This window comes from Vulcaniibacterium tengchongense (assembly GCF_003814555.1).
GTDB lineage: Bacteria > Pseudomonadota > Gammaproteobacteria > Xanthomonadales > Xanthomonadaceae > Vulcaniibacterium > Vulcaniibacterium tengchongense.
The window spans coordinates 1-57,671 of the sequence record NZ_RKQN01000006.1; the positions used below are offsets into that span (position 1 = coordinate 1).

Below are 57,671 nucleotides of genomic sequence, written 5' to 3' on the forward strand. Positions count from 1 at the left end.
CTGGCCAACGCGGTGGAAGCCAAGTCCGCCGCCGCGGCGGATCGGAGCGAGGCGGCGAGCGCCGGCGAGGCGGCCGCGCTGAGCCTGGTGGCGGCGCAGGGGGCGCTGGAGTTCGAGGCGCAGCACGACGAGGCCAGGCTGCAGTCGCGCGAGGGGCTGACGCTGGTGAGCGCCAACGCCGAAGTCGAACTGGCGGCCGGCCAGGCGGTGCGCCTGGCCACCGCCGGCGGCGCGAGCATCACGATCGAAGGCGGCCACCTCGTCGTCAGCTGCCCGGGCCGGATCACGGTGCACGCGGGCAGGAAGTCGTTCGTCGGGCCGACGCAGCTGTCGCGGGAGATGAACGCGTGGCCGGAGACCAGGTTCGACGATCCGTACATCCTGCGCCATCGCGCCACCAACGAGCCGTTACGCAACATGCGCGTCGAAGTCAGGCGGGCCGACGGCGCCATCATCAAGATGACGACGGATGGCGAGGGGCGCTTGCCCGTGCAGAAAGGCCTCGGGCCGGAGCAAATCGCCATCAAGATCCTCGGCAAGGCTTAAACGGACATTCCATGCCGCAGAACAACAATGAAGTCATCATCGACGCGCTGGATCGGGACGAGAGCGGCAGGCCAGTCGCCAGGCCGCGCCTGACGCCGAATCAGGACCAGCGCGACAAGGTGTGCCTGATGCCGCCGGAAGCCGTGATCCCGGTGGTGTTCCTGCCCGGCATCATGGGCAGCAATCTCAAAGCGAAAGACGGTGGCCGGGCCGTATGGCGCCCGCCGAACATGGATGGCGTCGGCGCCATCCTCAGTGCGTTGGGGCAATTGTTCTCCTATTGGTTCAAGGGGCCAGCCACCAGGCAGCGCGAGTTGAACCCGCCAGGCGTCGAGGTGGATCCCCGCGGTTCGATCGAAACCGAGGGCACGCTCGAAAGGGAAGTGGCACGCGATCGCGGTTGGGGCACCGTCATGCGGTCTGCCTACAATCCGGTCATGTCGGTGATGGAAGAGCGCCTCAACAACCTGATGGTGTTGGGCGAAATGATGGAATGGTGGAACGACGAAGGCCGACGAGTCCCTTCGGACTACGGCGACCAGAAGAGCAATCCGCCGTTGACGGAAGACGATCTCAAGCACGCCGCGCAGTACCGTTACGAGGTATGGGGCGGCGGATACAACTGGTTGCAATCAAACGTCGACTCGGCCAACGACATCAAGGACTATATAGAGAACAAGGTGCTGGCCAGCTACCCGGAAGACCAGCGCGGCAGGATGAAAGTCATCCTCGTCACGCACTCCATGGGGGGCTTCGTCGCTCGTGCACTGACCGAGATCGTCGGTTACGAGAAGGTCTTGGGTGTCGTTCACGGCGTCATGCCGGCCACGGGCGCACCGGCGATCTACCATCACATGCGGTGCGGCTACGAAGGCGTGGCCAGCGTGATCCTGGGGCGCGATGCCGCCGAGGTGGTGGCAGTCGCCGCATACTCGCCCGGGGCACTGCAGCTCACGCCGGCATTCGATTACGCAGGCGGCAAGCCGTGGCTGAAGCTGGGCGATGGCGGTGCTTCAGAACCTGGTCGATCCTTGCCCACTTCGGGGAATCCGTACGATGAGATCTATAAGAGCCGAGCTTGGTATGGGCTCATCCCGGAGCACAACGCGAAGCTCATCAATCCGGCCCAGCTGACAGGCCCTGCCCAAGAGAGCAAAGACATCTACGGTGGTATGAGTAGCTTGGAGGCTTTTGATTTGACCATCGATTCGGTCAGGTCATTTCATGCAGAGCTGGCTAAGAAGTATCCGAAGCCTGCCTATTGCCACTACGGCGCGGATTCCGGCCAGAAGACTTGGAGTGAGGTTCGGTGGCAAGGCACGCTCACGGCGCTCCCCGAGCAGTGGCAGGTGGAGGACGATGACGGCAATGGCCGCCTGCGTCTCACCAATGCCGGGCAGCATGTAGAACTTGAGTTTGGACCGCCCGAAGGCATGGGGGATGGCACAGTCTCTACAGAGTCCGGTTCTGCACCAGGTGAGGCAGGGGTGCAGGCCAGCTTCCGACAAGGCAACCAAGCCGATGGCGCCTACGCCCGTATGAACGGAAAAGGCAAGGAACAAGGCTACGAACATCAGGACAGCTACAACGATCCGCGGGCGCAGTGGGCGACGCTGTACGGCATCGTGCGGATCGCCAGGCAAGCGGACTGGTCGTCATGCTGAACCGGCGTTTGATCGCACAGGGTTTGTTGGCCTTCGCCACCGTTCTGTGTGGAGGAACATCAAATGCAGATGGTGCAGAAGGAGTTCGCATGAATAAAGAAGCCAAGACCCATTGTTTGGGTCGCTATCTCATCGATCTGCCCGCGAGTGCGAAAGTGACGACCCGCTACGTCTACTCGAGGGGCAAGATCGCTACCCGAGTCGATGTATCGCCCGAAGGCTACGCCAAGCTTTTGTCGGAGCAGGAGGATGCGCTGAAGGCTGCCCGGCACGACGATGGGGGCAGCATGCTGGTGGATCGGGTGGAGTTCGCCCCGGGCAAGGTTTCGTTGATTTCCTGGAAAAGCCCGCATAGTCGGATTCTCTACCAGTACCGCTACTTTGCCTATTTGCCCGAAAGGCGCGTCCTCTTCTTGCTAGAGGGAGAAGGTAGCGCGAAAGCCGAGGCGCGGGCCCGGGCTGACAAAGCCGGCGGGGAACTCGTGACGGAGCTGCTCCGTTATCGAGAGGGAGATGAGGTTCCGAAGTCGCCCGGATATTGCTTCGATCACGGCTTGGTCGCGGACAATGCATTGAACCAAGAAGAATTCACCGCCAACATCAAGCTGAAGGAGTATCCGAGCGTCACGCTCACCCTGATGTCCTACGTGACGGGCAAACCCGACCGCGAGCTGCTGCAGCGGGCATCGCGCATCCCGCCGGGGTTCGAACGCGCCGTCGCGCACATGAAGACGCTGCGCCGTGGCGACAGGAACATCGGGCCCGTGAAGGGGCAGGAACTCCTGGTGCGCGCGGACGCCGAGGGCAAGCGCAGCTACCACTTCCTGTGGGAGAGCCAAGGGCGGGCCAACTCGCTGGAATTCCCGTTCATGTCGTTGCAGCTGAGCACCACCGACGAGACCGACGCCCGCGGCGAAGTGATCGATGCGCCGTTCGAATCGGACGAGGAAGCGCTCGAGCTTTGGGATTCGATCCTGACCACGTTGAGGCTGCGGCCGGGCGCGGTGTAGATGAGGGCAGGCGGAGTGCCAGTGGTTTCTGCCTGGGGCCCATTGCAGTTACCGCGAACAGCAACTACGAAGAGGCTAGCCTGGGTTTTGGTGCCGGGCCTCGAGACCAAGCGTAGACCATCGATCAAATTCAGCACTTTCCGACGAGCCAGACGAAGAACCGCCGCTGATCGCGCGGGGAGAGAATAATCTGGCGAAGCTCGGGGCGGATCCAAGGTCTGAAAAGGGGGCGGCTGCAAGTTGCAGGAATGCCCGCTGAGAATGGGGCGTGATCGCTGGTGGGGCTTGGTACGGGAAGAGTGGCTGAGCCCGAAGGACGGCAGGCCGATCACTTGGGAACACCATGCCGACAATATCGAGTCGGCGCGGAGCTTCCATGGCCGCATTAATGGCCAATACCATCCGTGTACCCACGTCTATTACGGCGACGACGACAAAGAGCCCGGCTTCGAGACGGTCGTCTGGCGCATGAAGCCAGGCATAAAGCCCGACAAGAATGTGCCCGCGTCCATGCAGGTGGGACGGGTTTCGGTGATGTCGCTTGGCCGAGTTTCGGCATGGAGCTGAGCACGACTTATCAGAGCAGTTGTTGGGAGCTGCACAGCGATCCGCAGGACGGAAGCGGCGACGGTACGGTGCCGGCAAGTCCGGGGCGTTCCCCCTCTAAAGAATGACGGCAACAACATTCGGCAGCAGTTTCGGTTGTCGGGGTTCAAGCACGAGGCGTCGTACCGCAATCCGGGCGCGCAGCGCGCGACCTTGTACAGCATCATCAAGATTGCGGGCAAAGCGAAGGAGCCGGCGTGACAATCGCACGATGGGTGGCGAGCGTGCTTTGTGCAGCAATGCTGGCCGCATGCGGCCGCGCTCCTAACGCCAAAGAAGTGGAAACGATTAAGGACATGACCAGCACTATGCGCACTCAATGCGTCGGCCGTTTCGTCATCATCCGTGCCGACGGCGCCAAGATCCATGGAGTTACGGACGCGATGGGCAACATCGACTTGCAGAAGGGCTTGGGACCAGAAACGCTCTCGCTCGATATCCTGGATGAAGCCGAAGGAGGGATGTCGTGAGCGTGCCCCCCGACGAAGCCAGGGAGGCGATCGGCGCGACCGACAAGCACAAGCTCGCCTCCGTACGCGCATGGCGCAATGGGCGCTTGGGTTGCTCGTCATCAGCGCGTTATTGCTGGGCAATGCCGCCAAGGCGCCGCCAGGCTTGCGATCGGTCCTCTTCTATGGAGGCTTGCTGGCTTTCGTCGCAGCCATCTTAGTAGCCAAGTTGATGCCGGAATAGGTGCCCAGACCTGACCTTGACACGGCGTCGCCTTGACGAACAACATCCTTTACTGGGGGGCGCTCAAGTGCGCAAATGCTGACAACAGCGCATGACAGCAATTGCGCAGCGGAAGTGACGACTCTGCCAATTATTACACGGCAATTGCATGCGGACCTGCCTTGGTCCTTAGGGGATAGGGATGTTTCGCCTGATGTGCGTTCTTGCTTTATTCGCTTGCCTGTGGGCGAACCCTTTTGGTGCTCGCGCCAAGAACTACCCAACGCAGGGCGAAGCCTATTCACGCTGTTGGGCCGCTTACTCGGCGGCCATGGGGCGCGCCGCGGCATACAACAGCAAACCGGGGATAACTTACGAGTGGCAATCCCGCAGCGCCTGTAAATTGGGCGGGAATTCTACTTATCCCTTGTACGCGTGCACGCTTTACTACACCAATGCAGCGCTTGTTTCGTGCGAATTGGCGGTAGGCGGAACCGCTAGTGAAAATGGCGGCAGTTACGATTACAGCTTCCCAAGCACAAGGTCGACGTTCGATTACGCCAAGAGCCTGGGCAAGCCCGATTGCTGTGTTGGCAATCCAATGAATGTGGCTACTGGCAACAAGTACCAAGAAGAGTTGGACTATGCCAACAACGAGCTCGAACTGCGGCGCTATTACAACAGCTTTCCGCCGCTGAGCCCCTCCGCGCTTGGCACACATTGGCGCCATACATTCGATCGTCGCTTGGAGCTCATGAACGACGGAACGAATTTCTTCGCTTACGCGCACCGCCAGGACGGACACAGAATTGAGTTTCGCAAAGTTGCAGGCATATGGAAGCCAGACCCGGATGTGATTGATCGCCTCGTTTATGACGAGGGTTCGGGATACTGGGAGCTGCATGAAGGCGAGACGCGGCAGCTTGAGCGCTACGACGCCAACGGACTGCTTGTCGCGATCGAGTTTCCGGATGGAGAAGCGATCGATCTGACTTACAGTGACGACGAAACGCCTGCGCACATCGCTCCTGGCCCTGATTTGCTGTTGATCGCCTCGGATCGAAGCGGTCGAATCCTGACGTTCCACTACACCGCCACTGGCGCGCTACGGGATGTGGAGCAACCCGATGGAAAACTGGTCACCTACGAATACGACACGTTCGGCAACTTGGCTGAGGTGAGACACCCCGGTACCGCAATCCGACGGTATCACTACAACGAAAGCGGCTTAAACGGCGGCGTCGCCCAGCCAGGCCTGTTGACCGGCATCACAGATGAGAGCGGGATCAGGCTCTCAAGTTATGGCTATAACAGCAAAGGTCAAGCCGTGCTGACGCAGCGTGGCAATGGCATTGAGAAGTATCAAGTGAAGCAGGCCGCTGATGGGCAAGTTGTAATTGCTTCTTCCTTGGGCGCGACGGATACCTACCAATTCTCAGTGATACACGGGGCTGCCCGCGTGAGCGCTCGGACGCAAACATGCGTTGGATGCCAAGCGCAAAGCTCCTTACGTACCTATGACGCTGCGGGCTATCCGGATGTGTTCACGGATTCAGGCGTTGTGGTCGACCACGACTACAGCTCTACGGGCTTGGAGACCCAGCGTGTCGAAAGCAAGGGAACAGCTAGCCAGCGAACGATCCAGACCGAGTGGAATGAATCTCTCCGGGTGCCCGTTGAGCGACGCACGTATCGGGCAGATGGTGTTCTGATAGCCAAGTCTGCCTGGACCTACAACCCTCGCGGCCAACCGTTGACCAACACCCAGGTCGATCCGGTCGCTATGCAAACTCGGACAACTACTACGACCTACTGCGAACAGGCGAACGTCGACGCAGGTACTTGCCCGCTGGTCGGATTGGTGACCTCCGTCGATAGCCCTCGTACCGACGTCAACGACGTCACGACGTACCAGTACTATGCGACCGACCATCCCGGTTGCGCTATCGCGCCCACTGCCTGTGCCTGGCGTAAGGGGGATCTGTGGAAGGTGGTGAATGCGCTGGGCCAAGTGACTGAGACGTTGCGCTATGACGGGTCCGGCCGCGTGCTCTCGGCGAAGGACGCCGATGGTGTCATCACCGATTTCGAATACCACCCGCGTGGCTGGCTGATTGCCAGGAAGACTCGCGGTTCGAATTGAGCAGGGGAGCTCATTCCTATGACCAAGGCACTTGGTAAAGCACGAACGATACCCAGATGGATGCGGCGGGAAGGTTCGAGCGCGGTCACCGCGCTGGCGATTGCGATCGCTGGTGTGGTTGTGCCGGCGACAGGGACGGCGCAGGCCAGCGAAGACCAGATCACGCGTATCGACTACTACCCGACGGGTCTGGTCAGCAGCATTACCCTGCCGGACGGCAGCTTCACATCCTATGTTTACGATGCCGCCCACCGGCTCACCGACATCGTCGATGCCGACGGCAATTCGATCCATTACACGCTGGACAATGCCGGCAACCGCACCCAGGAAGAGGTCAAGGGCAGCGATGGCAGCATCAAGCGCACCCGCTCCCGGGTGTACAACCAGTTGGGTCAGCTGCAGACGGCCAAGGATGCCGGCAACCACCCGACTGGCTTTACTTACGACCCCAACGGCAATCTCGACACCACCACCGATGCGCTGGGCCGGGTGGCGGACAACGGCTACGACCCGCTGAACCGGCTGAGCAGGATGCTTCAGGACGTCGCCGGCATCGCCGCCGAGACCAAGTTCAAATACGACGCACAGGACAACCTGACCGAGGTCATCGATCCCAAGGGGCTGAGCACCAAATACCACTACAACGCCTTCGGTGACCTAACCCGCCTGGAAAGCCCGGACACGGGCGTCACGACCTACGGATACGACGCGGCCGGCAACCGCATCAGCGCGCTGGACGCCCGTCGCGAGCAGAGCGCCTACAGCTACGATGCGCTCAACCGGCTCACCGGCATCGCCTACAGCGACACCGCGCTGAACGTGAGCTACACCTACGACGCCGTGCAGGCGGTGTGCGACACCCACGAATCGTTCGCCATCGGCCGGCTGACACGGATGGACGACGGCAGCGGCTCCACCCAGTACTGCCACGACCGCTTCGGCAACCTGACCCGCAAAGTGCAGGTGACCAACGGCCAATCGTTCACCCTGCGCTACGCCTACACGAAGGCCGGGCAGCTGGCCGCCATCCAGTACCCGGACGGGACCAGCGTGGACTACGTGCGCGACGACCTGGGCCGCACTACCGAAGTCGGCGTGACCCCCAACGGTGGCACTCGCCAGGTGCTGCTGAGCAATGCCACCTACCACCCGTTTGGCCCCGTCGCCGGCTGGACCTTCGGCAACGGCCGCACCCTGAGCCGCACACTGGACCTGGACTACCGGCCCAAGACCATCCTGAGCACGGGAACCGGCGCTAACGGACTGAACTTGGGCTTCGGTTGGGATGCCGTCGGCAACCTGGCGAGCCTGCACACCAGCGGCCTGGAACAGCCGCCGCGGATCACGTTCGGCTATGACGCGTTGAATCGGCTGACGGTGTTCCAGGACGGCCCGACCGGCGCCGCCATTGAGCAGTACACCTACGACGCCACGGGCAACCGCACCAGCTTTACCAACGCCGGCGGTACACAGTTGTACGACTACCCAGGCGACAGCCATCGATTGGGTGCCGTGAACGGCGTGGCGCGCAGTTACGATGCGATGGGCAACACCACGTCGATCGGCGGTATCGAACGCGAGTTCGCCTACAACGCGGCCGGCCGGATGAGTCGGGTCGAGCGCAACAATGCTTTGGTAATGGAATACTCGTACAACGGCCAGGACGAACAGGTGTGCCGAAGCCTGGGCGAGGTGCGCACCCACGCGCTGTACGATCAGGCAGGACACTGGCTCGGTGACTACAGCAATGCGCAATCACCGCTGCAGCAGGTGATTTGGCTGGATGACCTGCCGATCGGGGTGGTCGCGAACGGCAGCCTTCGCTATATCGAAGCGGACCACTTGGGCACGCCGCGGTCGGTCATCGACCCGCAGCGGGATGTGGCGGTTTGGACGTGGGATTTTGCGAGTGAGGCCTTCGGCAATAGTCTGCCGAATCAGGATCCGGATGCAGATGCGATCCAGTTCGTGTTCGACATGCGATTTCCAGGCCAACATTACGATGCGGCGAGTGGGCTCAACTACAACCACTTCCGGGATTACGAGCCGGCGACCGGTAGGTATCCACAGAGCGATCCGATCGGGCTCAAGGGCGGTATTACCACCTACTCGTACGCAGGACTTTCTCCGCTGCGGCAAATTGATCCCAAGGGTCTACTTAGCTACGGCCCCTCCTGCAGTGCGGCGCAGCGAGCTCGAATCAATTCGGAAATTGTGCAGTTGGCAAACGAGCTGAAGGAAAAGGCCACTTCAAAGGATTGCAATAACGGTTATTGTGATTGGGGGCTGGTGCGCGATGTTATGTCGTTCATAGCGTCCGAAGCCGTTTTCTCTTGCAATCTTGGCGGGCCTTGCGGCGCTATTTGGGGGTTGGATCGGAACGTATTCCTTTACGGCCCGTACGTTGATGCACCCTCGGCAGCTGAAATCAACAGTCCTGGCCAGTGTGGCTGCTTCCGCAGCACGCTATTCCATGAGGTGGCGCACAAGGTGCGATACGAAATGGGTGAGAACTCCATTCGCCGCGAGACTCTGAAATGCGTTCCGTGTGCGACCAATCTCGCGGAAGGAGGCCATTCACCGCTATGAAATTGCGCAGCTTTACTTCTAGTTCCGTCGATTTCTTTAGGGGCGAGATCAAGCGATTCGTTCTGCCAATCGCGTTGATATTGCTTGCTGCATCTTGCGGTATGACGGACCAAGGGAAAGAAGCATCTGCTGTAATCCCCCCTCCCCCTGACCTAAGAGAGTTGAGGGGTGTTCAAGGCTCCTGCGTGTCAACGCCACAATCTGCTGCCGTGACCGCGGCAGAGAAATGCTGGATTCGTGTCCTGTCGGAGAGATGCGCCTTGGGGGATGACTGCCTGACAGCATGTATTGCCTCTGGCAAAGGAGCACTCATCGGCGGGGGCTGCTGGCATGTGTGCTCGCAACCCCCCAATCGCCTAACGGATTGGAAAGAGCCGCAGGCTGCACATGAGTGCAAAAATCTTGGAAGTGTTCACGGCTATCGGTAACGTGACCAATAACGCAGCCAATCGAAGCCCCGCCAAGTGCGGGGCTTCTTCTTTAGCGGCTACCGCCTAGTTCCCAGCGGCCGGCGTCGTGCTTGAGGATCAGTCCTTCGAGCAGGGATCGAACACCAGCACGTCGGTGGCGCAGTCCAGCGCCAGGGCGATTTTCTTCAAACCTTCCATGGACGGCTGACCAGCAGCGCGGACTATTCACGTTACCTGCCGCAGTCGAGCATCGTACCCTCGCCCGATCCGGAACACGTTTGATGGCGCTGGGCCTTGGCTCTTCTCACAGGTAACTTGAACGGTGCCCCGTCCAGTTGCTGGCGCGGGTGTCCAGATCAGTTGGCGCCACTGTCCAACTTGCTTGGCAGTTCTGTCCAGTTCGTTTGGCGGCTGCGTCCAACCGTTTGGCTATATGTACCTGCTCGCAGCCGTAGCCCTGACCGTTCTGACGGCCGCCTGCCAAGCCAGGCCCGCGGCCGACACGGAGATCCCGGCGAGCGCAAGCGCGCCGGAAGGTCCGTTCGACCTGGTCATCAATGGCTACAACTACACCGACCATTACATCGACAGCTTCTATGTCGATGGCAGCTGGGGCGGAAATCTTTTTGTCAGCACCCCAACCGCTGGAGGAGGTAAGAGCACCTGCTGCGTGCGCTGGTACTCGTGGATGCAGGTGCCGAAGACCTTCCGCGTTCGCTGGACGGCCGATGCGTGCCTGTATGAGCAAGAGGTGGAAGGACAGGTGTTTACGCAGGTCAAGCACCTGTGGAAAGAGCAGGACGTGACGCTCGCTACGCCGCCGCCTGCCACGCCCGTTGCGTTTGAAGTGCACTTCTACCGGGACGGCCGCGTCGAGGTGGCCATTGCCGACGACATCGCCCGCCCGCCCCGCCTGAAACTGGAAGAGGAAGACGGCCGCCGCAAGGGAGCGCCGGAACGGGCGCGGTGCACTCCCGAGCAGATGCGTACCTATTCCGATTGATCAGCCGACAAGGAGCCGTCGCATGGCCGCCAATCCCGGGAGCGCCGGCCACAAGAGCCCCGCGTTCCCGCCGAACGCGCACTGAAGCGCAGCGCCGATCCCGAGGCCGGAGCGGGCGCCGTAAGCCCCGCGCCGCCGCCCGAAGCCACGGCCAAGGGCCAGTATTCGGACGTGCATTGCGTGGGCCCGGTATGCCGGATTCCGTTGTGGATCAGCATTTTCTTCGACGGCACCGGCAACAACCGCGAAGCCGACGAGCCGATGCACCGCGATAGCAACGTGGCCCGGCCGTACCGGGCGCGCGAGGACGACAATCCGGCGGAAGGAATCTACCGCATCTACCTGCCGGGCATCGGCACCGACTTCCGCGAGATAGGCGATCCGGGCAATACCGCCGAAGGCATGGCCTTCGCCAAATACGGCGAGGCCCGGTTGCAATGGGCGATGCAACAACTGGACCTGAGGCTGGCGCGTACCCGGCCGGCCGCATCCTGGAGGTGAACGTTGCGCTGTTCGGGTTTTCGCGTGGTGCCGCCTTGGCGCGCGCCCTGGGCGGCGGACCTGCTTATCCCGCGACTGGCCGAGCGCCGCGTGCACCTGGTGGCCGCGCACGAGCAGCGCAATTCGTTCCCGCTCGAATCGGTGCGCAGCGGCCAGCGCTACCCGGCCAATTGCGTGGAGATCATGTATCCGGGGATGCATTCGGACAGCGGGCACGCCCATGGCGAGACGGGAACCGGAACGACGAAGGCCGGCGCGAACCGGCCTTCGTCCCTGCGGCGCGGCGCCGCGGCCTACTTGGCCGCGACCACCCGGGCCATCTCCAGGCACTTGTTGGAGTAGCCCCACTCGTTGTCGTACCAGGCCACCAGCTTGACGAAGGTCGGATCGAGCTGGATGCCGGCCTCGGCGTCGAAGATCGAGGTGCGCGCGTCGCCGCGGAAGTCGGTGGCGACCACCTTGTCCTCGGTGTAGCCGAGGATGCCCTTCAGCGCGCCCTGCGACTGCGCCTTCATCTCCGCGCAGATCTCCTCGTAGGTGGCCGGCTTCTCCAGCTCGCAGGTCAGGTCGACCACCGAGACGTCCGAGGTCGGCACGCGGAACGACATGCCGGTGAGCTTCTTGTTCAGCGCCGGGATCACCTTGCCCACCGCCTTGGCCGCGCCGGTGGAGGACGGGATGATGTTCTCGAGGATGCCGCGGCCGCCGCGCCAGTCCTTGTTGGACGGGCCGTCGACGGTCTTCTGGGTGGCGGTGGCGGCGTGCACGGTGGTCATCAGGCCGCGCTTGATGCCCCACTTGTCGTGCAGCACCTTGGCCAGCGGCGCCAGGCAGTTGGTGGTGCAGCTGGCGTTGGAGACGATGGCCTCGCCGGCGTAGGTCGCGTGGTTGACGCCGTAGACGAACATGGGCGTGTCGTCCTTCGACGGCGCCGACTGGATCACCTTCTTCGCGCCGGCGTCGAGATGCTTCTGGCAGGTGTCCCGGGTCAGGAACAAGCCGGTGGACTCGATCACCACCTCGGCGCCGACCTCGTCCCACTTCAGGTTGGCCGGGTCGCGCTCCTGGGTCAGGCGGATGCGCTTGCCGTTGACGATCAGGGTGTTGCCTTCGACCGCGAGCTCGCCCTTGAAGCGGCCGTGCACCGAGTCGTACTGGAGCATGTAGGCCAGGTACTCCGGCTCGAGCAGGTCGTTGATCGCGACGATCTCGATGTCGGGGAAGTTCTGCACCGCCGCGCGCAGCACGTTGCGCCCGATGCGGCCGAAGCCGTTGATACCCACCTGGATGGTCATAGCTGGCAAGCTCCTGCGGCCGCCGGAGGCGGCGATTGGATGGGGAGGTTGGACGGGGAAGCTCGATTCTAGCAGGCCGGCTGCGTGGGCCCGGCGGCGCCGGGCCGGCTCCGCCGCGTTCCGCAGGGCGCCCGGCGACGCGGCCGCGGCGTTCCGCCCGAACCCGACATGCGGACGACGCGCCGGCTCGGCTACAGTGGCCGCCCGCTTGCCGACAACACTCCGACCGCCGTGACTCGCTTCCTGCGCCGTTCGCTTTCCGTTTCGCTGCTGTGCCTGCTGCTCGGGCTGACCGCCGCCGCGCCGGTCGCGGCCTGGAGCGTGCTCGGCCACCGCCTGGTCGGGGAACTGGCCGAACGCCGGCTGACCCCGGCCGCGCGCGCCGAGGTCGAGCGGTTGCTGGCCGGCGAATCCGATCCCACCCTGGGCGGCGTCGCCTCCTGGGCCGACGCCCTGCGCGCCACCGACCCGGAGCGCTTCAAGCGCACCTCGCGCTGGCACTACGTGAACTTCCCGGCCGGCGGCTGCGACTACCGCCCCGAGCGCGACTGCCCGAACGGCGATTGCGTGATCGCGCAGATCCGGCGCCAGCGCGACCTGCTGGCCGACCGCAGCCAGCCGCTGGAGGCGCGCCGCGACGCGCTCAAGTTCCTGGTCCACTTCGTCGGCGACGTGCACCAGCCGCTGCACGCCGGCAACCGGCCGGACAAGGGCGGCAACGGCTACCAGATCAGCCTGCGCACCGACCTGCCGCCGGAGGAGTACGCGCGCAAGCGCTACGTCGACGGTGTGATGGGCACCAACCTGCACTCGGTGTGGGACTACTACGTGCTCGGCTCGCGCGGACTCGACGCCGAAGCCTACGCCGACGCGCTGGCCGCCGCGCCGCCGCTGCGGCCGGCTGCCACCCGCCTCGATCCGGCCGACTGGGCGCGCGACTCCTGCCGCCTGCTCGATGCGCAGGCGCTGTATCCGCCCGGCCACAAGCTCGACCACCGCTACCTGGACGCGCAGCGGCCGCTGGCCGAACGCCAGGTGCGCCTGGCCGGCGAGCGCCTGGCCGCGCTGCTCAACGGCGCGCTCGACCCCGCGCGCCGCTAGCGCGCCGGCGCGCTCGCCTCCTTCGCGGGCCGGTCCCGCTCCACCGCCAGCAGCGCCAGCGAGCGGTCCGGCGCCTGCCAGCGCTCGCCGCCGGCGATCGCTTCGCCGGTGCGCGCCTCGGCGGTGTCGACCAGCACCCGCCAATGCTCGCCCGCGACCTCCGGCAGGTGGAAGGCCGCAGGCGCCGCGGCGGCGTTGACCAGCAGCAGCAGGGTGACCGCGCGCCCGGGCTCGTGCAGGCCGCTGGGCGGCGAGCGGCCATCCAGGCGCATCATCAGCGCGCGCGCCTGCGGGTCGTGCCAGTCGTCCTCGGTCATCTCGGCGCCGTCCGGGCGCAGCCAGGTCACGTCCTTCAGGCCCAGCTCCTCGTCGTAGCGGCCGGTGAAGAAGCGGCCGTGGCGCAGCAGGCCGAAGCGCCGCCGCAGCCCGCCGAGCGTCCGCACGAAGCGGGTCAGCGCCGCGGCGGCGTCCTTCCCCGCGGCGTCCCAGTCGATCCAGGTCAGCTCGTTGTCCTGGCAGTAGGCGTTGTTGTTGCCGCGCTGGCTGCGCCCGAACTCGTCGCCGGCCAGCAGCATCGGCGTGCCCTGGGACAGGAACAGCGTGGCGAGGAAGTTGCGCTGCTGGCGCAGGCGCAGGGCGTTGACCGCCGGGTCGTCGGTCTCGCCCTCGGCGCCGTAGTTGGCCGAGAGGTTGTGGTCGCCGCCGTCGCGGTTGTCCTCGCCGTTGGCCTCGTTGTGCTTGCCGGCGTACGAGACCAGGTCGCGCAGGGTGAAGCCGTCGTGCGCGGTGACGAAGTTGACCGACGCGGTCGGCCGCCGGCCGCGCTTGTCGAACAGGTCGGCCGAGCCGGTGATGCGGGTGGCGAACTCGGCGAGCCGCCCCTCGTCGCCACGCCAGAACGCGCGCACGTTGTCGCGGTAGCGGTCGTTCCACTCGGCCCAGCCGGGCGGGAAGCTGCCGACCTGGTAGCCGCCCGGGCCAATGTCCCACGGCTCGGCGATCAGCTTGACCCGGCTCAGCACCGGATCCTGGCGGCAGGCGTCGAGGAAGCCGCCGCGCGGGTCGAAGCCGTGGCGCTCGCGGCCGAGGATCGTCGCCAGGTCGAAGCGGAAGCCGTCGACGTGCATCTCCTCGACCCAGTAGCGCAGCGAATCGTTGACCAGGCGCAGCGCGCCGGGGTTGGTCAGGTCGAAGGTGTTGCCGGTGCCGGTGTCGTTGATGTAGCGGCGGCCGCCGTCGGCGAGCCGGTAGTAGCTGAGGTTGTCGATGCCGCGGAACGACAGGGTCGGCCCCAGCTCGTTGCCTTCCGCGGTGTGGTTGTAGACCACGTCGAGGATCACCTCGAGCCCGGCCCGGTGCAGCCGCGCGACCATCTGCTTGAACTCGTTCACCGTGTCGCTGGCCAGGTAGCGCACGTGCGGGGCGAAGAAGCCGATGGTGTTATAGCCCCAGTAGTTGCGCAGGCCGCGCTCGAGCAGGTGCTGGTCGTCGACGAAGGCGTGCACCGGCATCAGCTCGACCGCGCTCACCCCCAGCGACTTGATGTGCTCGACAAGCTCGTCCACCTGCAACCCGGCGAAGGTGCCGCGCCAGGGCTCGGGCACCGCCGGGTGGCGCATGGTCAGGCCGCGCACGTGCGCCTCGTAGATCACCGTGCGCTGCCAGGGGTGTTGCGGCGGGCGGTCCTCGCCCCAGGTGAAGGCCGGGTCGACCACCGCGCACTTCGGCATCGACGCCGCGCTGTCGCGGCGGTCGAAGCTGAGGTCGGCGTCGCGGTGGCCGAGCACGTAGCCGAACAGCGCCGGCGACCATTTCAGCTGGCCGACGAGGCGCTTGGCATAGGGGTCCAGCAGCAGCTTGTTGGGGTTGAAGCGGTGGCCCGCGTCGGGCTCGTACGGCCCGTGCACGCGGTAACCGTAGAGCTGGCCGGGACGCGCGTCGGGCAGGTAGCCGTGCCAGACCTCGTCGGTGTACTCGGGCAGCTCGATGCGCTCGCGCTCGCGGCCGCGCGCATCGAACAGGCACAGTTCGACCCGGGTGGCGTGCGCGGAATACAGGGCGAAGTTGACGCCCAGCCCGTCCCAGGTGGCGCCGAGCGGAAACGGCCGCCCCTCGCGGATGCGGGACACGCGGATCAGCCGGCGGGCCATCGCGGGCCTCGTCGGGACGGCCGGGCGCCGCGGCTCATGGCGCCGGACGCTTGCCGTTGCGGTTCGCGCGCGGCCGCGCGGCGCCGCTCGCCGGCGGCCCGGCGTCGTGCTCCTCCGCCTCGACCAGGCGCTCGGCCATGCTCCAGTGGCGCAGCGACTGCCCTTCGGGCCGTCCCTCGGACTCCCAGATCTCGTGGGCCAGGCGTTCAATCCGCGCGCGGCGCGCGGCTTCCTCTTCCGGTGAGCGTGTCGGGCGGTTCATGCGGTGCGGATCAGGACGGCGACGGGGGTGGGACGGAACAACTCGGCCAGCGGCAGCGGCGCTCCGGCGAGCGCGAACTCGCGCCCGTCCAGAACATGCCGCCACCGGCCGTCGGGCAACGTGAAGGCGGCTTCGCCCCAACGCGCCGCGTCCGGCAGCGGCAAGGCGGCGCCCTCGAGCCAGGGTGCGACGCAGCGCGGCACCGCCACGAACAGCGCCGCGTCGCGGTGGCGGCGCAGGAACGCCACCGCATGCGCGGCGAACGGGCCGGCGCAGGCCTGCGGCCGGTAGTCGCCGCGCGCGAACAGCTCCGGCGCCTGCCGGCGCAGTTGCAGCACCTGCGCGACGGTGCGCGCCTTGACCGCACCGTCGCGCCAGCGTGCGAGCAGCCGCGGCCATGCCTCGCCGTCGCGCAGCCAGGCCTCGCGGCGGGCGTAGTCCACCGCGCGGCGGTTGTCGGGATCGACCAGCGACAGATCCCAGCCTTCGCATCCCTGGTACAGGTCCGGCGTGCCGGGCACGGTCAGCCGGAGCACGGTCTGCGCCAGGCCGTTGAGCGCGCCGGCCGGCCCGATCGCCGTCGCCGCCGCGTGCAGGGCCGCGCGCAACGCCGCGCCTTCGGCGGCGAGCAGCGTCCGTTCCAGCAACGCCCGCGCCGCCGCTTCGTAGGCTTCGTCCGGGTCGGTCCAGGCGCTGCGCAGCTTCGCCTCGCGCAATGCCTTGCGCTGCCAGTCCGCCACCCGCGCGGCGTACGCGCGCAGGCCGCCGGCGTCGTCCGGCTGCAGCTCCGGCGGCCACGCGGCGACGAGGGTCTGCCACAGCAGCAGCGCATCGCCCGGCGCGGGGGCCTGCGGCGAATCGCGCAGCGCCCCGGCGCGGGCGTCGAACGCCTGCACCTGCCGCGCCCACCAGCCGGCGCGTTCGCTCAACACCGCCAGCCGCGCGCGCACGTCCTCGCCGCGCTTGTGGTCGTGGCTGGCGGTGATCAGCAGCGCGCGCGGGTGGCGCCGCGCCCGTTCGGCGCAGGCGGCGTGGAACGCCTCCGGCGCGAGCGCGAAGCGGGCCGGGTGCGAGCCCACCTCGTTGCGCGACAGCAGCACGCCGTGGCGGTAGAACGCGGTGTCCTCCACCGCCTTGGCGTTCAGCGGCGCGGACAGCTGCTCGAAGCGCCGGCGCAGGATGCGGCGGCGCGCGCGCGCCGCGCCGCCGATGCCCTCGCCGTCGCGCATGCAGCGCGACAGCGCCTCGATCGCCGCGCGCACGCCCGGGTCCGCGCCCGCCGCGGCGCGCGCCGCGGCGGCGGCGAAGCGCGCCGCATCCGCGCCGTGCAGGCCGTCGCGGTCGGCGTAGGTGCGATAGACCGGGAATTGCGCGAGCACGGCGGCCAGCCCGCGGGCCAGCAACGGCGCGCCGAGTTCGCGCGCGACCGGGTCGAAGCGCGCCGCGCCTTCCAGCGCGCGCAAGGCGCGCTGGAACTCGGCCTGCAGCGGCCCCGCCAGCATCTGCGCCCGCGCGGCGCGCTCCTCCCCGGCGAAGTCGCCGCTGCGGCCGGCGGCCCGCCGCCACAGCGCGCGCAGGTCCGCCTCGCCCCCCGGGTCGTGCAGCAGGCCGCCGACCTGGTCCATGAAGTCGTAGCCGGTGCTGCCGTCGCAGGGCCAGTCCTCGGGCAGCGCCTCGCCGGGGGCCAGGATCTTCTCGACGAAGATCGCGACCCGGCCAGGCCGGTCGCCGCGCTCGCGCGCGGCGGCGTCGACGGCGCGGCGCAGCCGCCGCAGGTAGCCGCGCGGATCGGCCAGGCCGTCGATGTGGTCGATGCGCAGGCCGTCGACCGCGCCCTCGCGGATCAGCCGCAGCGGCAACGCGTGCACCGCGTCGAACACCTCCGGGCGCTCGATGCGCAACGCGGCCAGCGAGGTGATGTCGAAGAAGCGGCGGTAGTTCACCCGGTCGTTGCCGGTGCGCCACCAGGCCAGGCGGTAGGCCTGCCGATCCAGCAGCCCACGCAGCGCGTCGCCGCCGGCGCGGGCGTCCTCCGCCAGCGTGCGCACCCACTCGGCGCGCGCGCCGCGATCCGGCGGGACTCCCGCGCCCTCCGCGCCCAGCGGGAAGCGCTGTCCGCCGTATCGAAGCAGCGGCTCGCCGTCGGGCCCGGGCTCCGGCACCAGCGCGCCCTCGGCCAGCGCCTGCGCGCAGGGCCGGTCGAGCACCGGCAGCCACAGCTTGCCCTCGCAGCCGGGCGCGTCCCATTCGATGTCGAACCAGCGCGCATGGCGGCTGCGGCGGCCGCGGCGCAGCACGTCCCACCACCACGGGTTGTCCGGATGCGCGGCGACATGGTTCGGCACGATGTCCAGGATCAGCCCCATCGCGTGCGCGCGCAGGGCATCGCGCAGGTCCGCCAGCGCCGCCTCGCCGCCGAGTTCCGGGTTCACCCGGCCCGGGTCGATTGCGTCGTAGCCGTGGGTGGAGCCGGGTACGGCGGCGCCGATCGGCGACAGGTATACGTGGCTGACGCCGAGCGCGGCGTAGTACGGCACGCGCGCGGCGGCATCGCGCAGGCCGAAGCCCGCATGCAGTTGCAGCCGGGCGCTCGCGCGCAACGCGATCATGCGCGCGCCTGCGCGGGCGCGGCGGCGCGCGCCTGCGCGGGCGCGGCGGCGCGCGCCTGGGCGAAGGCGCGCAGCCGCCGCGCCAGCCTCGCCTCGTACGGCGGTTCGGGCAGCCGGCGGCGCCAGTTCGGGTGGCCTTCGACTGTGCCCGGCAGGTTCGGCTGCTCGTCGAGGCCGAGCGCGTCCTCCAGCGGCAGCAGCGCCAGCGGCGACGGCGCGCGCGCGACGAAGCGCAGCCAGTCCTCGCTGTCGTCGCCCCGGCCGCCGAGCGTCGCGGCCACGCGCGCGCGCAGGCGGGCCGCATCGCGCGCGCGCTCGGCCGTCGCCTCGGCCGGCGCGGCCGCGTCGCCGCGCAGCCGGGCGCGCCAGCGCAGGTCGCGCCCGCCGCGCCAGCCGGCCAGGGTCGGCAGGTCGTGCGTCGTGGTGGTCGCGACGGCCCGCTCGCGCCAGCGCTCCGGCGGCAGGAACGCGCCGTCGGCGTCGCGGGTGAACAGCAGCACGTCCACGCCGAGCACGCCGCGCTCCGCGAGCGCGTCGCGGAAGCCTTCCGGCACCACGCCGAGATCCTCGCCGATCACGATCGCGCGCTGCCGCCACGACTCCAGCGCCAGCAGCCGCAGCAGGTCCTCGAACGGATAGCGCAGGTAGACGCCCTCGCCCGGCGCGCCGCCGTCCGGGACGACCCACAGCCGCAACAGGCCGAGGATGTGGTCGATGCGCAGGCCGCCGCGGTCGCGCATGGTCGCGCGCAGCAGTTCCAGGAACGGCGCGTAGCCGAGATCGCGCAGGCCGGCGGGCGAATAGCCGGTGACGCCCCAGACCTGGCCGTCGGCGTTGAACGCGTCCGGCGGCGCGCCCAGCGTCAGCCCGCGCAGCACCGCGCCGGGCCAGGCCGCGGCTTCGCTGCCGTGCGGGTCGAAGCCGACCGCGAGGTCGGCGATCAGGCCGATCGCCATGCCGCGCGCGCGGGCCTGCGCCTGCAGCGACGCCCCGCTGCGCGCGGCCAACCATTGCGCGAAGCGCTGCAGCGCCCACGCGTCGTCGTCGGCGCCCTCGCCCCCCGCGTCCGCGGCGGCGAAGCGGACGTACTGCTCGAGCGCCCGCCCGCCCTCGCGCGCGAACGCGGCGCAATCCCGCCGCAGCGCGTCGGGCGCCCCGGCGAAGCGCCGGTGCAGCGCCCGCAGCCAGCGCCACTTCGCCCGTGCCGCGCGCGGCCAGTCCACCAGCGGCTGCGCCTGCAGGCGCGCGAATTCCTCGGCCAGCCCGGCCTCGTCCAGCGCGGCGCGGGCGAAGGCCTCGCCGAGCACGCGCGCCGGGGCGGCGTACAGCGGGTCGAGGAAGCGGCGGTCGCCCGGCGAATAGGGGCTGAAATGCGCCGGATGCGCGCGGGCGGCGTGCATCGGGCTCAGTGCGATCGCGTCGCCGCCGGCGTCGGCGATGCGTTCGATCCAGCGCGCCAGGCCGCCGGCGTCGCCGATGCCGGCGTCGTCCGCGCCGCGCACCGAATAGGCCTGCGCGACCACACCCCAGCGCCGCGGCGCCGCCTCGCCGCAGGCGTCGGCCACGCCGAAGCAGCGGCGCGGCGCGACCGCCAGGCGCGTTTGGCCGCCGCCGTGTTCGAGCGCGTAGTAGCCCGGCGCCGCGAACGCGGCGAGCCGGCCCTGCGCGTCGAAGCGGCCGTCGATCGCCTCGCCGGATTCGCCGGTCAGCCGGTAGGCCGCGCCGGGCGCACCGCCGAACCCGACCGCGGCGCCGACCTCGGCGATCCGCAACGGCGAGGCGGCGCACGCCGCGCGCAGCCGGCGCAGGCCGTCCTCGCAGGCGCGCGGCGTGCCCGCGTCATGGCCGAGCGCCGCCAGCACCGCGCGCAAGGTCGGCGCGGCGACCCGCCGCGGCACGCCGGCCGCGTCGGTCCAGTCCACGCACAGCCCCGCCGCCCCGGCGAGCGCGTGCAGCGCCGCCGCGCTCATGACCGCGCCGCCGCCAGATGCGCGACGAACCCGTACGCGGGCAACCGGCGCGGGTCGTCGCCGGCGTTTTCGGCATGCACGAGCTCGCCCTCCGGCCACGCGTCCAGGGCGACCGGCGCATCGCCGAAGTTGGCCGCCACGCGCAGCGTGCGCCCGCCCAGGGCCCACGCCGCCTGCACCGCCTTCGGCCCGAGCTTGCGCGCCCCCCGCGGACGCGCCTGGTCGATCCACGGCTGCAACTGCCGCCGCCGCGTTTCCAGCAGCGCCCGGAACCAGGCCCACCAGGCCGCGCCCTCGCCGTTCCCGGCATCGGCGATGTCGGCGACCGACGCGGCGAAGGTCTCCGGCGCGTTCGGGTCCGGGATCGCCGCCCGCCGCCGCTCGTCGGCGAACGCGGCGAAGCGGGCGAACTCGCGCCGGCGGCCTTCGCGCACCTGCGCGTCCAGCGGCGGCCCGAAGTCGGTGAAGAACAGGAACGGCGCCCGGCAGCCCCACGGCTCGCCCATGAAGAACAGCGGGATCATCGGGGTCAGCGCGGTCAGCGCCAGCGCGGCGCGCAGCGCCGGCTCCGGCACCAGGCAGATCAACCGCTCGCCACCGGCGCGGTTGCCGATCTGGTCGTGGTTCTGCGCGAAGACCACGAACTTCGACGGCGGCAGCATGCCGCTGGGCTCGCCGCGGCGCCTGCCGTCGCGGTCCGGCTCGCCCTGGAACGCGAAGCCCTCGCCGAGCACCCGCGCCAGCTTGCCCGCGGGATCGTCCGCGTAGTGCGCGTAGTAGCCCTCGTCCTCGCCGGTGAGCAGCACGTGCAGCGCGTTGTGGAAGTCGTCGTTCCACTGCGCGGTGTAGCCGCGCGCCAGCAGCGAAGCCTGGTTGCGCTCGTTCTCCAGCACCAGATGCACGTGGCGCCCGGCCGGAGTCGCCACGGCGATCGCCTCGCGCAGTTCGTCGAGGAAGCCGGGCGGCTCGATCGCGTGCACCGCGTCCAGGCGCAGGCCGTCGAAGCGGTACTCGCGCAGCCACATCAGCGCGTTGTCGACGAAGAACCGCCGCACCTGGGCGCGGCGGAAGTCGATCGCCGGGCCCCAGGGCGAGGCGCGGTCGTCGCGGAAGAAGCCGCTCGCGTAGCGGGCGAGATGGTTCCCAGCCGGGCCGAAGTGGTTGTAGACCACGTCCAGCAGCACCATCAGGCCGAGCCCGTGCGCCTCGTCGACCAGCGCCTTGAGTTCGTCCGGCGCGCCGTAGGCCGAAGCCGGCGCGTACGGCAGCACGCCGTCGTAGCCCCAATTGCGCCGACCGGCGAACTCGGCCACCGGCATCAGCTCGATCGCGGTGACGCCGAGCTCGGCCAGCCGCGGCAGCTGCGCGCGCACGCCGTGGTAGCCGCCGCAGGCGCCGACGTGCAGCTCGTACAGCACCGCCTCGCGCCAGGGACGGCCGTGCCAACGCGCGTGCCGCCAGGCGTAGGCGCGCGGGTCGTGCACCGCGCTGGGGCCGTCGACGCCGTCGGGCTGCCAGCGCGAGGCCGGGTCCGGCACCGCGTCGGCGCCGTCGATGCGGTAGCGGTAGCGCGCGCCCGCGCCCGCCGCCGCGGCCACGACGAACGCGCCGTCGGGCTCGCGCGCCATCGCGATGCGCCGCCCGCCGAGTTCGAGCTCGACCGCGTCCGCGTCCGGCGCCCAGAGCCGGAACCGCACCCGCCCGTCGTCCAGCGGCACCGCGCCCAGCCACGCCGCATCCGTTGCCGCGCCTGCCGCGCTCATCGGCCCTCCGCGACCAGCCAGATCGTCGCCAGCGGCGGCAGGGTCAGGCGCAGCGACTGCGCGTGCCCGTGCAGCGCCACCGGCTCGGCGGACACGGCGCCGGCATTGCCGAGGTTGCCGCCGCCGTAGTGGGCGCTGTCGCTGTTGAGGATCTCGCGCCAGCGCCCGGGCCGCGGCACCCCGACGCGGTAGTCGTGGCGCGGCACCGGCGTGAAGTTGCTCACCGCCAGCACCGGCGGCGCGTCGCCTTCGCTGTCGTAGCGCACGAACGCGAACACGCTGTTCTCGTAGTCGTCGCCGACGCTCCAGTCGAACCCCAGCGGGGTGTGGTCGGCGCGGTGCAAGGCCGGCTGCGCGCGCAGGGTGCGGTTGAGGTCGCCGACCAGGCGCTGCAGGCCGCGGTGGTGGTCCAGGCCGAGCGCGGCCCAGTCCAGGGCGGCGTCGTGGTTCCACTCCTGCCATTGGCCGAACTCGCCGCCCATGAACAGCAGCTTGCGCCCGGGATGCGCCCACATGAAGCCGTAGTAGGCGCGCAGGTTGGCGAAGCGCTGCCAGTCGTCGCCCGGCATCTTCGCCAGCAGCGCGCCCTTGCCGTGCACCACCTCGTCGTGCGACAGCGGCAGCACGAAGCGCTCCGAGAACGCGTAGACCAGGCCGAAGGTCATCTCGCTGTGGTGGTGGCGGCGGTGGATCGGGTCGCGCCCCAGATAGCTGAGCGTGTCGTGCATCCAGCCCATGTTCCACTTGTGGCTGAAGCCCAGGCCGCCGTGCTCGGGCGGCGCGGTGACGCCCGGCCAGGCGGTGGATTCCTCGGCGATGGTCAGCACGCCGGGGAAGCGCGCGGCGATCTCGCCGTTGAGCCGGCGCAGGAACCCGATCGCCTCGAGGTTCTCGCGGCCGCCGTGCGCGTTCGGGATCCACTCGCCCTCGGCGCGGCTGTAGTCGCGGTACAGCATCGAAGCGACCGCGTCCACGCGCAGGCCGTCGATGTGGAACTTGTCGATCCACTCCAGCGCGCTGCCGATCAGGTAGGCGGACACCTCGTGGCGGCCGTAGTTGTAGATCAGCGTGTGCCAGTCGCGGTGGAAGCCTTCGCGCGGGTCCTCGTGCTCGTACAGCGCGGTGCCGTCGAAGCGCTGCAGGCCGTGCACGTCGCCGGGGAAGTGCGCGCTGACCCAGTCCAGGATCACGCCGATCTGCGCGCGGTGGCAGGCGTCGACGAAGCGGGCGAAGCCGTCCGGGGTGCCGTGGCGCGCGGTCGGCGCGTACATGCCCAGCGGCTGGTAGCCCCAGGAGCCGCCGAACGGATGTTCGGTCACCGGCAGCAGCTCGACGTGGGTGAAGCCGAGCTCGCGCACGTACGGGATCAGCTGCGCCGCCAGTTCGTCCCAGTCCAGCGGGCGGCCGTCGCCGTGGCGGCGCCAGGAACCGGCGTGCACCTCGTAGATCGACATCGGCTCGCGGTCGACCGCGCGCTGCGCGCGGCGACGCATCCAGTCCTCGTCGCGCCAGGCGAAGGTTTCGTGCTCCGGCACCACCGACGCGGTGGCCGGCGGGCATTCGGCCTGCCGCGCCACCGGGTCGGCCTTCTGCGGCAGGCGGCCGCCGTCGGCGGCGACGATCTCGTACTTGTAGCGCGCGCCGGCCGGCACGCGCGGCAGGAAGAGCTCCCACACGCCCGCCGTGTGCCGCAGCCGCATCGGATGGCGGCGCCCGTCCCAGCCGTTGAAGTCGCCGACCACCGAGACGCAACGCGCGTTCGGCGCCCACACCGCGAAGCGCACCCCGGGCACGCCGTCCAGCGCCATGCGGTGCGCGCCCAGCGCCCGGCGCGCCGACTCGCCGTCGCCGGCGACGATGCCCCGCAGCCATTCCTCGGCCAGCACCGGCCCGAACGCGTAGGCGTCCTCCACGGTCTCCGCCGCGTCCGGCCACTCGATCTCCAGCCGGTACGGCACGCGCGCCGGCAGTCGCGCCTCGAAGCCGCCGGCGTCGTGCACGCGCCGCGCGCGCGCCAGCGTGGCGCCTTCGGCATCGACGATCCCGAGCGCGCGCGCGCCGGGCAGGAACGCCCGCACGACCGCCTCGCCCTGCGCGGTCGCGTGCGGCCCCAGCCAGGCGAACGGCGCGTCGCAGCGGCCGTCGGCCACCGCCTGCCAGTGCGCCCCGTCGGGGTGTCCGTCACCGTCCTGCACCGCGTCCTGCCTCTCGCCTACGGATTCGCCCGGCCGCGCCGCGCGCTCGCTCATGCGGCGACCGCCGGCCGCATCGCGGCGGCCGCGAGCATCCGGTCGTAATGCGCCTGGTATTGGCGCGCCGCCGCGTCCCAGCCGGCCGGCGCGCGCATCGCCGCGCGCCGCATCGCGTCGAGCAGCCCCGGCAGGCGGTACACCCGGAACGCGCGCTGCACGCCGCGGCGCAACGCGTCGGCGGTGGCCTCGCGGCACTGGAAGCCGGTGACGCCGTCCTCGACGGTGTCGATCAGGCCGCCGGTCGCATGCACGATCGGCAGGCTGGCGAAGCGCTGCGCGTACATCTGGCTGAGCCCGCATGGTTCGAAGCGCGACGGCATCAGCAGGAAGTCCGAACCGGCGAACATGCGCCGCGCCAGGCCTTCCTCGAAGCCGATGTGGGCGCCGACGCGGCCGGGGAAGCGCCGCGCCAGCGCGGCCACTTCGCGCTCCAGGCGCGGCTCGCCGGTCCCGATGGCGACCACCTGGCCGCCGGCGGCGACGATCTGCGGCGCCACCTCGCAGATGAGATCGACGCCCTTCTGGTGGACCAGCCGCGACACCAGCGCGAACAGCGGCCCGGTCGCGTCCGGCAGGCCGAACTCGCGCCGCACCTGGCGCGCGTTGGCGCGCTTGCCCTGCCAGTCGCCGGCGGCGAAGTGGGCGTGCAGGTGCGGGTCTGTGCGCGGGTCCCAGCTGGCGTCGATGCCGTTGAGGATGCCGCTGAGCCGGCCGGTCGCGGCGCAGCGCGCCAGCAGCCGGTCCAGCCCGCAGCCGTGCGCCGGCTCGGTGATCTGCCGCGCATAGCTGGCGCTGACCGTGTTGACGTGCGCGGCATGGACGATGCCGCCGCGCAGGAACGACAGCTGGCCGTGGAACTCCAGGTCCGCCAGCGCGGTCTTGGGCACGCCCAGCGCGGCCGCGGCCCCGGCCGGGAACAGGCCCTGGTAGGCGAGGTTGTGGATGGTCAGCAGCGACGGCGTGTCGCCGCCGCGCCAGCTTACGTACGCCGCGGCGAGCGCGCCCGGCCAGTCGTTCAGGTGCAGCAGTTGCGGGCGCCAGCCCAGCCCGGCGCGGCCGGCGGCGATCTCGGCCGCGGCGTGCGCCAGGGTCGCGAAGCGGATCGCGTTGTCGCTCCAGTCGCTGCCGTCCGGTGCCACGTAGGGCGAGCCGTCGCGCTCGAACAACGCCGGGTTCACCAGCACGTAGACGGGCAGCCCGTCCGGCAACGCCGCGCGGCCGATCGCGCATTCCGGCAGCCCGGCATGGGCGCGCACGCGGCCGACCACGCGCGGTTCGCCCAGCCGGCGCAGCACCGCGGGATAGCCCGGGATCAGCACGCGCGCGTCGCAACCGCCTTGCAGCGCGCGCGGCAGGGCGGCGGCGACGTCGCCCAGGCCGCCGGTCTTGAGGAAGTCGGACATCTCCGAGGTCACGAACAGCACATCGCGCCGCGGCGCCGGCCGCCGTCCCGGCGGTTTCGGCAGGAACCGCCCGCGCGCGTCGCGCAGGGGCAGGCGCTTGCGCGTGGGCCCGAACTCGGCGGAAGGGGAATCGGCGTCGAGACGCCTGAGAGCGACGGCGGCCATGATCGGACCCGGGGAGTGGGGGAGAGTCGAGCGACGCGGGCACGAACGCCCGACGCGCTCGCGACCGCGACACGCGCCCCGTTCGGGACCAATCGAGTGGTTCAGGCCGAGACCTGCGACGCCTGACTGTGGGATCCAAGCTATCGAGCGCGCGATCAAGACGCCGTGAACCGTGGCTGAGCGAAGATGAACCCGTTCGCTTCGCGAGGGCGACGTGAACGCACGTCGCCGCGCATCCCGCCCTTGGCGATCGCGGCCCACGGCGAACAGGACCGGGGCGCAGCGGCACGTGGTCGTCGAGCGGCTCGATCCGATCCCTCTTTCCCGAAAGGCGATCCCCATGAACTGAGCGAGGGACGTCGTCGCATACCGGCTTTCGCGCTACCCTCGTCGCGATTCAGCTTCGCGATGCATCCGTATGCACGTCCTCCGCCGCCTCGCCGCGCGCTCGGCGCTCGTCCTCGCCCTGTGCCTGGTGGCGATGCCGGGAGTCGCCGCGCCGCTGACCGTGTTCGCCGCCGCCAGCCTCAAGGACGCGCTGGACGAGGCCGCCCTCGCCTATCGCGCACGCACCGGGCAGGCGCTGCGCGTGTCCTATGCCGGCAGTCCGGCGCTGGCGCGGCAGATCGCGCAGGGCGCGCCGGCGGACCTGTTCCTCTCCGCCGACCGCGACTGGATGGACTACCTGCAGCGGCGCGGCCTGATCGACCCGGCCAGCCGTCGCGACCTGCTCGGCAACGCGCTGGTGCTGGTCGCGCCGGCGCGCAGCCGCGCCGCGCCGCTGGCGCTCGCCCGCGGCACCGACCTGCGCCCGCTGCTCGGCGAGCGCGGCCGCCTGGCACTGGCGCTGACCGCCAGCGTGCCGGCCGGCAAGTACGCGCGCGCCGGCTTCGAATCGCTGGGCATGTGGCGCGCGTTGCGCCCGCGCGTGGTCGAGGCCGAGAACGTGCGCGCGGCGCTGATGCTGGTGGCGCGCGGCGAGGCGCCGCTGGGCGCGGTCTACGCCAGCGACGCGCGCGCCGAACCGGCGGTCAGGGTGCTGGCGAGGTTTCCGCCCGGCAGCCATCCGCCGATCGTCTATCCGGTCGCCCGGGTGCGGGCGAGCGCGCACCCGCAGGCCGCGGCGTTCCTGCGCTGGCTGGCCGGGCCGCAGGCGGCGGCGATCTTCCGCCGCCACGGCTTCGCGGTCCTGCGCTGAGGCCGCATGTTCGACTTCAGCCCGGCCGAGCTGACCGCGATCGCGCTGAGCCTGAAGGTGGCGACCGCGGCGACGCTGTGCAGCCTGCCGCTCGGCGTCGCCACCGGCTGGCTGCTGGCGCGCACGCGCTTCCCCGGCAAGCTGCTGCTCGATGCGTTGCTGCACCTGCCGCTGGTGCTGCCGCCGGTGGTCACCGGCTACGTGCTGCTGATCCTGTTCGGGGCGCAGGGGCCGCTGGGGCGGCTGCTGGCGGACGGGTTCGGCGTGTCGTTCGCGTTCCGCTGGACCGGCGCCGCGCTGGCCAGCGCGATCATGGGCTTCCCGCTGATGGTGCGCGCGATCCGGCTGTCGATCGAGGCGGTCGACCGGCGCCTGGAGCAGGCGGCGGCGACGCTCGGCAAGGCGCCGTGGCGGGTGTTCCTCGGCATCACCCTGCCCCTGGCCTGGCCCGGCGTGGTCGCCGGCGCGGTGCTGGCCTTCGCCAAGGCGCTGGGCGAGTTCGGCGCGACCATCACCTTCGTCTCCAACATCCCCGGCGAGACGCAGACGCTGTCGTCGGCGATCTACGGCCTGCTGCAGGTGCCCGGCGCCGAATCCGGGCTGTGGCGGCTGACCGCCGTGGCGGTGGCGCTGTCGTTCGCCGCGGTGCTGGCGTCGGAATGGCTGGTGCAACGCCAGCGCGAGGGACGCGCATGAGCGAACACCCCGCGCCGGCCTTCCTGCTGGATTTCGTCCTGCGCCGCGGCGAGTTCCAACGCAGCGTGCGCATCCGCAGCGCGCGCCGGGTGATCGCCCTGGTCGGCGCTTCCGGCGCCGGCAAGACTTCGGTGCTGCACGCGATCGCCGGACTGCTGCGGCCGCAGCGCGGACGCATCGAGATCGGGGGCCGCTGCCTGTTCGACAGCGCGGGCGGGATCGACGAGCCCGCGCACCGGCGGCGGATCGGCTACGTGTTCCAGGACGGCCGCCTGTTCCCGCACCTCGACGTGCGCGGCAACCTGCTCTACGGCCACCGGCCGGCGCGCGGCGAGCCGCATCCGCGCTTCGAGTTCGACGCGATCGTCGAACTGCTCGGCATCGGTGCGCTGCTGCCGCGCGCGGTTTCTGGCCTGTCCGGCGGCGAGACCCAGCGGGTGGCGATCGGCCGCGCCCTGCTGTCGCAGCCGCGCATCCTGCTGCTCGACGAGCCGCTGTCGATGCTGGACATGGACCGCCGCGACGAACTGCTGCCCTACCTGCAGCGGGTCCGCGACGAGACCGCGCTGCCGATGATCTACGTCAGCCACTACCCCGAGGAAGTGCGGCGCATCGCCGACGAGGTGCACGCCGTCGGCTGAGCCGCGTTCCGGGCGCCCGCGGCCGCCGCGCGGCGACCGGCGTCGCCAGGCGCGAAGGCGCACGGCCGCGGCTTCGCGCCTGGCATGGGCACGACCGGGTCAGCCCGCGACCGCGGCCGGGGTCGGCAGCGCCCGGGCCATGCCGCTGCCGCCGGCCGGTGCCCCCGGTTGGCCGCGCGCCTCGAAGGTCACCGGCACGCGCACGCGCCCCGGCACCGCCCGCCCGTTCTCGCGGCTCGGCTCGAAGCGCCACTGCCGCGCCGCCGAAACCGCCGCCGCGTCGAACACGCCCGCGGGTTCCGAGCGCTCGACCTGGACCTGGGTCGGCACGCCGTTCGCATCCAGATCGATCAGCAGCACCACCTTGCCGCTGACCTTGGCGGCGAGCGCGTCGGCCGGGTACTTGGGCGCCGGCAGCGAGGCCTCGGACGTGGGATTCATGGGCGATGGCGCCGGCTGCAGCGCCCAGGCGGCGAAGCTGGCGCAACCGACGCAGGCGGCGACCAGGAGGCCGCCGCCGAACCGGCGGGCAACCGTGGGAGTGGGTCGTTTCAGCATTTCGATTCTCTGCTTGAGCGGATGGCTGTAGCCCCAGTGGCATCCCAGCGGCAGCGGTTGCGCCGCGAGCTGGATCTGCAGCATCGCTTCGCCATAGGCGCGGCGATGCTGCGGATGGCGGGCGACCACGCGCTGGTCGCAGGCCAGCTCCTGGTCGTGACGGAAATGGCGCGCGGCGAAGTGCAGCAGCGGGTCGAACCAGAACAGGCAGCGCAGCGCGGCGGCGACGGCGTTGGCGCAAGGATCGCCGCGCGCGATGTGGCCGCGCTCGTGCGCCAGCATCACCGCGCGCTGCGCGGCGTCATAGCGGTCGAAACCGGCCGGCACCACGATCCGCGGCCGCCACAGCCCCAAGGTCGCCGGCAGGCCGGCGCAGGAGGCCGATTGCCAGCTGCCGTCCGCGCGCGCCCGCAACCGGCCCAGTCCGCGGCGGAAGCGGTATTGCTGCGCGCCGAACCAGGCCATGCAGGCGAGCGCGCCGGACAGTCAGACGGCGCACAGCGCCGGCGCGGTGCCGCTCTCCGGCACGGCCGGCACCGCCCCGAACCGCAGCGACGCGGCGGCGGACGGCAGCGGCGCAGCCGCCGTCGGCAACAGCACGGCCCAGGCCGCGAGCGGCACCAGCGCCCATGCCGCGTACGCGACTTCCGCGCCGAACGCCCGCCGCAACGGCCGCCGCAGCGCCAGTGCGAGCAGGGTCGCCGCGCTCGCGGCGGCGGCGGATTCCAGCAACGTCGCCAGCGCTTCAGCGGCGCTCATCGTCGAGTTCCTCGAGCAGCCGGCGCAGCTCGGCGATGTCCTTGCGGCCGAGCTTGCGGTGGCGGCTGAAGTGCGCCACCAGCGGCGCGACCCGTCCATCGAACAGGCGCTGCAGCAGGCCCTGGCTCTCGTCCAGCACCCAGTCCTCGCGGCGCAGCACCGGCGAATAGAGATAGCGCCGCCCGGCCTTGCGCGCGGCGATCGCGCCCTTTTTCAGCAGGCGGTTGAGCAAGGTCTTGACCGTGGCCTCCTGCCACTGCCGGCTTCCCGCCAGCGCCGCGACCACGTCCTCCGCGCTCAGCGGCTGGCGTTGCCAGAGCACCTCCATCACTGCCGATTCGGCTTGGCTGATCTGCATCGTTTACACCCGTAAACTTTTCCCCAGATTACACATGTAAACGACGCCGTCAAGCGCCGTCCGCCGGCGGTGCGATACTGGCGCCATGCCGACGCCCCTGCAGCTGGACTCGCTCGACGCCGCCGTCGACTTCCTTCTCCAACGCATCCCCGGGCCGCTGCACGTCGGCGCGCCGCTCGGCCTGGGCAAGCCGCACCGGCTGCTCAACGCGCTGTACGCGCGGGTCGAGCGCGAGCCGGCGCGGCCGCTGCATCTGTACACCGCGCTGTCGCTGGATCCGCCGGGCGCGGGCCGCGGGCTGGAGGCGCGCTTCCTCGATCCGTTCGTACGCCGCCACTTCGGCGAGGACTTCCCGCGCCTGGCCTACGTGCAAGCGCTCAAGCGCGACGCGTTGCCGGCGCACGTCGTGGTCGAGGAGTTCTACCTGCAGTCCGGCGCGCTGCTCGGCTCCGGCCAGGCGCAGCGGCACTACGCCAGCCTCAACTACACCCACGTCGCGCGCGCGTTGGCCGGGCGCGGCCTCAACGCCATCGTGCAGAAGGTCGCGCGCGAGCCGGAGCCGCCGCCCGGCCGCGCGCCGCGGCTGTCGCTGTCGTGCAACACCGACCTGACCTTGGACGCCGTCGACGCGCTGGCCGCCGCCGGCAAGCCGCGGCCGCTGCTGATCGCCGAGGTCGATCCGGAACTGCCCTGGCTCGACGGCAGCGCCGCGGTCGACGCCGACTTCTTCGATGCCGTGGTGACGCCGCCGGGCCCGTATCCGAAGCTGTTCGGCCTGCCGCGGCAGCCGGTCAGCGACGCCGACTACGCGATCGGCTTCCATGCCAGCACGCTGGTCGCCGACGGCGGCACCCTGCAGATCGGCATCGGCGCGCTGGCCGACGCGCTGTGCCATGCGCTGGCGCTGCGCCACCGCGACAACGCCGCCTATCGCCGGGTGCTGCGCGCGCTCGGCGCGCCGGCCGCGGACGATCCCGCGCTGGCGCCGTTCGCCGAGGGCCTGTACGGCTGCAGCGAGATGCTCAACGAGGGCTTCCGCCGCCTGGTCGAGGTCGGCGTGATCCGGCGCAAGGTGGTCGACGACGAGGCGCTGATGCGCCGTCTCGCCGACGGCAGCGCCGACGCCGCGGACCGCGAACGCCTGGAGCGCGAGGGCGAGTTCCTGCACGGCGCGTTCTATCTGGGGTCGCCCGAGTTCTACCGCTGGCTGCGCGAGCTGCCGGCCGGAACGCGGCGCGCGATCGGCATGAAGCGCGTCGGCGAGGTGAACGAGCTCTACGGCGGCCACGAGGTCCTCGAGCGCCTGCAGCGCCGCCGCGCGCGCTTCTTCAACACCTGCATGATGGCGACCGCGCTCGGCGCGGCGGTGTCCGACGCGCTCGAGGACGGGCGCGTGGTGTCCGGCGTCGGCGGCCAGTACAACTTCGTGGCGATGGCGCACGCCCTGCCAGACGCGCGCTCGGTGCTGATGCTGCGGGCGAGCCGCGACGCCGGCGGCCGCACCACCTCGAACATCGTCTGGAACTACGGCCACACGACCATCCCGCGCCACCTGCGCGACGTCTACGTCAGCGAATACGGCATCGCCGACCTGCGCGGGCGCAACGACGAGGATTGCATCGCGGCGATGGCGGCGATCGCCGACGCGCGCTTCCAGGCCGGGTTGATCGAGACCGCGCAGCGCCACCGCAAGCTGCGCCGCGATTTCGCCCTGCCGGCGCAAGCGGCGGGCAACACCCCGGCGCGGCTGCGCGCCGCGCTGGCGCCGCTGCGCCGCGACGGCACCCTGCCCGACTACCCGCTCGGCAGCGACTTCACCGAGGTCGAGCAGCGCCTGGTCAAGGCGCTGGCCTGGCTGAAGGCGAACACCGCCACGCGCGGCGGCAAGCTGCGCACCGCGTTGCGCGCGCTCGCCCCGGGCGCCACGGCCGACGGCGAAGCGATGCGGCGCATGGCGCTGGACGCGCCGCGCGGCCTGGGCGAACGCCTGCAAGCGCGGCTGCTGGCGCTGGGCCTGCGCGCGACCGCCTGAGCGCCGCCGCGGCACCGCGCACGTCCTTTCGGCCGCGGCCGGCGAGCCGGCACGGAACGAACGCAGGAATGAAGCCGGGCAGGCATCGCCGCGCGGTCGGCGGGCCGCGGCCGATCTTGCGCCTCGATTCCCCGCTCCGCATGCGCCCGCGCATAAACCGGGCTGGCGCCGGGACGCGGAGCGGGACGCGCCGGCGGCGGAACGCGCTGCGCCCGCCGCCGGCGTCGCCCGGGTCAGTCGAGCGCCCGGGCCACCGCGACCACGCGCTCGACGGTGAAGCCGAAGTGCGGGAACAGCTTCTCCGCCGGCGCCGAGGCGCCGAAGCGGTCGATGCCCACCACCGCGCCGTCGAGGCCCACGTACTTGCGCCAGAAGTCGCTCACCCCGGCCTCGATCGCCACGCGCTTGCGGCAGGCCTTGGGCAGCACCGACTCGCGGTAGGCGGCGTCCTGGCGATCGAACACGTCGGTGGACGGCATCGACACCACCCGTGCCTTGTCGCCCAGGCGCTCGGCGGCCTGCATCGCCAGGCCGACCTCCGAACCGGTCGCGATCAGGATGATCTCCGGCGTGCCGGCGCTGTCGCGCAGCACGTAGCCGCCGCGGGCGACGTCCGCCAGCTGCCGCGCGTCGCGCGGCTGGTGGGGCAGGTTCTGGCGCGAGAACACCAGGCAGCTGGGACCGTCGCGGCGTTCGATCGCCGCCTTCCACGCCACCGCCGACTCGACCGCGTCGCACGGGCGCCACACGTCGTTGTGCGGGATGTAGCGCAGCGAGGCCAGGTGCTCGACCGGCTGGTGGGTCGGGCCGTCCTCGCCGAGGCCGATCGAGTCGTGGGTGTAGACGTGGATCGCGTGCGCGTTCATCAGCGCGCTCATGCGCACCGCGTTGCGGGCGTAGTCGCTGAACACCAGGAAGGTGGCGTCGAACGGGATGAAGCCGCCGTGCAGCGCTAGGCCGTTGCTGATCGCGGTCATCGCGAACTCGCGCACGCCGTAGTAGACGTAGTTGGCGTCCGGATCGTCGCTGGCGACCGACTTGCTGGCCTTCCACAGGGTCAGGTTGGAGTGGGCGAGGTCGGCCGAGCCGCCGACCAGCTCCGGCAGCAGCGGCGCGAAGGTCTCGATCGCCATCTGCGACGCCTTGCGCGAGGCGACGGCCGGGCCCTCGGCCTGCAGCTTGTCGATGTAGGCCTGCGCGGCGGCGGCGAAGTCCGCCGGCAGCTCGCCGCGTACGCGGCGGCGCAGCTCGGCGGCCAGCTCCGGGTACTGGCGCTCGTAGGCCTCGACCCGGCGATTCCACTCCGCCTCGCGCGCGGCGCCGTCGTCGCGGCGCCAGCCGGCGTAGATCTCGTCGGGAATCTCGAACGCGCCGTGGCGCCAGCCGAGCGCGTCGCGGGTGGCGGCGACTTCGTCCTTGCCCAGCGGCGCGCCGTGGCTGGATTCCTTGCCGGCCTTGTTCGGCGAGCCGAAGCCGATCGTGGTGCGGCAGCAGATCAGGGTCGGCTTGTCGATCGAGCGCAGGGCCTGCTCGATCGCGGCCTTGATCGACGCGCTGTCGTGGCCGTCGACGCCGCGGATCACGTTCCAGCCGTAGGCCTCGAAGCGCGCCGGGGTGTCGTCGGTGAACCAGCCGGCGGTGTCGCCGTCGATCGAGATCCGGTTGTCGTCCCAGAACGCGACCAGCTTGTGCAGGCCCCAGGTGCCGGCGAGCGAGGCGGCCTCGTGCGAGATGCCCTCCATCAGGCAGCCATCGCCCATGAACACCCAGGTGCGATGGTCGACGACGGTCAGGTCGGGCTTGTTGTAGCGCTGCGCCAGCAGCTTCTCCGCCAGCGCCATGCCGACCGCGTTGGCGAAGCCCTGGCCGAGCGGACCGGTGGTGGTCTCCACGCCCGGGGTCATGAAGTTCTCCGGGTGGCCCGGGGTCATCGACTCGAGCTGGCGGAAGTTCTTCAGCTCCTCGATCGGCAGGGGGTAGCCGGACAGGTGCAGCAGCGCGTACTGCAGCATCGAGCCGTGGCCGTTGGAGAGGATGAAGCGGTCGCGGTCGAACCACTTCGGGTTCGCCGGGTTGTGGCGGAGGTAGTCGTTCCACAGCACTTCGGCGATGTCGGCCATGCCCATCGGCATGCCGGGGTGGCCGGAGTTGGCGGCCTGCACCGCGTCGATGGCGAGGAAACGGATGGCGTTGGCGAGATCGCGGCGGCTGGGCGTCGTCATGGAGTCGGGTGCGGGGTCGGCGGGAGAAGGCGCGCGCCGGGCGGACGGGCCGGGCGGCGCGCTATTGTCCCATCCCGGCGCGCCCCTGTCGCGCCGCGGGCGCCGTCGCCGGCCGCCGCGGCGCCGCAGACGCGGCCGCGCGCGCCTCAGTCCCGCGCCGGCGCGGCGACCGGAGCCTCCTCGCCGCGCGAGATCGCCGTGGCCAGCACCAGGTCGCCGGTCACGTTGACCGTGGTGCGGCACATGTCGAGGAAGCGGTCGACGCCGAGGATCAGGCCGATGCCCTCCGGCGGCACGCCGACCATGCCGCAGATCAGCGCGATCACCGGCAGGGTGCCGGCCGGCACGCCCGCGGTGCCGACGCCGCCGAGGATGCAGACGAACATCACCGTCAGCTGCTGGGCCAGGGTCAGCTCCACGCCGAAGAACTGCGCCAGGAACAGCACGGTCACGCCCTCGAACAGCGCGCTGCCGTTCTGGTTGGCGGTGGCGCCGACGGTGAGCACGAAGCGCGAGACCTTGTGCGGCAGGCCGAGCTTTTCCTCGGCCACGCGCAGCGCGGTGGGCAGCGTGGCGTTGGACGAGGCGGTGGAGAACGCCATCACCATCGCTTCCTGCACGTTCCTGAAGAAGCGCGCCGGCGAATAGCCGCCGGCGAACCTCAGCACCAGCGAATAGACCACGAACATGTGGATCGCCAGCGCCAGCATCACCACGCCGACGTAGGCGCCGAGGCTGCGCAGCAGCTCCCAGCCGAACAGCACCGCCAGGTTGAACATGAAGCAGAACACCGCGTACGGCGCCAGGCGGATGACCAGGCCGATCAGGGTCATCGACACCTCGAACAGGCCCTCGATGCCGCGCTGCAGGGTCGCGGTGGCCTGGTTGTTGCGGGTCAGCACCAGGCCGACGCCGAGCATCAGCGCGAAGAACATCACCGCCAGGATGGTGTTGTCGGCCGCGGCCTTGACCACGTTGTCCGGCACGATCGACAGCAGCATGTCGGCCCCGCCGGGCTGCTTGCCGGCGCTGCCGACGATCGCGCTGGCGCGCTCGGAGCCCTCGGCGAGCAGCTGCTGCGCACGCGCCGGGTCGATGCCCGCGCCCGGGCGCAGCCAGTTCACCAGCGCGATGCCGAGCAGCACCGCGATGCCGGACACCACCACGGTGTAGCCCAGGCTGCGCCAGCCGATCCGGCCCAGCGCGCGCACGTCGCCCATCTCGGCCACGCCGATCACCAGCGCCGAGAACAGCAGCGGCAGCACCAGCATGAAGATCAGGCGCAGGAACAAGGTGCCGGCGGGCTGGGTGACGTAGGCGGTGAACCGCTGTACCCAGGGGGCGTCGGCGCCGACGCCGTAGTGCACGAGCAGGCCGAGCAGCAGGCCGGCGAAGAAGCCGATCGCCATCTTCCAGTGCAGCGGCAGCTTGCTCCTGCCGTGGCCGGCGGCGGCGCGGGGCTCGGTCATCGTGTCGTACTCCGGGTCTCGAACCGCGGGAGCTTAGCAAACCCGGCCGGACGGCCGCGGTGGCCGCAGACGCGCGCGGCGCCTCGGCCGGCACGCGCGCGCGTCCGGGTCGGACCGGTGCCGCCGGCGCGGCGAGGGATCGCTTTCGCTTGCCGGCGGCCGCATACCGACGGGTCGCGCTCGCGGCGCCGAAATCGCATTCCCAGGCGCAAGGGCGCCGCGTCCCCGCATGGCGGGCATGGTCGTCGCGGGGCGAGGTCGCCGGCGCATGCCGCGCTGCGGCGGGCGTAGCGGGCCGAGCCGGCGGCGAACGCCGCGATCGCCGCGGCCCCGCCGTCTTGCCCGTTTTCCACGCCCGGTCGCGAGCGCGTCGGGCGCGTCGCGCGTTCGCTGCGACCATGCGGCCGCGCACGCTCAGCGCGGCGGATACAGCGGCGGCAGCGGCTCCTCCACGCGATCGCCGTCGCCGCGCCAGCGCGGGGGACGCGCGAACGCGCGCCGCAGCAAGGTGCGCGCGTTGGCCGCATCGCCGTCGGCCCAGCGGGCGCGCTGCAGCGCCCGCAACGCGTCGCGCTGCCCGGCGTCGTCGATGCGCGCGACGAGTTCATCGATGCTCGCCGCCGGCGGCTGCGCCAGCGCGCACAACGCCTGCGCGACTTCGCCCAGGTCGCCGGTGTCGAGCACGCGCCGGAGCGCGGCGGCGTCGCGGCGCGGCGGCGCGGATCCGGGCTGCGGCGCCGTGCCCGCCGGCTTCGGTTCGGCCGGTGCGCCGCGGTGCAACCCCCAGACCAGGGTGAACAGCCACAGCGCCGCGAACGCCAGGGTCGCCAGGATCCAGCCGCGGTGCGCGGCGAAGGCCTGCGCCGCGGCGCCGCGCGCCGGCGCGGCCGTGTCCGGCGCCGCCTCGGGCACCGCGGCGGCGGGCCGGTCCGCGGCCTGGCCGGAGACCGCGGGCGCCGCCTGCCAGCGCAGCGGCGGCAGCGTGGCCGTCCGCGCGGCGCCGGCGCGCACGTCCCACCACGGCAGGCGCAGGCCGTCCAGCCGCACCGGGCCCGCGCGCGCGGGCACCAGGGCGAAGCGCCGGGTCAGCTTGGCGTGCGGCCGGCCGTCGACGATACGCTCGTCCACCTGCGGCGGATCGGCGAACACCTGCGCACCGTCGATCGGCGGCAATTCGACCGCGGGCAGTTGCGCCGCGGTGGCGCCATCGGCTTCCAGCTCGATGGTCAGGCCCGCGGCGGCGCCGGCGCGCAGGCCCTGCGGCGCGGCGCGGTAGCGCAGCGTCAGGTCCTGCAGTGGCAGCCAGGGCTGCGGCGCATCCTGCGGGATCGGCCGCACCTGCAGCGTGCGCGGCGCCGCCTGCGCCTGCAGTTCGCCGCCGCGGTCGCCGAACAGGTCGTCGAAGAAGCCGCCGGTGCCGCGGCCCTCGAAGCGCGCGCCCGGCACCGCCAGCGTCCCGCTGCGCTCGGGAATCAGGAGGAAGCGCCGCTCGACCACGTGGTAACGGCGGCCGGCGGCCTCGCGCGTGTACTGCACGTCGTCGCCCACCCGCTGCAGCGTCGCGCCCTCCGGCGCGGGCTGGTCGAGCTGGCCGGAGACCAGCGGCGCGGCCGAATACAGGCGCACCACCCAGCCCACCGCCTGCTGCACGTAGGGGTCGGCGTCGTCGGCTTCGCTCTCGATGAACACGTCCTCGCCGGCGCGTGCCGGCGCCGCGGCGGGCGCCGGTTCGACGGTCAGGAGCAGCGGTGCGGTGCGCGCGCCGCCCACGCGCAGCGCCGGCACCGCGATCGCGCCGGCGCGGCGCGGCTTCAGCGCGACCGCGTACAGCGTGCGCGTGCGCGCGCGGCCGTTGGCCAGTTCGAACTCGCGGCGGCTGGTGCGCGCGCTGAGCTCGAACCCGGCCTGCAACGGCGCGTAGTCGGGCTCGGCGCCGGCCTCGGCGGTCTCGACGTTGAGGGTGACGGTCTCGCCGGCATGGATGCGATCGCGGTCGAGCCAGGCGCGCGCCTGCGCCAAGGCGTCCAGGCCCGGCAACGCGAGCAGCAGGAACAGGCAGGCCCGGAACAGGCCGGTTCGAAGCGGACGCGCCCGGACAGGCGCGGAACGGTCGGCGGCGATACGCATCGTCCTCATTCCTCCGTGCCGCCGTTGCGGCGACGCTCGTACTCGATGCGGAACTTCTCGCGCAGCAGCCCGCCGGGATCGTCCGGCACGCGCCGCAGCCAAGCTTCGTTGGCGAGGCGGCGCTCGCGCTGCCCGGGCGTCTCCGCCTCCGCCGGCTCGCGCGCGCCGTCGCGCGGCGCGCCTCGCCCGGCCCGCTGCAGCGCGCGCTGCATGCGTTCGCGCTGGGCGGCGTCGGCCGCGGCCTGGCGCCGTGCGTCGGCCGGCCGCGGCGCGGGCGCTTTCCCCGGCGCCGCGCCTGGTTCGGCGCGGTCCGCGGGGGAGCGCTGCGCCTGGCGCTGCGACGGCCGGTCCTGCGCGGCTTGCGGCTGCGGCGCGCCGGCCGACGCGCCATCGCCCCCGCCCTGCGACCCAGGGCGCTGCGAGTCGTCGGCGCCGCGCGGCGGCGGGCGCGGCTTCATCGCCGCCTCGACCGCGCGCTTGTTGGCGAGCGCGTCGGCCATGCGCGGCGCGCGCTTCAGCGCTTCGTCGTAGGCGGCGAGGGCCTGCGGGTAGCGCCCGGCCTTGGCCAGGGCGTTGCCGCGGTTGTAGTGCGCGTCGGCGGTGCCGACGCCCGCGTACAGCGCCGCCGCGCGCGCGTAGTCGCCGCGCCGGTAGGCCTGCGCGGCCTCGGCCATGCGCGCATGCGCGGCCTGGTCCGGCCGGCGCCACAGCTCGACGGCCCGGGCCGGCTGCCACGGCAGCCACAGGCACAGCAGCAGCGCCGCCACGGCGCCGCCGCGACGGAACGCGAACAGCGCGAGCAGCAGCAGCGGCGGCAGCAACCAGTAGCCTTCGTCCCGCCAGCTTCGGCCACCGCGCTCGCCGCCCGGCATCGCTTCGCCGGCGCCGGGCGTCAGCACGCCGAGCGCGCGCAGGTCGCCGTCGCCGTCGTCGCCGGCGATCGCGGCGTAGCGGCCGCCGCCGGCCGCGGCGAGCGCGCGCAGCGAGGCCGCGTCCAATCGAGTCCGCGCCAGCGTGCCGTCGCCGCGCCGGTAGGCCGCGCCCTCGGCGCGGCCCAGGCCGAGCGCGAAGACGCGATAGCCGGCGCGCGCCGCCGACGCCGCCGCCCCGCGCGCGGCCGCATCGGCGTGGTCGGTGAGCAACAGGATCGCGCCGCGCTCGAACCCGGCCTGGCGCAGCAGCCGCCGCGCCTGCGCGATCGCGCGGTCCGCGCGCTGGCCGTCCACCGGCATCACCTCGGGCGCGAGCGCGTCCAGGAACAGGGCGACGTTGCCGGCATCGTCGGTGAGCGGCGCGACGGTGAAGGCGTCGCCGGCGTAGGCGACCAGGCCCACCTGGCCGGCGGCGCGCGCGCGCAGCAGCGCGGCGATCTTGGCGCGCGCCTGCGCCAGCCGCGACGGCGGCAGGTCGGCGGCGTTGCTCGCGCTGGACAGATCGAGCGCGACCACCAGCGGCGTGCCGCCCTGCCACAGCGGCTGCGTGTCCTGGCGCCAGCTCGGCCCGGCCAGCGCCAGCACCGCGAGCACCCAAGCGAAGGCCGCCAGCGCGCCGGCCGCACGCGCGCGCCGGTCGCCGCCGCGTTCGAGCAGATGCGGCAGCAGATGCGGATCGACCACCCGCTGCCAGACCCCGCCGCTGCGGCGCCGCGCGCGCCAGGCCCAGGCCAACGGCGCCAAGGCCAGCAGCGCCCACAGCCAATGCGGGCGCAGGAAATGCAGCGGTCCGAGCTCGGGCATCATGCGCGCCTCCGCCGCGGCCACAGCAGCGCGAGCGCCGCGCAGGCGAGCGCCCCCGCGAGCGGCCAGGCGTAGCGCTCGACCCGGGGGCGCACCGCCTGGCCCGCGCGCGCGACCGGCTCGATCCGGTCGATCTCGGCGTAGATGCCCGCCAGTTGCGCGGTGTCGCGGGCGCGGAAGAAGCGCCCGCCGGTGGCGCGCGCCACCGCCTGCAACGCCGCCTCGTCGATCTCGTCGCCGGCGCCGGGCAGCGGCACGCGCAGGCCGAACAGCGACAGCGAGCCTTCGCCGCCGAAGGCCACGGTGTGGATGCGCACGCCGTCGGCGCGGGCCAGTTCGGCGGCCTTGAGCGGCTCGAGCAGGCCCGCGGTGTTGACGCCGTCGGTCAGCAGCACCAGCACGCGCTGCTCCGCCGGCTGCCGGCGCAGGCGCTTGACCGCGAGCGCGATCGCATCGCCGATCGCGGTCTCCTGCCCGGCCAGGCCGATCACGCTGTCGTCCAGTTGCTGGCGCACCGAGGCCAGATCGTGGGTCAGCGGCGTCAGCGCGTAGGCGCGGCGGCCGAACACGATCAGGCCGACGCGATCGCCCCGGCGCCGGTCGAGGAAGTCCGCCAGCACCGCCTTGGCCGCGGTCAGCCGGTCGACGGCCTGGCCGCCGAGCTCCATGTCGGGCTCGCGCATGCTGCCGGACAGGTCCAGCGCCAGCATCAGGTCGCGCCCGGCGTGCGGCGGCCGCACCGCCTCGCCCAGTTGCTGCGGCCGCGCCGCCGCCACGCACAGCAGCAGCCAGGCGAGCCACAGCCAAGGGCTGACGCCGCCGCCGGCACCGCGATGGCCGCCGCCGCGCGCCAGCGCCGCCAGCGTTTCCCCGTACGGCACGCGCAACGCCGCGCCGCCCGCGCGCGCCGGCGGCGCCAGGCGCCGCACCAGCCCAGGCAGCGGCAGCGCCAGCAGCCACCAGGGCCAGGCGAAGCTCTCGCGCAGCCACGTCCACGGCGCCAGCAGCAACTCGCTCATGCCGCGTCCATCCACTGCAGGAAGCGCACCCGCGCCAGCGCGCGCAGCGCCGCGACCGCGCGCGGATCGACGTCGCGCCGGTAGGCGCCGTCGAGCAGCAGTCGGCCGGGGCCGTCGCGGAACGCGCTCGACGGCGCCCGCCGAGCGCGGCGGCCGGGCGGCGACGCGTCGAGGAACGCGAGCCATTCTTCGCCTTGCAGGCGGTCGGCGCGCGGGTCGCGCCGGCGTGCGGCGCGGCGCAACAGTTCCGAGATCGCCGCGACCTGCGCCGGCGGCGAACCGGCCTCGGCCAGGGCGCGGTCGAACCAGGCCGCGAGCGCGCGCCGGCGTGCGCGCCGCCGCCATCCGCGCCAGGCGCCCCAGGCCGCCAGCGCCAGCACCAGCGCCGCCAGCAGCCACCAGCCCGGCGCCGGCGGCCACCACGGCGGCGGCGGCGGCTGGTGGATGTCGCGCAGGACCAGGGCGGCGCCCATCACACCACCAGCGGCCGGGAGCGGCCGAGCAACGGCAGCCAGGATTCGCTGGCCGCGTCGGTGGACAACGCCTGGACTCGTACGCCGCGCGCGGGCAGGCCCGCCAGGGCCCGCTCGACCGGGGCGGCGAAGCGCTGGCGCCAGCGCTGGCGCACCGCCGCCGCACCGAGGTCCAGTTCCACCCGCGCCGCGCCGCTGCGGAACGGCAGCAGCGCCTGCGGCGGGGCGGTCTCGAGCGGGTCGGTCAGCAGCAGCACGATCACTTCGTGGTGCTGCGCCAGCATCGGCCAGCGCCGTTCCGGCAGCGCGGCGACGCTGTGCGGATCGGCCAGCACGACCAGGCGCGAGCCGGGCCGCAGCAGGCGCGCCGCATGGTCGAGCGCGACGCCGAGCCCGGCGTCGTCCTGCGGCGGCTGCGCGTACCACCGGGCCAACGCATCGAGCACGCGCAGCGCGCCGCGCGGGCCGGCGGCGGGCGTGACCGGCGCCTCGCTCGTGCTGCCGCGCAGCGCGGCGACGCGGTCGCCGTCGCGCACCGCCGCCCAGGCCGCGATCGCGCCGGCGCGCGCCGCCTGCACCGACTTGAACCGCACGCGCGTGCCGAAGTACAGCGCGGCGGCGGTGTCGGCGACGACCAGGCTGAGCCGCTCGCGTTCGGCCTGGTACAGCTTGGTGTGGGCGCGGCCGGTGCGCGCGGTCAGGCGCCAGTCGATGTGGCGCGCGTCGTCGCCGGCCACGTATTCGCGCGACTCGGCGTATTCCATGCCGCGCCCGCGCAGCGGCGACAGCGCCGGGCCGCTGGCGCCGTAGCGGCCGCGCGGCGCGGCGCGCCGTCCGGCGACCGCACCGCGCAACGCGACCAGCTCCGCCAGCGTGGGGCGGACGCCATCACCCGGGATGTCGCTACGCCGCGATTCGGTCATCGCCCGTCCTCTTCGCCATGTGATTCGCGCGGATGAACACGGACGGCGCAATCCGATGCGTGCCGCCGCCGAAGGCGGCCGCCGCGCAGACCGCCGCCGGTCATCCGCGGCAGGGGGGTTGCGTCCGCGCCCATCCGCGCAAAACCCCTGGCCAGAAAGCCCCCAGGCACGTCACGGCAGCGGCACGCGCTGCAGCAGTTCCGCGACCAGGCGCTCGCCGTCCCAGCCCTCGGCGGTGGCTTCGTAGCTGGGCAGGATGCGATGGCGCAGCACGTCCGGCGCCACCGCGCGCACGTCGTCGGGGGTGACGAAATCGCGGCCGCCCAGCCAGGCGCGCGCGCGCGCGCAGCGCTCCAGCGCGATCGAGCCGCGCGGGCTGGCGCCCCAGGCAATGCGCCGGGCCAGGGCGGCGTCGTAGCGCGCCGGCTCGCGCGAGGCCAGCACCAGTTCGATCAGGTAGCGCTCCACGGCCGGCGCCAGGTGCAGGTCCAGCACCGCGGCGCGCGCCGCGAACACGTCCGCCTGCGGCATCCGCACCGGCGGCGCGGCGGGCGCGTGCAGCGAGGCGCGCGCGCGTTCGCGCGCCAGGCGCAGGATCTCGGCCTCGGCCGCGGCCTGCGGGTAACCGATGCGCACGTGCATCAGGAACCGGTCGAGCTGCGCTTCCGGCAACGGGAAGGTGCCTTCCTGCTCGATCGGGTTCTGCGTCGCCATCACCAGGAACAGCGGCGGCAGCGCGTAGGTCGCGCGCCCGACCGTGACCTGGCGCTCGCCCATCGCCTCCAGCAGCGCCGACTGCACCTTGGCCGGGGCGCGGTTGATCTCGTCGGCAAGCAGGATCGGGTGGAAGACCGGCCCCGGCTGGAACTCGAAGCGGCCCTCCTGCGGCCGCCACACCTCGGTGCCGGTGAGGTCGGCCGGCAGCAGGTCCGGGGTGAACTGGACGCGGGCGAAGTCGGCCTCCAGCCGCGCCGCCAGCGCGCGCACCGCGCTGGTCTTGGCCAGCCCCGGGGCCCCCTCCACCAGCAGATGGCCGTCGGCGAGCAGCGCGATCAGCAGCCGCTCGATCAGCGCGCCCTGGCCGACGATCTCGGCGGCCAGCGCGTCGCGCAGGGCGCGAAAGGCGTCGTGCAGGCGGGGCAGATCGTCGCTGCGGCTGTCCATCGGGGTCCCGGGCAGGAATGAGAAAAAGCGGACGCCAGTTTGACCGATGCGGACGGCGGCGGTTCAGTCGGCTGCGGCCTCGTTCATGCCGCAGCCGGCCGGAAACGCGGAGAGGGCCCGAACGGGCCCTCTCCGGAAGAAGCGCAAGGCGGTTCAGCCGCGCTGCGCGACCCGCATCACCTTCGGCGTGACCATGATCAGCAGCTCGGCCTTGTCCTTGTTCCGGCCCTTCTTCTTGAACAGGTTGCCGAGGAACGGGATGTCGCCGAGGAACGGCACCTTGGAGATGTCGTTGCGGTCGCGGAACTCGTAGACGCCGCCGACCACGACGGTCTGCCCGTCCTCGACCAGCACCGCGGTATTGACCTCGCGCTTGGCGATGGTCGGCACCTGGCCGATCGAGGTGTCGAGATAGCCCTCGACCTCGTCCTTCTTCACGTTCATGTTGAGGAACACGCGGCCGTCGTAGGTGATGGTCGGGGTGACCTTCAGCTCCAGCAGCACGTCCTTGAACTGCACGTTCGGAATCGGAATGGTGGTGCTGCCCTGGGTCGGCGAGATGGTCACGTAGCCGACCTCCTGGCCCTGGCGGATCACCGCCTCGCGCTGGTTGCTGGTGACCACGCGCGGGTTGGAGATCACTTCGCCGCGGCCTTCCTGCTGCATCGCCGACAGCTCGATATCGAGCGCGTAACCGGCGTTGAGGATCTGCAAGGCCAGAGAGCCCGCCGGGTTCTGCACCGCCAGATTGCTCATCGCGCCCTTGCTCAGCTCGAAGGTCGGACTGCCGGAATTGACCGCTTCGACGAAAGAGCCCCGCGTCTCGTCGTTGTTCTCGATCGTGTCGTTGAAGAAATACTTGCCGTCCTTGTGGCCGGCGATGCCGAAGCGGGCGCCCAGCTCGCGCGCGAACGACTCGGTGGCGATCACCACCCGCGCCTCGATCAACACCTGATCCACGGGCTTGTCGATCACCCGGATCAGCTCCTTCATCTGCGCGACCTTCTTGGGAATGTCGCTGATCATCAGGGTGTTGGTGCGCTCGTCCGCGACCAGCCGGCCGCGCGGCGACAGGAACCCGCCGTCGTTGTTCGACGTGCCCTGCCCGCCCTGGTTGCCGCCCCCGCCGATGCCCTTGGCCTCGGTCAGCGCCTTGTAGATCTGCGCGGCGTTGTGGTAGTTGATCTGCACGTACTCGGTGACGGTGTCGACGCGGTTGTCCAGGGCGATGCGCGCGTCCTCCTTGTCCTGCTCGTACTTGGCGATCTCGGCCTGCGGCGCCACCCAGATCACGTTGCCGCTGCGGCGCTTGTCCAGGCCCTTGGCCTGCAGCACCAGGTCCAGCGCCTGGTCCCAGGGCACGTTGATCAGACGCAGGGTGACGTTGCCCTGCACCGTGTCCGCGGCGACCACGTTGAGGCCGGACTCCTCGGCGATCAGCTGCAGCACCGTGCGCACCGGCACGTCCTGGAAGTTGAAGGTCACCGGGCGGCCGCTGTAGCGGACGCCGGCCGCCGCCGTCGCGCCCTTGGCGCCGCCCTGCGGCGCGCCGACCGCCCGGCCGCTCGGCGCGCCGGTGCGCGGCACGATCTCGACGATGTACTCGCGGCCGGTCTGGTAGGCCAGCGACTCGAACTCGCCGCGGGTATCGAGCACCAGCTGGGTGCCGGCGCCGCTGGCGCGGGCGTCGATGCGCTGCACCGGCGTGGCGAAGTCGACCACGTCCAACGGCCGGCGCAGCGCCTCGGGCAGGCGCGCGTTGCCCACGTCGACGATCACGCTGGAGCCCTGGTTGCGCAGGTCCGGCGCGGCGCCGTCGCCGCTGAACTTGACGATCAGCCGGCCGGAGCCGTCGCTGCCGCGCTTGAAGTCGATGTTGTCGACCGAGACCGCGCCCGGCAGCTGCTTGGCCGGGTCCTGGCCGGGCGCGGCGGCGACCGCGCTCGGCGCGGCGGCGGGAGCGCTCGGCGCGGCGGCGTGCACGGCGCCGAACGCCGCGATCGCGCCGACCACCAGGCCCACCGACCCGCTGCGCAACAGGGGGCGCCGGGCGGGCCGCTTGGGTGTAGCAGTGAATACGGTCATCGTCCTATCCCCCAGAATCATTGATCTTCAAGCGCAACCGTGGCCGGACGCTCCAGCCAGCCGCCGGCGCCGTCGGGCACCAGTTCGACCAGCTCGATCCGGTCCTCGTACACGGCCGTGACCCGGCCGTCGCTCTGCCCCATGTACGTCCCCGGCCGGACCCGGTGCGTGACCTTGTCCGGCGCCATCACCAACGCGACCATGCCGCTGCCGCGGCCGAGCGTGCCGACCATGTCCAGGCTGTCGAGCGGGAACTGCTCGAGCGGCTGCTTGCGCCGGGTCGCGTCCGGGCGCGGGCCGCCGCCGCTGCCGTCGTCGGTGAACGCGTTGCTGAACGGATCGCGCAAGGCGTAGGCGTTGTATTCGAAGGTCTCGAACTGCTGCATCACCGGCAGCGGCGGGAGCGGCGGCGCCGGACGCGCCTTGACCTCCGCGACCCACTTCTCCAGGTTCGGCGTGTCGCCCGGCGTGCTGGTCACGCCGCGGCCGCAGCCGGCCAGCAGCAGCGCCAGCGCCAACGCCGCCGGCGCGCGGCTCCCACGGTATGCGCGCATCTCAGCCTCCCCCCTGCTTGGCGGCTTCGGCCTGCTGCTTTTCCTGCTCGGCCACTTCTTCTTCGTCGAGATAGCGGTAGGTCTTGACCGTGCCGGCCAGCTCCAGCGGGCTGCCCGGCGCGATGGTCGCGTCCTTGTTGCCCGAGCGCGGCTTCAGCGAGATGTCGTGCATGGTCATGATCACCACGCGCGGCAGCGAGGCCACGCCGCTGACGAAGCCGCCGAACTGGTGGTAGGTGCCCACCATGCGCAACGCGATCGGCTTCTCCGCGTAGAACTCCTTGGGCTGCTCGGGGCCGGGCTGGAACAGCTCGTTGGTGATGCCGGTGGCGAGCGCGGTCTGCGAGATGTCGACGATCAGGTCCGGCATCTCGGTCTTGCTCGGCAGCTGCCGCAGCATCTGCTGCAGTTGCTGTTCCATCTGCGCCAGCTGCTGCTTGAGCGGCTCGAGGTTCGCGGCCTTGCCCTGCTCGTCCTCGAACTCCTTGCGCAGCTCCGCCTCGCGGCGCTCCAGTCCCTCCAGCTCGTCCTGCTTGTCGCTGACGAACAGGTACCAGCCGAGGAACACGATGATCAGGCCGACGATCACGCACAGGCCGATCTTGGCCTGCTGCGGCCAGGCGCCGATATTGTTGAAATCCAGCTCGTTGAGCTTGACCTTCTTCTTGCTCATGACGCCGCTCCGGTGGCGGGTTCAGCGGACGGCGCGGCGGGCGCCTGGGCGGGACCGGGAGCCGGCGCAGCCGGCGACTGCGACGCCGGGGGGGTGGAAGGCGCGGCACCCGGGGCCGGGGCGGCGGCATCGCCCGACGCAGCGGCGTCGGCGGGCGGCGGCGCATCGGCGATGCCGTCGCCGTCCTCGTCCTTGGGCGCGTTCGGGTTGGCCAGCTTGACCTGCAGCTTGAACTCGTACGGCAGGCCCTTGTCGTTGCCCTTGGCCTCGATGATCGACAGGTCCGGGTTGGTCATCCAGCCCGAGCTTTCCAGGTTGCGCAGGTAGGTGCTGACCCGCGCGTTGGACTGGGCGCGGCCCTCCAGGGTCAGGGTCTCGCTGTCCTGCTTGATCGAGGTCAGCACCGCGCCGTCGGGGATGGTGCGCACCAGCGAATCGAACAGGTGCACCATCTGCGAGCGGTTCGCCTGCAGCTTCTCGATCACTTCCTTGCGCGCCAGCAGCTTGGCCTTCTTCTCCTCCAGCTGCTTGATCTCCTCGTTCTTCTTCTTGACCTCGTCGATCTCGCGCTGCAGGAACGCGTTGCGCTCGTTCTGGCCGTCGATCTGGGCGTTGTAGTAGCTGACGATCAGGAACGACACCAGCACCGCGGCCAGCGCGGACAGGGCGAACATGACCGCGAATTCCTTCTGGCGCTGCTTGCGGCGTTCGGCGCGCCAGGGGAGCAGGTTGATGCGGGCCATCAGTCGAAGCTCCTCAGGGCCAGGCCGCAGGCGATCATCAGCGCCGGCGCGTCCTGGGCCAGCGCATGCGCCTGCACGCGCGGCCCCAGGGTCATGTGGGCGAGCGGATTGGCGATCGTGGTCGGCACGCCCAGCTGCTCCTCGACCATCGCCGCGATGCCGGCGATCGAGGCGCAGCCGCCGGCGAGCACGATCTGGTCGACGCGGCTGAATTCGCTGCCGGCGTAGAAGAACTGCAGCAGGCGGCTGATCTGCTGGACCATCGCCTCCTTGAACGGCTCCAGCACCTCGTGCTCGTAGCTTTCCGGCAACCCGCCCTGGCGCTTGGCCAGCCCCGCCTCCTCGTAGCTCAGGCCGTAGCGCCGCATCACCTCGTCGGTGAGCTGCTTGCCGCCGAACACCTGCTCGCGGGCGTAGATGCTGCGGCCGTTGCGCAGCACGTTGAGGGTGGTCATGGTGGCGCCGGAGTCGACCAGCGCGACCAGGCCGTCGCGCGGGCCGCCGAGCTGGTCGGCGACCAGGGCGAACGCGTTCTCCAGCGCGAACGCCTCCACGTCCATCACCTTCGGCGTGAGCCCGCCGATCTCCAGCGCCGAGGCGCGCACCTCGACGTTCTCCGAACGCGTCGCGGCGAGCAGCACCTGCAGCATGTCGGGGCTGCCGGGCATCGGGCCGAGCACCTCGAAGTCGTGGCTGACTTCCTCGATCGGATAGGGCACGTAGTTGCCCGCTTCCAGCTCGACCTGCGCCTCGAGGTCGTCCTCGTCGAGATCGCCCGGCATCGGGATCACCTTGGTGATCACCGAGGAGCCGGCGACCGCGGCGGCGGCGTACTTGGCGCGGGTGCCCGAGCGCGCCACCGCGCGCTTGATCGCCTCGCCCACCGCCTCCACCTCGACGATGTTCTTCTCGACCACGGCGTTGGGCGGCAGCGGCTCGACCGCGTAGTGTTCGACGCGGTAGCGGCTGCCGGAGCGCGAGAGCTGCAGCAGTTTGACGGCAGTCGAACTGATGTCCACGCCGACGAGCGCCGGCTGGGCTTTTGTGACGATCCCCACGCTTTTCTCCCCTGGCCACAGGCGCTTACGCGCGCTTCGTGTGACCCCGCGTTAAATAACGGAGTTTACACAGGCTGGCAACCACTTCCCTTCGTAATTGCCCGACTGCGTCACCTTCTCCCCCTGAACGGCGACCGTGGCGGTTCCCGGTCGCGTCGGCCCTTCCCCGGCCGGGCGTTTCCCGGCCTCCTCTATACTCCACGCCCACTACCGCCGCAATCGGAATCCGCTTCAGATGCCCCGTCTCCGCCGTCTGCTGCGCTGGGCGCTGTTCGCCCTGGCCGGCCTGGCCCTGCTCGGCGCGATCGCGCTGGGCACCCTCTACTACCTGGTGGCGCCGAAGCTGCCCGACGTCGAGACCCTGCGCACCGTCGAGATGCAGGAACCGATGTACGTGTACGCCCGCGACGGCCGCCTGATGGCGCTGTTCGGCGAGACCCGCCGCTACCCGGTCGAGATCGAGCAGGTACCGGAGCGGCTGAAGCAGGCCTTCATCGCGATCGAGGACGCGCGCTTCTACCAGCACCACGGCGTGGACTACAAAGGCGTGGCGCGCGCGGTGTGGCTGCTGCTGACCACCGACGACAAGCGCGTCCCGGGCGGCTCGACCATCACCCAGCAGGTCGCGCGCCAGTTCTTCCTCAGCTCCGAGTACAGCTATTCGCGCAAGCTCGCCGAGATGCTGCTGGCGATGCGCATGGAGCGCGAACTGAGCAAGGACGAGATCTTCGAGCTGTACCTCAACAAGAGCTTCTTCGGCAACCGCGCCTACGGCGTCGCCGCCGCGGCCGAGTTCTACTACGGCAAGAAGCTGGGCGAGCTGAGCCTGGACGAGATGGCCTCGCTCGCGGGCATCCCGAAGTTCCCGTCCAGCGGCAATCCGCTCAGCAACCCCGAGCGCGCCAAGCAGCGCCGCGACTACATCCTCGACCGCATGGCCGAGCTGCGCTTCATCACCCCGGCCGAGGCGGCGCAGGCCAAGGCGGTGCCGATGCACGCGGCCCCGCACGAACGCCCGGTCGAGGTGTACGCGCCGTACGTGGCCGAGATGGTGCGGCAGGAAATGATCGCGCGCTTCGGCAACGAGGCGCTGACCAAGGGCTACCACGTCCTCACCACCATCGATCCGGTGCTGCAGGCCGCCGCCGACCAGGCGGTGCGGGACGGCTTGATGACCTACGACCGCCGCCACGGCTGGCACGGCGCCGAGCGCCATTTCGACCTGGCGGCCGACGAGGACGCCGCCGCGGCGCGGCAGCGCCTGCGCGACGTGCCGGCCCAGGCCGGGCTGCTGCCGGCGCTGGTGCTCGGCGTCGCCGGCAACCAGGCGCGCCTCGCATTGGCGGACGGCAGCGAGATCGCGCTCGGCCCGAACCAGGGCTGGGGCGGGCGCAGCCCGGCGAGCCTGGTCAAGCGCGGCGACCTGGTGCGGGTGCGCCGGGTCGAGCCGAAGACCGAGGCGAAGGCCGAGGCGGCGGCCGCGCCGCCCTCGTACAAGCTCGAGCAACTGCCGCAGGCGCAGGCGGCGCTGGTGTCGCTCGACGCCGAGACCGGCGCGCTGCGCGCGCTGTCCGGCGGCTTCAGCTTCGCCGGCGCCAAGTTCAACCGCGCCACCCAGGCGCGGCGCCAGCCGGGTTCAAGCTTCAAGCCGTTCGTCTACGCCGCGGCCTTCGAGCGCGGCTACAACCCGGCCTCGATCGTGCTCGACGCGCCGGTGGTGTTCAAGGACCGCCGCGGCCACCTGTGGCGGCCGCAGAACGACACCGGCAACTTCGCCGGCCCGATGCGCCTGCGCGAGGCGATGGTGCAGTCGCGCAACCTGGTCTCGGTGCGCCTGCTCGACGCGATCGGCGTCGACTACGCGCGCAAGTACATCAGCCACTTCGGCTTCGACCTGGCCGAGCTGCCGCCGAACCTGTCGATGTCGCTGGGCACCGCGTCGCTGACCCCGCTGTCGGTGGCGCGCGGCTACGCGGTGTTCGCCAACGGCGGCTACCGGATCACGCCGTGGCTGATCGACGAGGTCAAGGACCGCGCCGGCGCGGTGGTGTTCAAGGAGAAGCCGGCGATCGCCTGCCGCAGCTGCGCCGGCACCAGCGGCGGCACGGCGCAACCGGTCGACACCGTGGTCGACGGCTTCGACTTCGGCCCGGCACCGTCGGCGCGGAGCGAGCCGCAGGACGCCAAGGCGCAGGCGCCGAAGGCCGACGCGCGGCCCTCGCCGGCGCTGCCGCCGGGCGACGCGACCGTGGCGCCGCGCGCGATCGACGCGCGCATCGCCTACCAGATCACGTCGATGCTGCGCGACGTGGTCAAGCGCGGCACCGGCACCGCGGCCAAGGTGCTCGGCCGCGAGGACGTCGGCGGCAAGACCGGCTCCACCAACGACCACCGCGACGCCTGGTTCTCCGGCTTCGGCGGGCCGTTCGTCACTACGGTCTGGGTCGGCCGCGACAACTTCAAGTCGCTGGGCTATCGCGAGTACGGCGGCAAGGCGGCGTTGCCGATCTGGATCGACTACATGCGCGCGGCGCTGAAGGACCAGCCGCTGGCGCCGAACGATCCGCCCGAGGGCATGGTCAAGGTGGCGGTGGCCGCGAACGGGGCGTTGATCCCCGGCGGCGAAGGCGGCATCACCGAATGGGTCAAGGCCGAGGACCTGGAACGCATGCAGAGCTACATGGACTTCGGCCCGCAGGAGCAGTTGCCCGCCGAGGAAGCGTTCGACATCTTCTGAGCGCAACGCGCGTCGCGGCCCTCCCCTCCCGGCGGCGCCTGCCGCGTGCGCAGCTGCGGCGCCGCGGCGCGCGGCCCGTGCCGGCACACCGGAGCCGCGCCGCCGCGCACGGCGAACTCGGCGCATGAACGGTTCGGCAACCGAAGCGCGATCCGCGTGCGCCGCGCCGGATCCGCCGCGCCGTGCAACACGGACGCGACGCGAAACGTGCTAGCGTGATTTCCGCCGGCCGTACCGGCCGGTCCCGGCGACGCCGCTCGCCGTGCTCGTGCCCGCCGCGGGAGGTCGCATGCGCCACGCCCCTCAGCACGCCCACGTCCATGCCCAGACGCGCACCCGCGAACGGCGCCACCGCCTCGCCCACGAAGCCGCCCGGCTGATGGCCGAGGGCGGCATCCGCGACTACCACCAGGCCAAGCTCAAGGCCGCGCAACGGCTCGGCATCCACGACGACGCCTCGCTGCCGCGCAACCGCGAGATCGAGGAGGCGTTGCGCGAGTACCAGCGCCTGTTCCAGCCGGGCAACGCCGCCGCGCTGCGGCAGCGGCGCGAGGCCGCGCTGCGGGCGATGGAGTTCTTCGGCGAGTTCGAGCCGCGCCTGGTCGGCGCGGTGCTCGACGGCACCGCCGACGCGCGCAGCCCGGTCGCGCTGCACCTGTACAGCGACGATCCGGAAGCGGCGGCGCGCTTCCTCGAGCAGCACGGCATCCCCGCCGAGGCGCGCAGCCGGCGCCTGCGCCTGGATCGCGAGCGCAGCGGCGACTTCCCGGTGTGGGTGTTCGCCGCCGAGGACCTGACCTTCGACCTGACCGTGCTGCCGCGCGCGGTGCTGCGCCAGGCGCCGCTGTCGAGCACCGACGAGAAGCCGATGAAGCGCGCCAGCGCGGCGCAGTTGCGGCAGATCCTGGTCGAAGAGGAAATCGCCGAGCACGAGCGCGGCGGCTGACACCCGCCCGCGGGCCGCCGCGACCGCTGCACGCGGCCGTACGCCGGATGCGGCAAGATGGCCGGCACCGTCCGTCCACCGCGGCGCGCCTGCGCCGCCCGGCAGGGAGAGCGTCCATGTTCGCGAAGCGCGCGGGTTCATCCGGCAGGGCCGCGGGCGCATGGCTGGCCGTGGCCATCGCCATCACCGCGGTCGCGCCCGCGCACGCGGCCGGCGAGGCGGACCTCGCGCCGATCCGCGCCGAAGTCGCCAAGCGCCACGGCGAGGCCCTCGCGCGGCTGCGCGACTGGATCGCGCAGCCGGCCATCGCCGCCGAGGACCGCGGCTTTCCCGCCGGCGCCGGGCACATGGCGCGGCTCGCGCGCGAGGCCGGTTTCCAGCACGTGCAGGTCATCCCCACCGACGGCAAGCCCGGCGTGTTCGCCACGCTCGACGCCGGAGCGCCCAGGACGGTGGGCCTGTATTTCATGTACGACGTCAAGCAGTTCGACCCGGCCGAGTGGAGCTCGCCGCCGCTGGAGGCGCGCATCGTCGACAAGCCGGACCTCGGCAAGGTCCTGGTCGGACGCGGCGCGGTCAACCAGAAGGGACCGCAGGCGGCGCTGCTGGCCGCGCTGCACGCGATCCGCGGCGCCGGGCGCAAGCCGCCGGTGAACCTGGTGCTGGTGGCCGAAGGCGAGGAGGAGATCGGCTCGCCGCACATCGGCCAGATCGTGCGCCGGCCGGAGGTGCTCGCGGCGCTGCGCAGGAGCGTCGGCGTGTTCATGCCTGCGGCGATGCAGGACGCCGAAGGCGTGGTCACGGTGTCGCTCGGCGCCAAGGGCGTGGTCGAACTGGAACTGGTGGCCAGCGGCGAGAAATGGGGCCGCGGGCCGAGCAAGGACGTCCATTCCTCGCTCAAGGCGATGGTCGACAGCCCGGCCTGGCACCTGGTCAAGGCGCTGGACACCCTGGTCGGCGACGACGGCAACACCATCGCGATCGAGGGCTATCCGCAGCCGCGCCCGCTCGGCGCGGCCGAACGGGCGATGATCGCGCAGGGCGCCGCGCGCCGCGACGAGGCGCGGACCAAGCAACAGCTCGGGGTGAAGCGCTGGATCGACGACCTGCCCTGGCCGCAGGCGAACGAACGGCTGGTGTCGCAGCCGACGGTCAACATCGAGGGCCTGGTCGGCGGCTACACCGGCCCCGGCGGCAAGACCGTGCTCCCGCACCGGGCGGTGGCCAAGCTCGACCTGCGCCTGGTGCCGGGGATGCGCAAGGACGCCGCGGTCGCGGCGCTGAAGGCGCATCTGGCGAAGCGCGGCTTCGGCGACATCGAGGTGAACGTGTCCGGCGGCTACGACCCGACCGAAACCGCGGCCGACGCGCCGCTGATCCAGGCGCAACTGGCGACGCTGCGCAAGGCCGGCATCGAGCCGCTGCTGTGGCCGCGCAACGCCGGCTCCTACCCCGGCTACGTCTTCACCGGCGAACCGCTGAAGCTGGCCGCGGGCCATTTCGGCCTCGGCCACGGCGGCGGCGCGCACGCGCCCGACGAGTACTACCTGATCGAGTCGACCCACCCGAAGGTGCGGGGCTTCGACGGCGCGACGATGTCGTTCGTCGAGTACCTGTACGAGCTGGCCCGGTGAGGCCGCCCGACCCGGCCGCCACGCCCTGCCACGCAACGGCGCGCGTACCGGGCCGCGCGCGGGCCTGGGGTCACGCGACGCGCGCCCGCGGCGCGTCGTCGGCGCCGAAGCGGAACACGTTGAGCTCGATCGCGACGAACGCGACCAGCCACAGCAGCGCGTCCCAGGCGTCGAGCAGCGCATGCAGCGGTTCCGCGCCGACCAGGCCCTGGATCGCCCAGGCCAGCAGGAAGGCCACCAGCGCCGCGTACAGCACCGCCGCGACCCGCCTGCGCCAGCGATGCAGGCGCTGCGCCTGCGGCGGCAGCCGCACCTCCAGCTCCAGCAGCGCCACCACGCCCAGCCACACCGTCTCGTTGGCGAAATCCAGCCATTCGCGTTCCAGCGCGTAGCCGGCCACGGCCAGCACGATCGCCGCGCTCGCCAGCAGGCGCACCGCGTGCACCGGCACCCGCGCGCGCGAGGGCATCGGCCAGCCGCCGGTCTCCCACTCGAACAGCAGCAGCAGGACGAACCACGCCGCGGTGTCGAGCAGCTCGGTGACGCGGCCGTAGCGCGCGTACAGCGCCACGTCGGCGGCGAGCAGGGCGTAGATCAGCCAGCGGAAAACGACGAAGCCGCGGCGCTGCCGCGGCTTCGCGACGGTTTCGGCGCGTGCGCCGGGCATGGCCTCAGCGCTTGTCGGGCTCGACGTAGTCGCGCTGCGCCGCGCCGATGTACACCTGGCGCGGGCGGCCGATCTTGTTCTCCGGATCGTTCTGCTGCTCCAGCCAGTGCGCGACCCAGCCGGCGGTGCGGGCGATCGCGAACATCACCGTGAACATCTCCACTGGGATGCCGAGCGCCTTGTAGATGATGCCGGAGTAGAAGTCGACGTTCGGGTACAGCTTGCGCTGGATGAAGTACTCGTCCTTCAGCGCCGCCTCTTCCAGCTTCATCGCCACTTCCAGCAGCGGGTCGTTGATGCCGAGCTCGCCGAGCACCTTGTGGGTCATCTCGCGGATGATCTTCGCGCGCGGGTCGAAGTTCTTGTACACGCGGTGGCCGAAGCCCATCAGGCGGAAGCCGGACTCCTTGTCCTTGGCCTTGGCCACGGCGGAACCGACGTTCTCGGGGCGGCCGATCTCCTCGAGCATCTTCAGCACCGCCTCGTTGGCGCCGCCGTGCGCGGGGCCCCACAACGCGGCCACGCCGGCGGCGACGCAGGCGTACGGGTTGGCGCCGGTCGATCCGACCAGGCGCACGGTAGAGGTCGAGGCGTTCTGCTCGTGGTCGGCGTGCAGGATGAACAGCAGGTCCAGCGCCTTCGCGGCGACCGGGTTCAACTCCAGCGGCTCGGCCGGCACTTCCTTCATCATGTGCAGGAAGCGCGTGGTGTACTCGAGGCTGTTCTTCGGGTAGCGGATCGGCCAGCCGATCGAGTAGCGGTGGCAGGCCGCGGCGATGGTCGGCACCTTGGCGATCAGGCGGATCGCCGCCATGCGGCGCTGCTCCGGGTCGTCCAGGTCGAGATCGTTGTGGTAGAAGCTGGCCATCGAGCCGAGCATGCCGACCAGCATCGCCATCGGATGGGCGTCGTGGCGGAAGCCGTACAGGAAGGTGCGGAAGGCCTCGTGCATCATCGTGTGATGCGTGACCTCGTGCTCGAACTTGGCGAACTCGGCCTGGCTCGGCAGCTCGCCGTTCATCAGCAGGTAGGCGACCTCGAGGAAGCTCGACTTCTCGGCCAGCTGCTCGATCGGGTAGCCGCGGTACAGCAGCACGCCGGCGTCGCCGTCGATGTAGGTGATCGCCGACTTGCAGCTGGCGGTGGCGGTGAACCCGTTGTCGTAGGTGAAGGCGCCGGTTTCCTTCGGCAGCTTGCCGATGTCGATGCAGGGGGCGCCGAGCACCGGGTGATGGACCGGCAGGGTCACGGTCTTGTCGCCGGCGGTCAGGGTGACCTGATCGAGGCCGGATTTGCTGGAATCGGACACGAAACACTCCTCGGGTCTGCATGCCGCCGAACGGAGCCGCGCGGCACGAGTGGGGACGGGGATTCGCGGGCGCGCCGCGTCGAAGGATTATCGCACAGCCATCCGCCGGCGCAGGGTTGGACCAAAGTCGGCCGGCACGCGCTTGCAGCCGAAGCTCGAAAGCGCCGCGGCCGCGGTGCGTGCGCCGGGCAGCGCACGCCGGCGCTTCCGGCGCGCGGTGCATGCGCCTGCGGCGCGCGCCGGCAAAGCCGCCGGCCGGCGTTTGCCGGCGTCCGCGCAACGCTGGTTCCCGCCATGCGGGCGGCGCCGTCCGCAGCCGCGCGACGGCCACTCCAGCCGACCGCCGGAACGCGAAAAGCCCGCCGGGCGGCGGGCTTTTCGCGAAACGGGACGATCGCGGCGCCGCCTCGGCGGGCCGCCGTCCGGCACCGGCGCTCGCGCGGGACGCGAGCGCCGCTGCGGCGTCACTTCTGGGCGTAGCGCTTGCGGAACTTGTCGACGCGGCCGCTGGTGTCGACGATCTTGTGCTTGCCCGTGTAGAACGGGTGCGACGCCGAGCTGATGTCGACCTTGATCAGCGGGTACTCGTTGCCGTCCTCCCACTTCACCGTCTCCTTGCTGGAGAGGGTCGAGCGGGTCAGGAACGCGAAATCGGTGGTGACGTCCTGGAAGACGACTTCACGGTATTCGGGATGGATGCCGGCCTTCATGGCACTCACCAAAGGGATGCGGGGAAAGCGCGGCAGTATAGCGGCCCGCCCGGGGCCGGCGCAAGTCGCGCGCGCCCCGCCCTCCCGGCCGCTCAGCCCGCGGCCAGCGCGGCGCGGACCAGGCCCTCGAACCGCGCCTGGTCGTAGCGCAGCAGGATCCGGAACCGGTCCGGGCGGCCGCTCTGGCGCTGCCAGTCGACCACGGTGGCGCCGCGCGCGTGGCGGCCCTCCAGTTCCACCGAGACCGGGCGCGCCGCCGTCTCCACCGCGCCGTCCGGGTGCAGCGCGTAGGCCATCGCCAGGCCGTCGGCCGAGTGCCAGTACGCGCCGCGGCGGTCGGCCGACCATTCGCGGGTCTTCCTCGAGATGCGTTCGTAGAAGCGGGCGCGCGGCGAGTCCGCGCGCAGCCACGCGACGACCTCGTCGTGGCGCAGCCCGTGGGCGAGGGTCGCCTCCCAGTCGGCCAGGTCGATGCCGGGCGCGCCGTCGGCGGCGAAGGCCTCGAACACGATGTGCGCCGCTTCCGGATCGAAGTAGACGTTGAACTCGGCGCTCGGGGTGATGTTGCCGTGCCCGGTGACCGCGCCGCCCATCACCACCAGGCGCGCCACGCGCTGCGGCAGGGTCGGGTCGAGCTTCAGCGCCAGCGCAATGTTGGTCAGCGGCCCGAGCGCGACCAGCCGCAGCCGGCCGGCGTGCTCGTGCGACAGGCGCAGGATCGCGAGCGCGGCGTGCTCGGCCTCGGCGCGGCGCCGGGCCGGCTCGTAGCCGACGTCGCCGAAGCCGTCCTGGCCGTGCACGTAGCCCGCATCCGGCGCCGGATGCAGCAGCGGCCCGGCGCAGCCGGCGAACACCGGCACGTCCCGGCCCGCGACCTCGCACAGCTTCAGCGCGTTGGCGACGGTGTGGCGCAGGCCGACGTTGCCGGCGGCGATGGTCAGGCCGACCACGCGGTGGCGCGGGTCGTCGAACGCCATCAGCAGCGCGAGGGCGTCGTCGACGCCCGGGTCGGTGTCGATCAGCAGCGGGATGGTGTCGTCCATCGACCGATTATGCCGGGCACCGG

At 71.4% G+C, this 57,671-nt stretch carries 46 protein-coding genes; 18 read left to right on the forward strand and 28 right to left on the reverse strand.

Annotation, left to right across the window (positions count from 1 at the left end; genetic code table 11):
• From EDC50_RS15015 to EDC50_RS15060, 10 genes are all read left to right on the forward strand, one after another.
• On the forward strand, window positions 1-546 hold a 546-nt coding region (locus EDC50_RS15015), incomplete at its 5' end, for a DUF2345 domain-containing protein (protein ID WP_244922533.1).
• Between the two features lie 11 nt (window positions 547-557).
• Complete coding sequence (locus tag EDC50_RS15020; protein WP_123771313.1) at window positions 558-2,210, forward strand: esterase/lipase family protein; 1,653 nt, start codon at window positions 558-560, stop codon at window positions 2,208-2,210.
• An 89-nt stretch (window positions 2,211-2,299) separates the two neighbouring features.
• Entirely contained in the window at window positions 2,300-3,220 is a 921-nt protein-coding gene (locus tag EDC50_RS15025; RefSeq protein ID WP_123771314.1) for a T6SS immunity protein Tli4 family protein, read from the forward strand.
• 261 nt (window positions 3,221-3,481) lie between these two features.
• The gene (locus tag EDC50_RS15030; RefSeq protein ID WP_123771315.1) at window positions 3,482-3,787 is read left to right on the forward strand and encodes a hypothetical protein; all 306 of its coding nucleotides are present in this window, start codon (window positions 3,482-3,484) and stop codon (window positions 3,785-3,787) included.
• A gap of 335 nt (window positions 3,788-4,122) precedes the next feature.
• Window positions 4,123-4,296, forward strand: coding sequence for a hypothetical protein (locus EDC50_RS16460; RefSeq protein WP_158635743.1), 174 nt, complete (start codon window positions 4,123-4,125; stop codon window positions 4,294-4,296).
• A gap of 404 nt (window positions 4,297-4,700) precedes the next feature.
• The gene (locus EDC50_RS15040; RefSeq protein ID WP_123771317.1) at window positions 4,701-6,641 is read left to right on the forward strand and encodes an RHS repeat domain-containing protein; all 1,941 of its coding nucleotides are present in this window, start codon (window positions 4,701-4,703) and stop codon (window positions 6,639-6,641) included.
• An 18-nt stretch (window positions 6,642-6,659) separates the two neighbouring features.
• A complete protein-coding gene (locus tag EDC50_RS15045; protein WP_123771318.1) occupies window positions 6,660-9,230 on the forward strand; it encodes an RHS repeat-associated core domain-containing protein in 2,571 nt (856 codons plus the stop codon).
• Window positions 9,231-10,073: 843 nt separating this feature from the next.
• Entirely contained in the window at window positions 10,074-10,643 is a 570-nt protein-coding gene (locus tag EDC50_RS15050; RefSeq protein ID WP_123771319.1) for a DUF3304 domain-containing protein, read from the forward strand.
• 204 nt (window positions 10,644-10,847) lie between these two features.
• On the forward strand, window positions 10,848-11,144 hold the full coding sequence (locus EDC50_RS15055) for a DUF2235 domain-containing protein (protein WP_158635742.1): 297 nt from the start codon (window positions 10,848-10,850) through the stop codon (window positions 11,142-11,144).
• Window positions 11,145-11,234: 90 nt separating this feature from the next.
• Window positions 11,235-11,486, forward strand: coding sequence for a hypothetical protein (locus EDC50_RS15060; protein WP_158635741.1), 252 nt, complete (start codon window positions 11,235-11,237; stop codon window positions 11,484-11,486).
• On the opposite strand, the gene gap is transcribed toward EDC50_RS15060, so the two are convergent.
• On the reverse strand, window positions 11,438-12,439 hold the full coding sequence (gap, locus tag EDC50_RS15065) for a type I glyceraldehyde-3-phosphate dehydrogenase (protein ID WP_123771322.1): 1,002 nt from the start codon (window positions 12,437-12,439) through the stop codon (window positions 11,438-11,440). The two genes, EDC50_RS15060 and gap, sit on opposite strands and share 49 nt — an antisense overlap.
• A 231-nt stretch (window positions 12,440-12,670) precedes the next feature.
• Between gap and EDC50_RS15070 the strand changes: the two genes are divergently transcribed.
• Entirely contained in the window at window positions 12,671-13,540 is an 870-nt protein-coding gene (locus tag EDC50_RS15070) for a S1/P1 nuclease (RefSeq protein WP_242003090.1), read from the forward strand.
• Here EDC50_RS15070 and glgX read toward each other — a convergent pair.
• Genes glgX through glgA form a run of 7 tightly spaced genes read right to left on the reverse strand, consistent with a single transcriptional unit; the run spans window position 13,537 to window position 26,114 of the window.
• Window positions 13,537-15,690, reverse strand: a complete 2,154-nt coding sequence (gene glgX / locus EDC50_RS15075; RefSeq protein WP_123771324.1) for a glycogen debranching protein GlgX — start codon at window positions 15,688-15,690, stop codon at window positions 13,537-13,539. The genes EDC50_RS15070 and glgX overlap by 4 nt on opposite strands.
• Before the next feature lie 34 nt (window positions 15,691-15,724).
• A complete protein-coding gene (locus EDC50_RS15080; RefSeq protein WP_123771325.1) occupies window positions 15,725-15,952 on the reverse strand; it encodes a DUF2934 domain-containing protein in 228 nt (75 codons plus the stop codon).
• Complete coding sequence (gene treY / locus EDC50_RS15085; RefSeq protein ID WP_123771326.1) at window positions 15,949-18,561, reverse strand: malto-oligosyltrehalose synthase; 2,613 nt, start codon at window positions 18,559-18,561, stop codon at window positions 15,949-15,951. Before treY ends, EDC50_RS15080 begins: the two co-directional genes overlap by 4 nt.
• Complete coding sequence (locus EDC50_RS15090; protein WP_123771327.1) at window positions 18,558-20,531, reverse strand: 4-alpha-glucanotransferase; 1,974 nt, start codon at window positions 20,529-20,531, stop codon at window positions 18,558-18,560. The genes treY and EDC50_RS15090 overlap by 4 nt, the downstream gene beginning before the upstream one ends.
• Window positions 20,528-22,294 (reverse strand): malto-oligosyltrehalose trehalohydrolase, encoded by a 1,767-nt coding sequence (gene treZ, locus EDC50_RS15095; RefSeq protein WP_123771328.1) that lies wholly within the window; start codon window positions 22,292-22,294, stop codon window positions 20,528-20,530. The genes EDC50_RS15090 and treZ overlap by 4 nt, the downstream gene beginning before the upstream one ends.
• The gene (locus EDC50_RS15100; protein ID WP_123771329.1) at window positions 22,291-24,543 is read right to left on the reverse strand and encodes a 1,4-alpha-glucan branching enzyme; all 2,253 of its coding nucleotides are present in this window, start codon (window positions 24,541-24,543) and stop codon (window positions 22,291-22,293) included. Before EDC50_RS15100 ends, treZ begins: the two co-directional genes overlap by 4 nt.
• Window positions 24,540-26,114 carry a glycogen synthase GlgA gene (glgA, locus tag EDC50_RS15105; protein ID WP_123771330.1) on the reverse strand — a complete coding sequence of 525 codons (1,575 nt, stop codon included), beginning with the start codon at window positions 26,112-26,114 and terminating at the stop codon, window positions 24,540-24,542. The genes EDC50_RS15100 and glgA overlap by 4 nt, the downstream gene beginning before the upstream one ends.
• Window positions 26,115-26,532: 418 nt before the next feature.
• Here glgA and modA point away from each other — a divergent pair, with 418 nt between their 5' ends.
• Genes modA through EDC50_RS15120 form a run of 3 tightly spaced genes read left to right on the forward strand, consistent with a single transcriptional unit; the run spans window position 26,533 to window position 28,649 of the window.
• A complete protein-coding gene (gene modA / locus EDC50_RS15110) occupies window positions 26,533-27,312 on the forward strand; it encodes a molybdate ABC transporter substrate-binding protein (RefSeq protein ID WP_123771331.1) in 780 nt (259 codons plus the stop codon).
• Window positions 27,313-27,318: 6 nt separating this feature from the next.
• Entirely contained in the window at window positions 27,319-28,008 is a 690-nt protein-coding gene (gene modB / locus EDC50_RS15115; RefSeq protein WP_123771332.1) for a molybdate ABC transporter permease subunit, read from the forward strand.
• Window positions 28,005-28,649: an ATP-binding cassette domain-containing protein gene (locus tag EDC50_RS15120; RefSeq protein ID WP_199742140.1), complete on the forward strand. Its 645-nt coding sequence runs from the start codon at window positions 28,005-28,007 to the stop codon at window positions 28,647-28,649. Before modB ends, EDC50_RS15120 begins: the two co-directional genes overlap by 4 nt.
• A 99-nt stretch (window positions 28,650-28,748) precedes the next feature.
• On the opposite strand, the gene EDC50_RS15125 is transcribed toward EDC50_RS15120, so the two are convergent.
• From EDC50_RS15125 to EDC50_RS15130, 3 genes are read right to left on the reverse strand one after another with little or no spacing between them, the layout of a single operon-like run.
• A complete protein-coding gene (locus EDC50_RS15125; protein ID WP_242003093.1) occupies window positions 28,749-29,672 on the reverse strand; it encodes a M56 family metallopeptidase in 924 nt (307 codons plus the stop codon).
• 21 nt (window positions 29,673-29,693) lie between these two features.
• Window positions 29,694-29,966, reverse strand: coding sequence for a M56 family metallopeptidase (locus tag EDC50_RS16725; RefSeq protein ID WP_242003094.1), 273 nt, complete (start codon window positions 29,964-29,966; stop codon window positions 29,694-29,696).
• Entirely contained in the window at window positions 29,953-30,324 is a 372-nt protein-coding gene (locus EDC50_RS15130; RefSeq protein ID WP_123771334.1) for a BlaI/MecI/CopY family transcriptional regulator, read from the reverse strand. Before EDC50_RS15130 ends, EDC50_RS16725 begins: the two co-directional genes overlap by 14 nt.
• An 85-nt stretch (window positions 30,325-30,409) precedes the next feature.
• Between EDC50_RS15130 and EDC50_RS15135 the strand changes: the two genes are divergently transcribed.
• Entirely contained in the window at window positions 30,410-32,356 is a 1,947-nt protein-coding gene (locus EDC50_RS15135; protein ID WP_123771335.1) for an acetyl-CoA hydrolase/transferase C-terminal domain-containing protein, read from the forward strand.
• 233 nt (window positions 32,357-32,589) lie between these two features.
• On the opposite strand, the gene tkt is transcribed toward EDC50_RS15135, so the two are convergent.
• The 13 genes from tkt to EDC50_RS15200 all read right to left on the reverse strand — a co-directional run bounded on the left by tkt (window position 32,590) and on the right by EDC50_RS15200 (window position 48,602).
• The gene (tkt, locus tag EDC50_RS15140; protein WP_123771336.1) at window positions 32,590-34,578 is read right to left on the reverse strand and encodes a transketolase; all 1,989 of its coding nucleotides are present in this window, start codon (window positions 34,576-34,578) and stop codon (window positions 32,590-32,592) included.
• A 146-nt stretch (window positions 34,579-34,724) separates the two neighbouring features.
• Window positions 34,725-36,047, reverse strand: a complete 1,323-nt coding sequence (locus EDC50_RS15145; RefSeq protein ID WP_123771337.1) for a dicarboxylate/amino acid:cation symporter — start codon at window positions 36,045-36,047, stop codon at window positions 34,725-34,727.
• 414 nt (window positions 36,048-36,461) lie between these two features.
• A complete protein-coding gene (locus EDC50_RS15150; protein WP_123771338.1) occupies window positions 36,462-38,174 on the reverse strand; it encodes a BatD family protein in 1,713 nt (570 codons plus the stop codon).
• A gap of 5 nt (window positions 38,175-38,179) precedes the next feature.
• Window positions 38,180-39,913: a VWA domain-containing protein gene (locus EDC50_RS15155; protein WP_123771339.1), complete on the reverse strand. Its 1,734-nt coding sequence runs from the start codon at window positions 39,911-39,913 to the stop codon at window positions 38,180-38,182.
• Window positions 39,910-40,929, reverse strand: coding sequence for a vWA domain-containing protein (locus EDC50_RS15160; RefSeq protein ID WP_123771340.1), 1,020 nt, complete (start codon window positions 40,927-40,929; stop codon window positions 39,910-39,912). The genes EDC50_RS15155 and EDC50_RS15160 overlap by 4 nt, the downstream gene beginning before the upstream one ends.
• Entirely contained in the window at window positions 40,926-41,402 is a 477-nt protein-coding gene (locus EDC50_RS16730) for a DUF4381 family protein (protein WP_123771341.1), read from the reverse strand. The genes EDC50_RS15160 and EDC50_RS16730 overlap by 4 nt, the downstream gene beginning before the upstream one ends.
• Complete coding sequence (locus EDC50_RS15170; RefSeq protein ID WP_123771342.1) at window positions 41,402-42,325, reverse strand: DUF58 domain-containing protein; 924 nt, start codon at window positions 42,323-42,325, stop codon at window positions 41,402-41,404. Before EDC50_RS15170 ends, EDC50_RS16730 begins: the two co-directional genes overlap by 1 nt.
• A gap of 171 nt (window positions 42,326-42,496) precedes the next feature.
• Window positions 42,497-43,489 carry an AAA family ATPase gene (locus EDC50_RS15175; protein ID WP_123771343.1) on the reverse strand — a complete coding sequence of 331 codons (993 nt, stop codon included), beginning with the start codon at window positions 43,487-43,489 and terminating at the stop codon, window positions 42,497-42,499.
• A gap of 153 nt (window positions 43,490-43,642) precedes the next feature.
• Window positions 43,643-45,574, reverse strand: coding sequence for a type IV pilus secretin PilQ (locus EDC50_RS15180; RefSeq protein WP_123771344.1), 1,932 nt, complete (start codon window positions 45,572-45,574; stop codon window positions 43,643-43,645).
• Window positions 45,575-45,591: 17 nt separating this feature from the next.
• Window positions 45,592-46,128 (reverse strand): pilus assembly protein PilP, encoded by a 537-nt coding sequence (locus EDC50_RS15185; protein WP_123771345.1) that lies wholly within the window; start codon window positions 46,126-46,128, stop codon window positions 45,592-45,594.
• A gap of 1 nt (window position 46,129) precedes the next feature.
• Window positions 46,130-46,801, reverse strand: a complete 672-nt coding sequence (locus EDC50_RS15190; RefSeq protein ID WP_123771346.1) for a type IV pilus inner membrane component PilO — start codon at window positions 46,799-46,801, stop codon at window positions 46,130-46,132.
• The gene (locus EDC50_RS15195; protein ID WP_123771347.1) at window positions 46,798-47,544 is read right to left on the reverse strand and encodes a PilN domain-containing protein; all 747 of its coding nucleotides are present in this window, start codon (window positions 47,542-47,544) and stop codon (window positions 46,798-46,800) included. Before EDC50_RS15195 ends, EDC50_RS15190 begins: the two co-directional genes overlap by 4 nt.
• Window positions 47,544-48,602 (reverse strand): pilus assembly protein PilM, encoded by a 1,059-nt coding sequence (locus EDC50_RS15200; protein ID WP_123771348.1) that lies wholly within the window; start codon window positions 48,600-48,602, stop codon window positions 47,544-47,546. Before EDC50_RS15200 ends, EDC50_RS15195 begins: the two co-directional genes overlap by 1 nt.
• A gap of 235 nt (window positions 48,603-48,837) precedes the next feature.
• On the opposite strand from EDC50_RS15200, the gene EDC50_RS15205 reads away from it, so the two are divergent.
• The 3 genes from EDC50_RS15205 (at window position 48,838) to EDC50_RS15215 (ending at window position 53,919) form a co-directional block, all read left to right on the forward strand.
• A complete protein-coding gene (locus EDC50_RS15205) occupies window positions 48,838-51,339 on the forward strand; it encodes a penicillin-binding protein 1A (protein WP_123771349.1) in 2,502 nt (833 codons plus the stop codon).
• Between the two features lie 289 nt (window positions 51,340-51,628).
• Window positions 51,629-52,285 carry a hypothetical protein gene (locus EDC50_RS15210; protein ID WP_123771350.1) on the forward strand — a complete coding sequence of 219 codons (657 nt, stop codon included), beginning with the start codon at window positions 51,629-51,631 and terminating at the stop codon, window positions 52,283-52,285.
• 170 nt (window positions 52,286-52,455) lie between these two features.
• Entirely contained in the window at window positions 52,456-53,919 is a 1,464-nt protein-coding gene (locus EDC50_RS15215; RefSeq protein WP_242003063.1) for a M20/M25/M40 family metallo-hydrolase, read from the forward strand.
• Window positions 53,920-53,989: 70 nt separating this feature from the next.
• Here the strand turns inward: EDC50_RS15215 and EDC50_RS15220 are convergent, their stop codons facing one another.
• The 4 genes from EDC50_RS15220 to EDC50_RS15235 form a co-directional block, all read right to left on the reverse strand.
• Window positions 53,990-54,586 (reverse strand): hypothetical protein, encoded by a 597-nt coding sequence (locus tag EDC50_RS15220; RefSeq protein ID WP_123771352.1) that lies wholly within the window; start codon window positions 54,584-54,586, stop codon window positions 53,990-53,992.
• Between the two features lie 4 nt (window positions 54,587-54,590).
• A complete protein-coding gene (locus EDC50_RS15225) occupies window positions 54,591-55,895 on the reverse strand; it encodes a citrate synthase (protein WP_123771353.1) in 1,305 nt (434 codons plus the stop codon).
• A gap of 464 nt (window positions 55,896-56,359) precedes the next feature.
• Window positions 56,360-56,605 (reverse strand): type B 50S ribosomal protein L31, encoded by a 246-nt coding sequence (locus EDC50_RS15230; protein ID WP_123771390.1) that lies wholly within the window; start codon window positions 56,603-56,605, stop codon window positions 56,360-56,362.
• Between the two features lie 92 nt (window positions 56,606-56,697).
• Window positions 56,698-57,648 carry a nucleoside hydrolase gene (locus tag EDC50_RS15235; RefSeq protein WP_123771354.1) on the reverse strand — a complete coding sequence of 317 codons (951 nt, stop codon included), beginning with the start codon at window positions 57,646-57,648 and terminating at the stop codon, window positions 56,698-56,700.
• Between the last annotated feature and the right edge of the window lie 23 nt (window positions 57,649-57,671).

Bases quoted from the DNA above. Each gene is read 5' to 3' on its own strand.
- EDC50_RS15020 (WP_123771313.1), top strand. From the start codon at position 558: ATGCCGCAGAACAACAATGAAGTCATCATCGACGCGCTGGATCGGGAC.
- EDC50_RS15025 (WP_123771314.1), top strand. From the start codon at position 2,300: ATGAATAAAGAAGCCAAGACCCATTGTTTGGGTCGCTATCTCATCGAT.
- EDC50_RS15030 (WP_123771315.1), top strand. From the start codon at position 3,482: ATGGGGCGTGATCGCTGGTGGGGCTTGGTACGGGAAGAGTGGCTGAGC.
- EDC50_RS16460 (WP_158635743.1), top strand. From the start codon at position 4,123: ATGACCAGCACTATGCGCACTCAATGCGTCGGCCGTTTCGTCATCATC.
- EDC50_RS15040 (WP_123771317.1), top strand. From the start codon at position 4,701: ATGTTTCGCCTGATGTGCGTTCTTGCTTTATTCGCTTGCCTGTGGGCG.
- EDC50_RS15045 (WP_123771318.1), top strand. From the start codon at position 6,660: ATGACCAAGGCACTTGGTAAAGCACGAACGATACCCAGATGGATGCGG.
- EDC50_RS15050 (WP_123771319.1), top strand. From the start codon at position 10,074: ATGTACCTGCTCGCAGCCGTAGCCCTGACCGTTCTGACGGCCGCCTGC.
- gap (WP_123771322.1), bottom strand. From the start codon at position 12,439: ATGACCATCCAGGTGGGTATCAACGGCTTCGGCCGCATCGGGCGCAAC.
- glgX (WP_123771324.1), bottom strand. From the start codon at position 15,690: ATGGCCCGCCGGCTGATCCGCGTGTCCCGCATCCGCGAGGGGCGGCCG.
- EDC50_RS15080 (WP_123771325.1), bottom strand. From the start codon at position 15,952: ATGAACCGCCCGACACGCTCACCGGAAGAGGAAGCCGCGCGCCGCGCG.
- treY (WP_123771326.1), bottom strand. From the start codon at position 18,561: ATGATCGCGTTGCGCGCGAGCGCCCGGCTGCAACTGCATGCGGGCTTC.
- EDC50_RS15090 (WP_123771327.1), bottom strand. From the start codon at position 20,531: ATGAGCGCGGCGGCGCTGCACGCGCTCGCCGGGGCGGCGGGGCTGTGC.
- treZ (WP_123771328.1), bottom strand. From the start codon at position 22,294: ATGAGCGCGGCAGGCGCGGCAACGGATGCGGCGTGGCTGGGCGCGGTG.
- EDC50_RS15100 (WP_123771329.1), bottom strand. From the start codon at position 24,543: ATGAGCGAGCGCGCGGCGCGGCCGGGCGAATCCGTAGGCGAGAGGCAG.
- glgA (WP_123771330.1), bottom strand. From the start codon at position 26,114: ATGGCCGCCGTCGCTCTCAGGCGTCTCGACGCCGATTCCCCTTCCGCC.
- modA (WP_123771331.1), top strand. From the start codon at position 26,533: ATGCACGTCCTCCGCCGCCTCGCCGCGCGCTCGGCGCTCGTCCTCGCC.
- modB (WP_123771332.1), top strand. From the start codon at position 27,319: ATGTTCGACTTCAGCCCGGCCGAGCTGACCGCGATCGCGCTGAGCCTG.
- EDC50_RS15120 (WP_199742140.1), top strand. From the start codon at position 28,005: ATGAGCGAACACCCCGCGCCGGCCTTCCTGCTGGATTTCGTCCTGCGC.
- EDC50_RS15125 (WP_242003093.1), bottom strand. From the start codon at position 29,672: ATGGCCTGGTTCGGCGCGCAGCAATACCGCTTCCGCCGCGGACTGGGC.
- EDC50_RS16725 (WP_242003094.1), bottom strand. From the start codon at position 29,966: ATGAGCGCCGCTGAAGCGCTGGCGACGTTGCTGGAATCCGCCGCCGCC.
- EDC50_RS15130 (WP_123771334.1), bottom strand. From the start codon at position 30,324: ATGCAGATCAGCCAAGCCGAATCGGCAGTGATGGAGGTGCTCTGGCAA.
- EDC50_RS15135 (WP_123771335.1), top strand. From the start codon at position 30,410: ATGCCGACGCCCCTGCAGCTGGACTCGCTCGACGCCGCCGTCGACTTC.
- tkt (WP_123771336.1), bottom strand. From the start codon at position 34,578: ATGACGACGCCCAGCCGCCGCGATCTCGCCAACGCCATCCGTTTCCTC.
- EDC50_RS15145 (WP_123771337.1), bottom strand. From the start codon at position 36,047: ATGACCGAGCCCCGCGCCGCCGCCGGCCACGGCAGGAGCAAGCTGCCG.
- EDC50_RS15150 (WP_123771338.1), bottom strand. From the start codon at position 38,174: ATGCGTATCGCCGCCGACCGTTCCGCGCCTGTCCGGGCGCGTCCGCTT.
- EDC50_RS15155 (WP_123771339.1), bottom strand. From the start codon at position 39,913: ATGATGCCCGAGCTCGGACCGCTGCATTTCCTGCGCCCGCATTGGCTG.
- EDC50_RS15160 (WP_123771340.1), bottom strand. From the start codon at position 40,929: ATGAGCGAGTTGCTGCTGGCGCCGTGGACGTGGCTGCGCGAGAGCTTC.
- EDC50_RS16730 (WP_123771341.1), bottom strand. From the start codon at position 41,402: ATGGGCGCCGCCCTGGTCCTGCGCGACATCCACCAGCCGCCGCCGCCG.
- EDC50_RS15170 (WP_123771342.1), bottom strand. From the start codon at position 42,325: ATGACCGAATCGCGGCGTAGCGACATCCCGGGTGATGGCGTCCGCCCC.
- EDC50_RS15175 (WP_123771343.1), bottom strand. From the start codon at position 43,489: ATGGACAGCCGCAGCGACGATCTGCCCCGCCTGCACGACGCCTTTCGC.
- EDC50_RS15180 (WP_123771344.1), bottom strand. From the start codon at position 45,574: ATGACCGTATTCACTGCTACACCCAAGCGGCCCGCCCGGCGCCCCCTG.
- EDC50_RS15185 (WP_123771345.1), bottom strand. From the start codon at position 46,128: ATGCGCGCATACCGTGGGAGCCGCGCGCCGGCGGCGTTGGCGCTGGCG.
- EDC50_RS15190 (WP_123771346.1), bottom strand. From the start codon at position 46,801: ATGAGCAAGAAGAAGGTCAAGCTCAACGAGCTGGATTTCAACAATATC.
- EDC50_RS15195 (WP_123771347.1), bottom strand. From the start codon at position 47,544: ATGGCCCGCATCAACCTGCTCCCCTGGCGCGCCGAACGCCGCAAGCAG.
- EDC50_RS15205 (WP_123771349.1), top strand. From the start codon at position 48,838: ATGCCCCGTCTCCGCCGTCTGCTGCGCTGGGCGCTGTTCGCCCTGGCC.
- EDC50_RS15210 (WP_123771350.1), top strand. From the start codon at position 51,629: ATGCGCCACGCCCCTCAGCACGCCCACGTCCATGCCCAGACGCGCACC.
- EDC50_RS15220 (WP_123771352.1), bottom strand. From the start codon at position 54,586: ATGCCCGGCGCACGCGCCGAAACCGTCGCGAAGCCGCGGCAGCGCCGC.
- EDC50_RS15230 (WP_123771390.1), bottom strand. From the start codon at position 56,605: ATGAAGGCCGGCATCCATCCCGAATACCGTGAAGTCGTCTTCCAGGAC.
- EDC50_RS15235 (WP_123771354.1), bottom strand. From the start codon at position 57,648: ATGGACGACACCATCCCGCTGCTGATCGACACCGACCCGGGCGTCGAC.